This window comes from Alcaligenes sp. (genome assembly GCF_050255915.1).
GTDB classification, from domain to species: Bacteria; Pseudomonadota; Gammaproteobacteria; order Burkholderiales; family Burkholderiaceae_B; genus Alcaligenes; species Alcaligenes aquatilis.
Genome location: NZ_JBFWIQ010000004.1, coordinates 171,655 through 229,325, shown reverse-complemented (window position 1 = coordinate 229,325; position 57,671 = coordinate 171,655). Strand labels below are relative to the sequence as shown.

Here is a 57,671-nt window from a genome sequence, read left to right as displayed (position 1 = left end):
AAGATAGGCAAGGGGCATTTCAGCCCGCTTGCATCCACCTGCAGATCGCTATTGGGCAAAGCGCCGGTCTCGGACATCGTCATTACGCACCTAACTTGCTTTGTACCCAGGCCTGCACCGAGGCATTGGCCTGAGGCAGGACGCTGGCATCGGTACCGCCGCCCATGGCCATATCAGGACGACCACCACCCTTGCCGCCCATTTGCGAGGCCACAAAACCCACCAGATCACCGGCCTTGACCTTGGCGGTCAGGTCAGGTGTCACGCCCGCCACCAGACTGACCTTGCCGTCGGCCACGATGGACAGCAAAATCACGGCAGACTGCAGCTTGTTCTTCAACTGATCGGCCATTTCGCGCAGGGCTTTGGCTTCCACGCCTTGCAGCGTGGCCACCAGCAGACGGCTGCTGTCATTCAAGGGTACGGCTTGGGCCAACAAGTCCTGGCCGGCCGAAGCCGCCAGCTTGGATTGCATTTGTTCGCGCTCGCGCTCCAGATCCTTGATCTGAGCTTGCAAGGCACTGATACGGGCAACCAAACCTTCTGGTTGGGTACGCAGGCTGGCAGAGGCATCGTTCAGCAGACGTTCCTGGGCTTGCACCCAGTGCAGGCTGTTGGTGCCGGTGATGGCCTCAACACGGCGCACACCAGCGGCTACGCCACCTTCCGAGACAATCTTGAACAAGCCGATATCGCCCGTACGCTGAACGTGCGTACCACCGCACAGCTCGCGAGAGAAACCAATATCCAGTACACGCACTTCGTCGCCGTACTTTTCACCAAACAAAGCCATGGCACCGCCGCTGACGGCGTCGTCAAACGACATCAGCTGGGCTTGCACGGCCTGGTTAGCCAGAACCTGATCGTTCACAACGGCTTCAACCTGAGCGATTTGCTCGGCCGTCATGGCGGCATCGTGAGCAAAGTCAAAACGGGTCTTGTCAGCGTCCACCAGGGAGCCACGTTGTTGAACGTGACCGCCCAGCACCTGACGCAAGGCCTTGTGCATCAAGTGCGTGGCCGAGTGGTTACGGATCACACGCTCACGACGCTCGGTATCCACCTGGGCTTGAACAGTCTGGCCCACAGTCAGCGTGCCAGCGTTCAGCACACCCTGGTGTCCGAAAACCTGATTGGAGATCTTTTGTGTATCTTGAACGTCAAAGGACAGCCCTTTGGCGTCGCTCAAGATACCGGCATCCCCTACCTGACCACCGGACTCGGCGTAGAAAGGTGTGGCATCCAGAACCACTACCGCTTGCTGACCTTGGGTCACGGATTGCACAGAGGTGCCATCCACATACAAGGCGGTAACCGTGCCGCTACCTTCCAGAGTGGTGTAACCATCAAAGCGGGTTTGCACACCGGAATAGCTCAGGCCTTCGGCGGTTTTGAACTTGCCCGAAGCGCGTGCCATCTGACGCTGGTTTTCCATGGCGACTTCAAAACCGTCCAGATCGACCTCGATGCCACGCTCGCGGCAGATGTCGGCGGTCAGGTCCACGGGGAAACCGTAGGTGTCGTACAAGGTGAACAGCGTCTGGCCGTCCAGCTTGGCATTCTCTGGCAGGTTGGCCAAAGCGCCTTCCAGAATACGCATGCCGTTTTCCAGCGTCTCGCTGAAACGCTCTTCTTCCTGGCGCAGCACTTGTTCGATACGCTCGCGCTGGCTAATCAGCTCGGGGTAGGCTTCGCCCATGGTCTGGCCCAAGTCCTGCACCAAACGGTAGAAGAACAAGCCCTTCTGACCCAGCTTGTGGCCGTGACGCAGGGCACGGCGAATAATACGGCGCAGCACATAGCCACGGCCTTCATTGCTGGGGATGACCCCATCAATGATCAAGAAGCTACAAGCACGGATGTGGTCCGCAATTACCTTGAGCGAGTTATTGCTCAGGTCACTGGTCTTGGTTTCACGCGCGGCGGCTTGAATCAAGGATTGGAACAGATCAATTTCGTAGTTGGAGTGCACGTGCTGCAGCACAGCCGAAATACGCTCCAGACCCATCCCTGTATCCACACAAGGCTTGGGCAGCGGTGTCATGGTGCCGTCGGCAGATCGCTCGAACTGCATGAACACCAGATTCCATACTTCAATGTAACGATCGCCGTCCTCTTCAGGCGATCCGGGAGGACCACCCCAGACGTCGGCGCCGTGGTCGTAGAAAATTTCCGAACAAGGTCCACAGGGGCCGGTATCGGCCATCTGCCAGAAGTTGTCCGAGTTGTAACGCACGCCGCCCTTGTCGCCGATGCGGATGATGCGCTCTTTGGGCACACCAATTTCCGAGGCCCAGATATCGTAGGCCTCATCGTCTTCCTGGTAGACGGTGACCCAGAGTTTTTCTGCAGGCAGTTGGTAAACCGTCGTCAGCAGTTCCCAGGCATAGCGAATAGCGTCTTGCTTGAAGTAATCGCCAAAGCTGAAGTTGCCCAGCATTTCAAAAAAGGTGTGGTGGCGGGCGGTGTAGCCCACGTTTTCCAGATCATTGTGTTTACCACCGGCACGAACACAGCGCTGAGAACTGGTCGCACGCTTGTAGGGGCGGGTCTCTTTACCCGTGAACACGTCTTTGAACTGCACCATCCCTGCGTTCGTGAACAGCAAGGTAGGGTCATTCCCTGGAACCAAGGAAGCCGAGGAAACGATGTGGTGTCCCTTGGATTCAAAAAAAGAAAGAAACTTCTGACGAATTTCTGAGGTTTTCATTACATGCAACGCGATGGAAAATTTAACTGCCTATTATAAGACGATCAGCCTTGCAGCCCATGCGCGCGCTGCGCTGGCACAACACCTGCCGCCCCGGCATAGCAGTGAGAAGCCCGGACGCCACACTCCCTTTACGAGCGGCTGCGTAAGCGTCAGATAGTACTGTTTTCAGCGGGCAGAAACAACAATTCCGACCCTGGCGAGTCGGAATGTGAATGCACCCTGCTCAGATTCAGGATGTTGTCTTGATGGACCAGGAGGCATGAACCCTGGCCCTGCCCCGATCAGGCCTTGGGCTGATAGGGATGATGCTCGGCCCAGTGGCGAGCAATATCCACACGACGGCACACCCAGACACGCTCATGCGATTGCACGTAATCCAGGAAACGCTGCAAGGCGCGGAAACGGCCAGGACGGCCGATCAGACGGCAATGCAAACCGATGGACAGCATCTTGGGAGCCTCTTCGCCTTCCTCGTAAAGCACATCAAACGCGTCTTTCAGGTAGGAGAAGAAATGATCGCCGGTGTTGAAACCCTGAGGAGCCGCAAAGCGCATATCATTGCTGTCCAGGGTGTAAGGCACGATCAACTGAGGCTTGACAGTATTGTCGCTGAGCTGAACCTCGGTCCAGAAAGGCAAATCGTCACCGTAGTAGTCGGAGCTATACAGGAACTGGCCCTCTTCAGCCACCAGACGCAAGGTATTTGGGCTATCGCGGCCGGTGTACCAGCCTTCGGGATGGTGGCCCAGCAAGTCCGTCAGCACGTTCACGCACTGGCGCATATGCTCGCGCTCGACTTCTTCGGACACGTTCTGGTAGTGAATCCAGCGGTAGCCATGGCAAGCGATCTCATGACCCAGGCGCACGAATTCCTGAGCCAGCTCGGGATGACGCTCCAGCGCCATGCCCACCCCAAACACGGTCATGGGCAGGCCACGCTTTTCAAACTCGTTCAGAATCCGCCAGACACCAGCACGCGAGCCGTATTCGTAAATGGACTCCATGGATAAGTGACGGTCCGGGTAAGCGGCTGCACCAATAATTTCAGACAAAAACTGCTCAGAGCCCGGGTCACCGTGCAGGACGCAATTCTCGCCGCCTTCTTCATAGTTCAAGACAAACTGCACCGCAATGCGCGCCCGATCAGGCCATTGTGCATGGGGCACGTTTTTACCGTAACCGACCAGGTCACGAGGGTACTTGCTCAAGGACATACCGTCTCCGTTTAGCGTTTTACGCTGAGGGCCAGCCAAGGATCGGCAGCATTGCCATCACCCGCTTCGCTCATGCGATGTTCACAATCACTTAAGTGATGATGCATAGCCAGATGCGCGCCTTCGGCATCGCCCTGACTAAGCTTGTCCAAAATCTCTTTGTGCTCGTAAAACGAACACGCCTGTTCGCCCGGTGTATCGTGATACGCAATGATGAGCGTGGTGCGGGCGCACAAGGTGTGCATCAACTCGGTCAGTTCATCATTGCCAGCGCAGCGCGCCAGCATCACATGAAACGCATTGGACAGGCGCAACCAGCTGATGCGGTCGCCATTTTCAAAAGCGTGCTGTTCACGTTCCACCATTTCATACAGGCCAGCCAAACGCTCCGGCAGATCCGGGTAGCTGATCAGTTTTTGCAGAATCAAGGCTTCCAGATCACGCCGCAGTTCAAACACGTCCCGTGTTTGCTTGGCCGTCGGCTTCCAGACAAAAGCACCCCGATTGGGTTCAATGACCACAATCTTGTCGTGTTCGAGGGCTGCCAGCGCCGCACGAACGGTCGCCCGCGAGCACTCGAAAATCGTGCATAGCGTGGCTTCCGTCAGTTTGGTTCCAGGCAAAAGACGGCGGTCAACGACCGCATCAAAGATCTGACTATAAACACGCCCGACCTCCGTATCTGCCATGCCTCCCTCTAACAGCGAGGAGGCGCTGGGCGCTTGGGATTCACTGGTCATCCCCTCTTGCCGCCGTATCTGAAGCATAGAATTTCTCGTTATTGACTATTGACAATTATTCGGTACCCCGACAAAATCGTCAACATAAATTGTCGACAATCTGACTCCTCAAACAGAGCGACAGTTTCGGGGCCTCAACCCAGCGCACTGATCCTTGCACCGTTGGCCCCCGGCCGGTTCTCAAAACTGGGCTCGCTGGACCTTTTTTGATCACCATAAACCGGAGACATTTATGGGAAAGCTATCAACCCATGTCCTTGACACGACTCAAGGACGCCCAGCCAGCGGCGTGCGCGTCGATCTTTATTCCATCGAAAACAATCAACGTACTCTGATCAAAACCACTCACACCAATAGCGACGGTCGCTGTGATGAGCCCCTGCTGCAAGGCGAGGCCATGCACACGGGCGTTTTTGAACTGGTGTTTCATGCAGGTGACTACTTTGCCGCCAGCGGTGTGACTCTGCCCGAGCCACGCTTTGTTGATCAGGTCGGCATTCGCTTTGGTATCGCTGATGCCAATGCCAATTACCACGTCCCCCTGGTTGTCACCCCCTGGTCCTGGTCTACCTATCGCGGCAGTTGATCGCGTATTCAAGTCGACTTTTCGCTTCTATACGAAACCACTCTGATACGAGATCTTTATGTACGCTTACCTACTTGAGTACGGCAACCTGCTGCTGCGCTGGTTGCACGTAATTGCGGCCGTCGCCTGGATCGGCGAGTCCATCTACTTTGTGATGCTGGACAACGGCCTGAAACCGCCTAAAGGCGAAGAAAGCAAGAAACGCGGCGTGTTTGGCGAGATGTGGGCTGTCCACGGCGGCGGCTTCTATCACAACCAGAAATACCTGACCAACCCGGCTGAGCTGCCCGATGACCTGCACTGGTCTTTCTGGAAGTCCTACACCACCTGGTTGTCCGGTTTCTTCCTGTTCGCCCTGCTCTACCTGACCAAGCCCGAGTTCTATCTGGTCAACCCCAACAGTCCCTGGGAGTGGGCGGCTCAAATGACCGGCACGCAAGCCAACGTCATGGCTATTGCCTTCCTGGTACTGGGCTGGGTGGTCTATAACGGCCTGTGCCGCTTGATCAGCCCCAACATGAACCGCGACGGCCTGCTGAGCGTGGCGGTGGCCATCATGATGGTGGTCGTGGCTTACCTGAGCGCGCACATCTTCTCGGGTCGTGCTGCTTTCTTGCTGACTGGCGCTGTCATGGCCACCAGCATGTCGGCCAACGTGTTCTTCTGGATCATTCCCGGCCAACGCCGCATGGTCAAGGCACTGAAAGCCGGTGAAGCCCCCAACCCTCTGGATGGCAAGCGCGGCAAACAGCGTTCGGTACACAATACCTACTTCACGCTGCCCGTTCTGCTGCTGATGCTGAGCAACCACTACTCGTTCACGTATAACAACCCTAATGCGTGGATCATCATGGTGCTGTTCATCTTTGCCGGCGCCCTGATCCGTCAATACTTCGTGCTGATGCACGCTGGCATCAAAAAGCCTGCCTACCCGGCTGCCGGTGTTGTGCTGCTGCTGATCGTTGGCTACCTGGCTGCACCTGCCAGCCTGAAAGGTGACGTTGCCAGTGCTCCCGCAGCCGCTAACGGCGCAGAAACCGTCAACGTTGCACGCATCCAGGAAATCATGGATGCCCGATGTGTTCAGTGCCACGCGGCCAAACCCAATGCCGACTTCGGCTTTACGGCTGCCCCTGCCGGCATGTTGCTCGATACCATCGACAACACGGTGCTGCACGCCGAACAGGTGAAAACCGTGGTGCACTCCAAGTACATGCCCCTGGGCAACATGACGCAAATGACCGACGAAGAGCGTGCTGCCATTGCCGCTTGGAGCGGTACCCGCGACTAAAGCAGAACAAGGCTCAAGCCTGACCGAGCGACAAGCTCCGTGGTCACTTTCAACCCCGATCTGATGAAAATCACGTCGGGGTTTTTTCTTTCTCAAGGACTGTGGGGAGACGCGCCAGATTTGCGACTTGACGGGCTCCTGGCCTTGGGGAGTCAATGACATACAGGCTCAAGGATATACGGGCTGGAAAACTGAATCATGGTGACTTTGAAAGCTCGAGTTTGGCTAGACGCATCCCCCCGGCCTCAGGAAGGCAAACAGAGTTTTATGGATTGAACTTCCGGCTGCGACTGCTGAGCCTGATCCGAGGCGGTTGACATATTCAAAACCTGAGCCTGTCCCCGACTGTGGCTTTGGCTTTGGCTTTGGCTTTGGCTTTGGCTTTGGCTTTGGCTTTGGCTTTGGCTTTGGCTTTGGCTTTGGCTTTGGCTTTGGCTTTGGCTTTGGCTTTGGCTTTGGCTTTGGCTTTGGCTTTCAGCATGTTCCCGGGGCAGCCCTATTTCAAGCTCAATACAGCGACTATCTAAAGACAAGAGGCGCATTTGCCTATCTCGCTCGCGCCCTATCGGCCATAACTGTCCTTGCTGAAACAGGAGCAGGCGCTGCCCATGCTGCACCTCAGCCAGCAAGCGCGTATCCCGCCCATAGACAGCTTTCAGTTTCAATCCAGGAATAGCTTTGCTCGATCTGCTCTTGTCCACGTCCGGTTGAGCCAAACCCGCCCCCTCCTGCCCCTCTAATGGCCTGGAGCATGAGGCCATGTTCTGTCGCGCCTGCTCGGCCTCCAGCAGCAACATATCGCGCACGACTGAAACCATGGCTTCAGTTGCTTGAGCTGGCAAGCTAAGTATCAGCGCTCCGCCAAACAGAATGCTCAAATACCTGCGCGCGTTCCTCCTTGCCCGAACCTGCCCACTCATCAACATAGCCTTCCAGCTCCACGATAAAAACGCTGCCCAGCAGCGAGGGATAAGACTGCGGACTCACTGACAAGCTCAACCTGTCCCACTGCAACTGAGGCAAGTGTGCGGCGAGCAGGTAGGCTGAACGCAAAGGAGACTGACTGCTCCAAGTACGACGCCAGGCATCTGGTTCTGATTGATCTCTGGTGCGCCGAGACTCCTTGGCTTGGATCAGAGCCTGTGTCTGCTCCCCAGCCTTTGCTTGCAGCTGTGTGTCCGCCTGATTCCCGGTTTGAACTTGCCCTGAATACTGAGATTGGTGGTGCGCCTGTGCCCGGGCAAGCGAAAAACGCATAAATGCGGGCTGCAAAGCCTTCAATTCGGCAATCAGGTTGGCTGATGACTCAACAGGCAGCGTTCCCTGACCTTGTGGCGATGGGCGCTGTTGCTCCTTAGGCCGATAAGTGCGTTGCACATACAATTCAGCCTGCCCTGCCCCTGTCAGCGCCAGCATGTTCGGAGCGCGAGTTTGACGCTGCATGGCCAAACTAAAGCTTTGTACATCTTCAAACCCATAGCGTGCATGACAGTCCCAAGAAGCCACGCGACGACGGCAGTCCACCTCCTGCAAGCGCCAGCCCACTCCTTGTGCCGGCAGCTCCTCAATCAGATCCAGAACAGTCTGCGCGCTAGATAGCGGCAATGTATTACCCTGCTCAAGAACCCCTTTGCCAGCAGGCTGTCGTTCAGCCCCCACCCCACGAGAGTCGGCAGACAAAACGCCTGCCAGAGCCAGCACCATCAGCAACGGCGCAACAAGCAAGCGAAGAGGGACCTTACTGGGACGCCAAAGCTCTCTGCCGCCTTGACGCTGCATACAAGCCTGCGCTCGTCTACCCTGCTCCAGGCACACCCATACATCATCGGGTTGCCGCAGTTCACGTATGGCGGGATAGCGTTCCTGCATTGCCTGTCGCAAGGCCTGCACCTGCCCGACCTGTGTCAGCACACAATCACTGCCTTCCACAACCAAACCCTGCTCCAATGCCAGGAACCACAGCAGGCCGGGAGCCACGGCCCATAAAAGAAAAACCGCTTCATCAGGGTGATGCACAGCCAGACACGCAGCCGCCGAATAAGCCCGCATATGCCTGCGTTTTACCCGTGTTGGCCCCTCTTGAACCAATCGCAATATCGAGTGTGTCCGTTTGGAATAGAGCCACCGGTTTTGTACCCAGCCTATTGCTTGTCCTGCTGCCTGCCCTTCCAAGAAACAAGCCCAATGCGATTGTGTCGAATTCCGAGTGTGAGTCCAGCGCGTGTCCTGTCCGTGACGTGCCCATTGCAAACCAAACCAATACTCACGCTTGGCTGTGGAAGCATTCATTTCTCTCTCCCGCCGCTACCCACAGAGCGGCTAGCTCGCGCACTATCGAAGTACCACAATTCAGGCTGGTGCTTCAACGCTGAACCCAATGCCTCCAAGCGTTCCGGTGTATCAGTCACCAACAAAGCATGGGGCGGCACCCCAAGCACCTGGACCCTTCCAGCGCGAGATAGAAAAGCTTGTGCCGTGTCTTGCAGATAAACATGGGCGGCGTTTTCCAGACTTGGCGTTTCAGTCTGCACAGACGTCACAGCGGACTCGAAGGCATTAGCTGCAGGTTTATCCAAATAAGCAGCATTCACGGCTTTGATCGGCGGTAAAGCAAAGTGACGCGTTTCCGTGCGATATAACTCGATACGTCCTGCCCGATAGCGCCACCGAATGCTGTATACCGCGCTGACTTGATTGAGCAACTCCGGCAAGCGTAATTGCTCAAAAACCAGGCTGCCATATTGGGGCGGCACGTCCAACTGATCCCCCACACTGAGTCGCGGCAAGAAAAGCGCCAAAGGCAGTCGCGCCTCCGGGCTGATGGATACCGTCAGATCCGACAAAAAAGACAGGCGGCGCGCCAGTTCATCCAGACCGGGTAAAGGCGTTTCCAAGGAAAAGCTGAATGTCTGTCTGGAACTCATCAGGTCTGGTGAGTCAGCGGCTTGCTGGATGGGCACAGCAGCGCCCAACAGCCAAGGTCTATCAACAGACTGGGCCGGTGCATCTGTAGGCAGGTCTAACGTGCCTAAAAAAACAGCATCGTCCAGCCACGGCGGGTCAAGGTGATGCCCCGCTGTTTGCAAAGCACAGCCCGACAACAAAACCAAAAGCAGCAAAAAGAGGTGATTCATGACCGCTCCTGCTGCTGCACACTCGGGTCGCAGGGTTGCGGACTGGCCAGAACACGCAGCACCTGATTGGAATAAAAACAGGCCTGCAAAGAATGGGCGTTCAGTTGTGCCGCCGTCAGCAATTGGACCACCGCAGACTCAAAGTTCCCCTTAAAGCTGGCGGCAGCCTTGACAGGAAAATCCACCTCCAAAGTCCAATGTTCCGGCGCAAAAACCCATTTCGCTTGTTTGGCCCAACGCATTAGCGCCTGCCTTAGCGTCCGATCTTTCAAACGCAGTTCAAAAACAGTGGAGTCAGGGTTCGGGAGATTGACCGCCCACATATCCGAGCTGGCTTGAAAGGCAACCCGTTGCACCAACTGTGCGGGCGCGGGCTCTGGTTCCAGCTCCAGCACTTGTACCGCCCCCACAGAGCTCGGTTTCAAGGGATCTCCTACAAGCAAAGGCTGGGCTAAAACATCCGATTCCTCTGCCCCTGACAAGGCAGAGCCTTCACTCTGGCTACTCTTGCGCCGCAGACTGGCCTGTGCCTGCGCCCTGCCTGCACGAAACACCAGCTCCGCCCACAAGCCATCGACTAACTGAAACTGCCCCGAAGGTCGTAGCGACAGCAGCACTTCCTGTCCGTCCCTGCGGCCAAACACCGCTGGCAAAATCTGATCTGGTGCAAAATGCAGCCAAATGCGCGTCCCGTTATCAAAGACCTGCATAGGCCCCACTTTGGGGTCGCCGGATAAGCGCCAATCAAAATTGAAGACGCGCGCACCCGGATCGGCCAACAGACCATCCGGCCCCTGACTGGACTGACAGGCAGACAGCCCAAGCGCACAGATCAGCACGATGCAGAAACGGACAAGAAAACGCATTACAAACACCCAAAGAAAAAACCCCATGTCCCGTCAAGGGCATGGGGTCTATCTTCAAGGATGCTTGCTCAAGCCGCTAGATCGGCTTGTACGCACAGATAAATCAGCGTCCTCTCTGTGCCACCAAACGATTAGCTTGCGTGGCGGCAGTACGCAATGCCGTCATGGCAGGTTGCTGCCCATCCAGCGCACTTTCCAGGCTCTGATTGAACACGGCACGAATCTGACGGTAGTTACGGAAATTGCCCTTGGCTGTGCCCGACGTACCGCTGCTGTAGGCTCCCACCAGGTGCATCCAGTCGCCCTTGTCCTTGTAGTAGTCGTTGCCTGTGGCATTAAAGGCTTCGCGGCTCACCGGTAAAAAACCTGTCTTCTGGTACCAACGTGCGGCGTTCTCAGGCTGAGCCAACCAACTGATGAAACGGGCCGAAGCCTGATTCTGTTCGGCATTATGGCCTTTTACCGCCCACAGCGCCGATCCGGTCACAAACGGTTTACCAGGAGTTTGGGTCACTTCAGGATAGTAAGGCAGACCAGTCACTGCGTACTTCAAGCCACGCGTGTCGCTGTATTCACCAATATGGCCGGAGTTCGAGAACATGACGGCACATTCGCCCTTGGCAAAGCGCTGGGGCGATTCTGGCAATGTGCCGGGCTTGACCATCAGCTCGGATTTCACCCAACTGATCATCATGGACAGGTGACGGATGTACATCACATCAAAGTCAAAGCCCACTTTGCCTTTCACCTTGGGACCCGGTGCCAGACCGTAAATCTGGTTATTCACCGCTGCCAGGTTCTCCAGGTTGATGGAGACAGACTGATCCGAAGTCAAGGGACAACGGCGCGAGCCTTTATTGGCCAGATCGACGAGCTGGGCCTGCAAATCCAGCCAGACACGGCTGGGCACCGCAGGCTCGATCTTGGCTTTATCAAACGCGTCCAGGTTGTAGTACATGACCGGAATTTCGGCCATATAAGGGAAGCCTTGCAATTGACCGCGGCCATTGCGCACAAAGGAGTTCGAGGCCAGGAACCAGGACACATTATCCATTTTTTCCCGAGCCAGCAAGGTGTGCATAGGCATGATGTAGGGGCGATCAGCGACCTCGTCCAGACCGGACATCTCGCCTAATTGCACCAGATTGGGCAAATCCTTGCCCGCTTGCAAAACCTGTTCTAAAGAAGCTTCCGTATCATGAGCCTTGACCGACACCTTGACATCGCTCTGGCTACGATTGAAATCCCGAACCAAGCGTTCAAACTCGTCCTGATTGTGCGAGTTCAAAGCGGTCCAGACCTGAATATCAACGGCTGCCAGGGCAGTCGACCCGAACAGCAAAGCGGCTGAGCCACCCGCTGCCATCGCCAAAGCCATAACACCCCGTTTCAACAGTAATCCGCGTAGATTTTTCATACATCCTTCATGATAAAAAAGGAAATTCAGGTTCGGGTTTGTGTCCCATGAGCAGGTCTGCCAGGGCTCGGCCAGAGCCTACACCCATCGTCCACCCCAGGGTGCCATGCCCTGTATTCAGGTACAGGTTAGGTATGGAAGAGCGGCCTATCAGTGGGATATTTGATGCTGTGGCAGGACGCAGTCCTGACCAGAAATGAACATTATCAAAATCCAATGCGCTTGGGAACAGATCCGCTACATGCGTTAACAAAGCCTGACAGCGGGCGGGGTTCAAATTGCGCGAATAGCCCGACAATTCTGCAGTTCCAGCGACCCGCAGGCTATCGCCTAAGCGGGAAAAAACAAGTTTGTGATCTTTATCGGTCAGGCTGACCGTGGGCGCCCCCTCGGGAACCAGTACCGGAAAAGTAGCCGAATAGCCTTTAGCCGGGTAAACGGGGCAGGAAATCCCCAGCGGCTGTAAGACGGTGGGACTGAAGCTACCCATGGCCACCACAAAGGCGTCTGCCTGTATGGACTCGTACGTACCGTCCGGGCCAATGACCTCAACACCTACCACACGCCCCTTGGCCGTCAGCAAACGGGTGATTTGTGTAGAAAAGCGAAACTCCACCCCGGCTCGCTTGGCCATGGCCGCCAAACCGCAGGTAAATTGGTTGGCATCACCGGATTCATCATCCTTGGTATAGTCGCCACCCACAATCTGGCCACGGGCCGACGCCAGAGCAGGCTCTAACTGCACCAGCTCGTCCACGCTCATGATGCGGCGATCCACCCCCATATCGCGCATGATATCGGCCATCTGCTGAGAATCATCCAGGCTTTGAGCATCACGGTAAAAAGTGATGATGCCTTTTTCCTGATGGCGATAATCAAAATCCAGGCTAGGACGCAATTGCTTGAGTGTGCTGCGGCTGTATTCCGCCATGGCCACCAGGGCGCGCACATTGGGCGTAACCCGTCCAGGCAGGCATTCACGCAAGAACGACAGGCACCAACGCCACTGGCGCAGATCCAGACGCGGACGGAATAACAAGGGAGCATCGTCCTGCAACAACCACTTCAGCAGTTTGAACGGCATTTTCGGGTTGGCCCAGGGCTCGGCATACGACACCGAAATCTGGCCGCCATTGGCACGCGAGGTTTCCTGCGCAGGGCCGGTTCCCCGCTCCACGACCACCACCTCACAACCTTGCTGGCTAAGCCACCAGGCAGTTGATACCCCAATAATGCCGCTGCCCAGAACTGCTACTTTCATGTGTACTGTCCGCTTGTTGAGCTATTGACCAAGACGCTTACTTTACATCTGCCAGGGACGTAAAGGCATCTGCAAAATAATTGTCCGGATTCAGTTGGGCTTGCTCCACAAAATCCTTGCGCGCCGCTTCAACCATGCCCGGCGCGCCACAGGCGTATACCTGCCAGGCTGACAGGTCCGGCAAATCAGCCAGCACAGCTTGATGTACAAAACCGGTGCGGCCTGTCCAGCCATCTTCAGGCTGAGCGTCGGAGACCACCGGAATGAAACGCAAATTAGGCAATTCGCTGGCCCATTTCTCGGCCAGTTCGCGCTGGTACAAATCCTTGGGTCGACGCCCGCCCCAGTACAGCGCCACTTCGCGCTGGCTGCCGGTTTGAATCAGGCGTTCGATCAAGGCCTTGATCGGAGCAAAGCCCGTACCGCTGGCCAGGAACACCATAGGAGCCGCGCTGTCTTCACGCAGGAAGAAAGAACCCAAAGGCGCTTCCACACGCAGAATTTCGCGCTCTTTCATGGCGGTGGCACCGGCACCGAACACGTGATCGGTAAATACGCCGCCGGGCATGTGACGAATATGCAATTCCACCTGATTGTCTTCCCGTGGCGGTGTGGCCATGGAGTAGCTGCGACGGCTGCCGTCCTTCAGGATGAACTCCAGATACTGACCCGGGTAGTAACGAAATGGCTCGGACGACGGCATTTGCAGACGCACCACCATCACATCATCACGTACTTTTTCCAGGCCCACCACGCGCGAGGGCATTTTGCGAATCTGGATATCGGTCGCCATACGAATTTCGTGGGACTCGATCAACATGTCGCTGCTGGGCTTGGCCTGACAAAACAGGGTGTAGCCTGCAGCGCGATCCTCTTCGCTCAACAATTGCTCGGGCGCACGGCCTGCCTCGTACTCACCTTCAATGACCTTGCCACGGCAAGACGAACAGGTGCCGTTGCGGCAGCTATAGGGCAAGACGATACCGGCATTCAGTGCGCCATCCAGCACAGACTGTCCGGGCTGAACGTCAAAACTGTGCCCGCTGGGCTGAACCGTGACTTTGAAACTCATATCCAACACTCAAAAAAGAAATCTATCAGGCGGAGGGCCAGCCTCCGGCGGCTATACAAATTCAGGCCTGTTCAGGTCGATGCAACACAGGGTCGTTCAACTTGAGCGACAGGGTCTTGCCCTTGCCTGCGCGCTTGCCCAGATAATTGGCCAGCATATCCAGATCCATCACGATGGTAGACGGACGTTTGCGATTCACCCCGCTAACGGCCAGCCCCGCCTCCCCAAAGGCCACCCATTGACTGAGCGTATCGCCATCGTTCAGCTTGATCAGCACCGTGCCACGGCCGCCTTTGGACAGCACCTTCAGTTCCTTGATATCCACCACCAGGAAACGCCCCTGTTCGCTGAGCAGGCCTACGTACTGGTCATCCGGACGCAAGGCCAAAGGTTTGAGCAGCTTTTTGCCGTCCTCAATAGTGACAAACTGCTTGCCCGCTTTCTGGCGTGTATTCATATCGCCTTGAGAGGCCACAAAACCGTAGCCGTCGCAGGCCGCCAGCAAATAGTTCTGATCCAAAGGAGCGCCCAGGATGTGCTCGATAGGCGCACTGGGGCTGACTTCAATCATGGAGGTAATGGGCTGACCGTCTCCACGCGCCGAAGGCAAGCTGGAGACCGGAACAGTATAGACCCGGCCATCGGTGCCGATGGCGACCAGGTCTGTGGTACTACGGCACTCCAGCGCATCGCGCAAGCCATCGCCGGTCTTGAAACTGAACTGTGAAGCGTCATGACCGTGGCCCTGGCGCGAACGCAGCCAGCCTTTGCGCGACACAATCACGGTGACCGGCTCATCCACCACCTTGGTTTCCAGCACAGCACGCTCGGCCGCTTCAATCAAGGTGCGACGCTCATCGCCATAGGTTTTAACGTCTGCTTCGATTTCTCGAATCATCAAGCGTTTCAAGGATTTGGGATCGTCCAACAGCTTTTGCAAAGACTCCTGTTCCTCCAGGCGCTCTTTCAGCTCTTTCTCGATCTTGAAACCTTCCAGACGGGCCAACTGACGCAAGCGCATTTCCAGAATATCGTCAGCCTGGCGCTCGCTTAAATCAAAGCGCTCCATCAAGGCAGCACGCGGCTCGTCGGACTCACGAATGGTTTGAATGACCTCGTCCACATTCAGGTACACCACCATGCGCCCTTGCAGCACATGAATACGATCGGTGACCTTGTCCAGACGGTAACGAGTACGACGCTCCATCGTGTGACGACGAAATTCCAGCCAGCTCAGCAAGACCTGACGCAGGGAGCGCTGGCCAGGACGACCGTCCGTATCGATACATACCAGGTTGATGGAGACGTTGCGCTCCAGGCTGGTCTGTGCCAGCAAGGTGGTCACGAACTCGTCCCGATCAATGGCGCGGGATTTGGGTTCAAACACCAATCGCACCGCAGCCTGCTTGCCGGACTCATCGCGCACGGCGTCGAGCATGTTCAGCATCAAGGCTTTGGTTTGCTGTTGCTCGGTGCTCAGGGATTTCTTGCCCGCCTTGACCTTGGGATTGGTGCGTTCTTCAATCTCTTCCAGAATCTGCTGAGAGGAGCTGCCGGGCGGCAATTCAGTGACCACCAATTGCCATTGACCACGTGCCATTTCCTCAAATACCCAACGGGCACGTGCCTTGATGGAGCCCCGGCCCTGAGCGTACACCGCCGCAATATCATCGGCAGCGGAAATGATCTGGCCACCCCCTGCAAAATCCGGGCCAGGAATGATCTCGTGGATGTCCTGGTCGCTTAAATTCGGGTTGCGCAGCAGGCTGACACAGGCTTGGGCTACCTCACGCAGGTTGTGCGACGGAATCTCGGTGGCCATCCCGACAGCAATCCCCGATGCGCCGTTAAGCAACATGATGGGCAAGCGGGCTGGCAAGGTCACCGGCTCTTTCTGGCTGCCATCGTAGTTGGGGATAAAGTCCACCGTGCCTTCGTCCAGCTCGTCCAGCAGCAACCGCGAGAACGGAGTCAGGCGCGCTTCCGTATAACGCATAGCGGCGGCATTGTCGCCGTCGCGCGAGCCAAAATTGCCCTGCCCGTCCACCAGCGGATAGCGCAGCACAAAATCCTGCGCCATACGCACCATGGCGTCATAGGCGGCCTGGTCACTGTGGGGGTGATATTTACCCAGCACATCCCCCACCACGCGCGCCGATTTCACAGGCTTGGCCGTTGGGCCCAGGCCCATGGCATCCATCGCATACAGAATGCGGCGCTGTACCGGCTTCTGACCATCGGTCAGGTCGGGCAAAGCCCGTCCGCGTACGACCGAGACGGCGTAATCCAGATAAGCCTGTTCCGCGTAAGTCCCCAGCGTGATGCTATCGTCCGATCCCGCCGGCTCAAAATCCAATTGATTGCTGTCCATAAATAACTCTTAAATCGGGCTTAGACGTCCAGATCGGCCAAATTGCCTTTTTCTTCCAACCAGGCACGGCGGGCAGAGGCCTCGCCCTTGCCCATCAGCATGGTGAACATGGCCTGCGTGCCGCTTAAGCCATCTTCGCCCCAATGCACCGGCAATAAACGACGGGTATCCGGATTCATGGTGGTATCCCACAACTGCTCCGCACTCATTTCACCCAAACCTTTAAAACGGCTGATGCTCCAGGACTCGTTGCGTATGCCTTCATTGCGCAACTTCTCCAAAGTGGCATCCAGCTCGCCCTGATCCAGACAATAGATCTTGCGAGCCGGGCGTTTGCCAGCGGCAGGCACATCGACGCGGAACAAGGGTGGGCGCGCCACATACACGTGCCCGGCTTCGATCAGCTTGGGGAAATGGCGGAAAAACAAAGTCAGCAAGAGCACCTGAATGTGCGAGCCGTCCACGTCCGCATCGGACAGGATACAAATGCGGCCATAGCGCAAACCGGACAAATCCGGCTCGGACTGGGCATCATGCGGGTCCACGCCAATGGCTACGGAAATATCATGAATTTCCTGGTTGGCGAACAGGCGATCCCGGTCCACTTCCCAGGCGTTCAGCACCTTGCCGCGCAGGGGCAAGATGGCCTGAAATTCCTTGTCGCGGCCCATTTTTGCAGAGCCACCGGCCGAGTCGCCCTCGACCAGAAACAGTTCGGAGCTCTCCAGATCGTGCGATTCGCAGTCCGTGAGCTTGCCGGGCAACACGGCTACCCCCGAGCTTTTACGTTTTTCCACTTTCTGGGCCGAACGGGTACGGGCCTGAGCCTGACGCACCGCCACTTCAGCCAATTTTCGACCCTGATCCACATTCGCATGCAGATGCAGTTCCAGTGCGTTGCGTACATAGCCACTGACCAGACGCACGGCATCGCGGCTATTGAGTTTTTCCTTGATTTGCCCCTGGAATTGCGGATCCAGCACTTTGGCCGACAGCACAAAACTGGCACGGGCAAAGACGTCCTCAGCCTGCAGCTTGACGCCCTTGGGAATCAAACTGTGCAGCTCGGCAAAGCTGCGCACGGCCTGATACAGACCATCACGCAAGCCCGATTCGTGCGTCCCCCCGGCACTGGTCGGAATCAGATTGACATAAGACTCGCGCACAATCTGAGAGTCCAGGGTCCAGGCCACGACCCAATGAGCCCCTTCACCAGGGGAGAAATTATCGTCATCTTTCGGGGCGTACTGGCGGCCCTCGAATAGAGGCACCAACAACTCCACGCCGTCCATCTCTTCTTGCAAATAACCGCGCAAACCGTCCTCATAGCACCATTGCTGGCGCTGGCCGGTTTTCTGCTGCACCAGCTCCACGGTCACCCCTTCCAGCAAGACCGCTTTGCTATGCAGGATGTGCGTCAGTTGAGCCAGGGGAATCTGGGCGGAGTCAAAGTATTTGGGGTCAGGCCAGACCCGCACACGGGTCCCGGTCTTGCGCTTGCCCACGGTGCCCGTCTGGGTCAGGGGCTGCTCCAGCTCGCCGTCGGCAAACACAATTTCATTGGCTTGCCCGTCGCGCCAGACCAGCACTTCCAGGCGACGCGACAAGGCGTTGGTCACCGACACACCCACCCCATGCAAACCGCCGGAAAAGGCATAGGCTCCGCCATTGAGCTTGTCGAACTTGCCCCCGGCATGCAGTCGAGTGAACACCAGCTCAACCACGGGCGCATTCTCTTCAGGATGCAAGCCAACGGGAATACCCCGCCCGTCGTCTTCGACCTGGATACCGCCGTCCTCCAGCAAGGTAACGGTCAGGGTGCGGGCAAAACCAGCCAGGGCTTCGTCGGCGGCGTTATCGATGACCTCCTGCACAATATGCAGGGGATTATCCGTGCGGGTATACATGGCCGGGCGCTGCCGGACCGGTTCCAGCCCTTTAAGCACTCGTATAGAAGATTCGTCGTAACGTGTAGTAGACAACTTGATTCCCGGTAGATCGTACAGAAAAACGCTATTTTACGAGTGGTTAGGCGCCAGTGGGGAAACGCTTTATTGGCGCGCGTTGCGCAGTGAATGCACATTATCAACCAGACGCAATGGTATCCTGTCAAAAATTGGCAACAAGACCGTCGCAATTGGCCGTAGAATACATTGTGCTCAGGTCACGCCACACGTATAGTTTTTCGTTATCTTTTATTTTTTTGCATTTTGCCATGAGCGACTCCATCATTCACGTTACAGACGCCTCCTTCGAGAGCGACGTCCTCAAAGCCGACCTTCCTGTTTTGGTCGATTATTGGGCTGCCTGGTGCGGCCCCTGTAAAATGATTGCACCTTTACTTGATGAGGCGGCCGAACTGTATCAAGGTCGTGTTATCATCGCTAAGCTCAATGTCGATGAAAATCCCGACACTCCTGCTCAATTCGGTGTTCGCGGTATTCCAACGCTCATGCTGTTTAAAGACGGTAAAGTCGCCCAGACTAAAGTCGGTGCACTTTCCAAGTCTCAACTTAGCGCGTTTCTCGACAGCTCCCTGTAATCTCTGATTAACCGCACGCAGGCCCATCGCTGGCCTGCGGTCTGCTGCTGAAAGCCCTTCCCCACACTCATGCACCTGAACGAATTAAAAGCTCTGCACGTCTCGCAGCTGCTAGAAATGGCTGCCACTTTGGAAATCGACAACGCGAACCGCTTGCGCAAGCAAGAGCTGATGTTCGCGATCATGAAAAAGCACGCCAAAAAAGGCGAGCAGATTTTCGGTGACGGGGTGCTTGAAGTCCTGCCGGATGGTTTTGGCTTCCTGCGTTCGCCAGAAACCTCCTACCTGGCCAGCACAGACGATATTTATATCTCTCCCTCGCAGATACGCCGTTTCAATCTGCACACAGGCGACTCCATTGAAGGCGAAGTGCGCACCCCTAAAGACGGTGAACGCTACTTTGCCCTGGTCAAGGTCGACAAGGTCAACGGCATGCAGCCCGAGGCCATCAAACATCGCATCATGTTTGAGAACTTGACCCCGCTGCATCCTGATCAGCCCATGCGCCTGGAGCGTGACATCAAAAGCGAAGAGAACATCACAGGCCGTATCCTGGATATCTTCTCGCCTATCGGCAAGGGCCAGCGCGCCCTGATCGTAGCCAGCCCCAAATCCGGTAAAACCGTGATGATGCAGCACATGGCTCACGCCATCACGACCAATTACCCCGAGGCCGTCATGATCGTCCTGCTAGTGGACGAACGCCCCGAGGAAGTGACCGAAATGCAGCGTACCGTACGCGGCGAAGTGGTGGCCTCCACCTTTGATGAACCCGCAACGCGTCACGTACAAGTGGCCGAAATGGTGATCGAAAAGGCCAAACGCCTGGTTGAATTGAAAAAAGACGTGGTGATCCTGCTGGACTCCATTACCCGTCTGGCTCGCGCCTACAACACCGTGGTCCCTGCTTCGGGCAAGGTATTGACCGGTGGTGTAGACGCCAACGCCCTGCAGCGCCCCAAACGCTTTTTTGGTGCTGCCCGTAATCTGGAAGAAGGTGGCTCCTTGACCATCATCGGTACTGCCCTGATCGAGACCGGCAGCCGCATGGACGAAGTCATCTATGAAGAATTTAAAGGTACCGGCAACTGCGAGATCCATCTGGAGCGCCGCCTGGCCGAAAAACGCATTTACCCTGCCATCAACCTGAACAAGTCAGGTACACGTCGCGAAGAATTACTGATCAAACCCGACCTTCTACAAAAGGTCTGGGTTTTGCGCAAATTCATCCACGGAATGGATGAAATTGAAGCCATGGAGTTTATCCTGGACAAAATCCGGGCAACAAAGACCAACTCCGAATTCTTCGACATGATGAAGAAGTAAATCGAACATCCTGCGCAAGCCTCTCTATACGAGAGGCTTGCTTGCGATGGGCGTATTGATCGGGTGCAATCCCATGCATCCATTCTTTCAATCTGCTGAGTTCTACTCGAAATCTCAGTATTGCAAACAGAGTTCGCTTGCAATGAAATCTATCTCTCTAGAACAGTTCCTAGCCAGAGTGCAGTCCCGCGACCCAAGTCAGCCTGAATTTATGCAGGCCGTACGGGAAGTGATGACCAGCTTGTGGCCCTTCATCGAGAAAAACCCCCAGTACGCCGACCACGGTCTGCTCGAGCGTCTGGTTGAACCCGAACGTGTTATCCAGTTTCGTATTTCCTGGGTAGATGATCGTGGTCAGGTTCAGGTCAATCGCGGTTTCCGTATTCAGCACAATAATGCCATTGGTCCTTTCAAGGGCGGCATGCGCTTTCACCCCTCGGTCAATCTGTCTATCCTGAAGTTCCTGGCTTTTGAGCAGACCTTCAAAAATGCCTTGACCACCCTGCCCATGGGCGGCGGCAAAGGCGGCGCGGATTTTGATCCCAAAGGCAAATCAGATGGCGAAGTCATGCGCTTTTGCCAGGCCCTGATTGTTGAGCTTTACCGCCATCTGGGTCCAGACACCGACGTTCCTGCAGGTGATATCGGCGTAGGCGCGCGTGAAGTGGGCTTTATGGCCGGCATGATGAAAAAACTCTCCAACAGCGCGGCCAGTGTCTTTACCGGCAAGGATTTGTGCTTTGGCGGCAGTTTGATTCGTCCTGAGGCCACGGGTTATGGCACCGTATATTTCGTACAGGAAATGTTGGCACGTAAAGGGCTGTCTTTAGACGGCATGACAGTGTCCGTTTCTGGCTCGGGCAATGTCGCTCAGTACGCCATTGAAAAATGCCTGGACCTGGGTGCCAAAGTGGTGACCGTTTCCGACTCGCAAGGTTGCGTGGTGGATATGGATGGCTTTACGCGTGAAAAACTGGCGGCTCTGATGCACATTAAAAATGTACAGCGCGGCAGCTTGGTCGATTATGCCCAACAACACCGCCTGCTGTACGAGCACGGAAAACGTCCTTGGCACATCCCCGTTGATGTCGCCCTGCCTTGCGCAACCCAGAACGAGCTCGATGGCAAAGACGCCGAAATTCTGATCAAGAATGGTGTGCGTTGCGTCGCCGAAGGTGCCAATATGCCCAGCACGCTGGACGCAGTCGATGCCTTTATCCACGCCAAGATTCTGTATGCCCCAGGTAAAGCCAGCAATGCTGGTGGTGTCGCCGTCTCTGGTCTGGAAATGAGCCAAAACGCCCAGCGTTTGAACTGGACACGTGAACAAGTTGACGCAAAGCTGCACTCCATCATGCGTGACATCCACGAAAATTGTGTGAACTATGGTCAAGAAAGCGACTTCATCCACTACGTTAACGGCGCCAATATTGCCGGCTTTGTCAAAGTCGCCAATGCCATGCGTCATCAAGGTGTTTATTAAGTTTTGCGCCTTGCTCAGTAGTCAAAAAACCGCCCACAAGGCGGTTTTTTTTTGTCCACAGAATCCGACATTCATATAACGGCAGCCAGATAAGCTCCCTGAAAAAAGCTCGTCAGCGCTCCACAAAAAATCAAAACCGAGCTTTTTGATCCACCGCCGCTGCCATGGCCTTGCCAATCGTGGCTATGGCCGCATTGCGCGCTTCCATCGAGGCCTTGGTTTCCGTGATGTAGACAGCCGCCACCAGCGGCCCACGCGCAGGGGGCCACATCACCGCCACGACACCGCGTGTGCCGTAAGCGGCTGCCCCGGTTCGGTCTGCTACGGTCCAGCTTTCAGGAACGCCAGCTCGCAACAAGGGCCCGCCCACTTCGTTATGGCGCAACCAGTCAATCAGCCGATCACGGTCTGAGGCTTTAAGCGCGTCGCCCAAAACCAGATTCCGCAAAGTTTGTACCATGGCTTGCGGGGTCGTTGTGTCGCGCAGGTCGCCGGGCGTGGCTTCATTCAAGCTGGGCTCGTTGCGATCCAGGCGCGTCACCGTGTCGCCCACGCCACGAAGAAAGGACGTGATAGCCTCAGGCCCGCCCAGAACCTCCAAGACCCCATTAGCGGCACTATTGTCGCTGTTGCGCATCGTGATCGCACACAATTGAGCTGCTGATACCTGCTGGCCGATCAGCTCCTTTGTGGTGGGTGCGTAAGACTGAATGGCCTCCTCCTTGATCAGCCAGGCAGTTTTCATCGCACCTGGCCCTCGGGCCAACAAAGCCGCACAAATCAAGGCCTTGCTGGTACTGGCCATAGGAAAGCGCTCATCGGCACGGTATTGCCACCACTGCCCGTCTGCCGTGTCCAGTACGGCCAGACCAACACGGGCCTGCAAGGACTGTTCGACCTCTTGTACGGCCCGAACCACCGGATGGGTTTGCGCCCCAACAGCATGGAAAGACAGGCCCGCCACAACCAATATCGCTGCCAGTCGTTTCAGTCTATGTGCGCTCATCGGCCCATCCTTGGCATAAGGGTTAAATCACGAAAAAACCTTGCTGCTACCCTGACGAAGACCTACGCAAAAGCGTTTTGGGTAAAGCGCCTGGTCTCAAGGCTCAATCCGCGGCTGCTTCTCTTTTTTCGCAGTGCTGGCCGCCGGCACCTCCAGCTCTTTGAGCTGTGGATCATCAATCTTGCCTGTCACTGCATAAGAGACAGACAGGTGACTGCTCATTGGGATCTGCATCAACCACTGCGTCAACAAAGCCCCTACCCCTACCATCGGGTTAACCGTGAAATAGGCCGCAATCGCCGCGCCGCTCATATCCAGATTCGGATTGACCACCGCAATCAAATCCAACGTCTCATCCTTGATATCAATCCAGCCTTCCAGGTTGACCGCTCCCGCCGGGCCCTTGATCTGATAATTATCCAGCTCCAGCTTGCCCTGCGACAGGTTCATGCGCCCGGTCAGGCTATCGAATGCAAAGCCTTGCTTCACGGCGCCGAACAAGTCCATATCCAGTCTGCTCAAGCGTGAAATGGACTGCAGGCTGAGCAACTCCAGCAATTTGGCCGAGCGTGATTTCAGGCTGATAAAGCGTCCTTTACGTAGATCCACATTGAACTGGCCACGAATGTTGCGCTTATCAAAAGACCAGGGGAAATTACTCCAGAACAAGGCGGCCTGAACCGTTCCCTCGCCATCTTTAATGGACTCTGTCAACAAGCCGCTGACATCCACAAACTGCCCCAAATTGCTTACCTGGCTATTGGCGAGCAATTCCAGCCCTCGCTGTGGCCCACTCAATGCCAAAGAACCGTAACCGTGCAGTTGCATGCCCTGTGCGTTCAAGGAAACGTTTTCAAGGGTCCATTTGTGGCCCTTTCCTGCGGGCTTGCCTTTGGCTTCCAAAGCACCAAAGCGCACGCCCTGTATCTGCAAATCATCCACCTTGAACGAGATCGCAGGCAAAACCAGATCATCGCTCATGGGCAGGTCGGCGTCGGGCCAAGCCCAATCCGGCCTGCCACCATTCAGGTACAAATGGGAAAAATTGGCGTTGAACATGCCGGTATAGCGGCCACCTTGATGCTGCGCCTGCAAACGCCCTTCAGCTTGCTTGGCCTTCAGGCTCAGAAACAAGCTGCCAGCGGCATCTTCCGTGCTTTCCATCTCCAACTGATCCAGCACTTGCCCTCTAAAAAATGCCTGATCCGCTTTCAGGCGCACCCGCTCCAGCAAAGGCAACAGGGGACGGCCCGACGGAATCAAAGGACTGCCGTCCAGATTCTGACCGAACTCCTCGACAACTCTCTCCCAGGCATCCAGATCCATACGGTCATAGCGGCTATGCAATTCCAGGCCACGTTTGGGCCAACTCACCAGCCCCGGCGTTCCCATGCTGCCACTTTGAAAATAGCTGCCTTGACGGGAACCTTGAGCATGCAACAGGTTCAACAAAAAGGTCTGTCTGTCTTGCAGGCTGATCTGCAAGCGGTCTATCTTGGCGGCAGAGTCGCTGCTCCAATCTGCCTTCAATTTGGCTGCACGCTCAGCAGGTTTGTAGAAAGGCTCGGGCAAGTTCAGCGCCAGCCCCGTCAGATCGGACTCCGCGCCAAAGGAAAAAGAACCCTTGGCATCGAGCTTCATTAATACCTGATAGAGAGTCTGCCCTTGCAGACGCTGCACGCCCTTCAATTCCAGGTATTGCTCCAGACCTTGCGCAGTGATCACACCATTTATGCGCAAACCGGGCTTGCCGGGCTCGAGCACACCACTGATTTGGGTGTCGCCCCCCAGCACCTTGCCCGTCAAGGTTTGGGCACTGACGCCCTTTTCACTGAAGGCGAGCTCGCCCTTTAACGCCGTCAATGACGGAGCTTCAGGCATGTACTGAAACTCGCTATTGTTCATCTGGATTTGCCCCTGTACCTGGGTGTCATCCGCATTATCCAAAGGAACCTGCAATTTGATGGGTACAGTCCAATCCCCTTTAACGCGACTGTCGGTCAGCAAGCCATCCAGCAAGGCGTTCAGGGGGGACTGGTGCACCAGGGCCAGATAGCTGGTCGCTGGAGCCTGAGACACGCCCTCCAGCTTCAGAAAGCTGTTTTGCTCCAAGGACGTGATGTGGGTCTGAATATCGCGCAGCACAATATCCGGCTGCTTGGCGATAGGCATGCGCGCCTGCTGAGCCACAATATCCAGATTATCGTTATGCATGCGTATGCTGCCTTGTATGCCTTCCAGACGTGGCCAGGCCAAACGTTGGGGCTGGGCAGGCTGATAATCCACAATCCCTTCACCCAAAATCCCGACCACTTCAAAGCTGCCATCCGCCGGGCTCAGGCCATACGGGAAGGTGTCCAGGCCACCTTGCAAGCGGATTGTCCCGTCTCGTACCGCCCCCTGTACCAGTCCAGCCTGCATCCATTCACGCGCCAAAGGGTTGACCGTCAAAGGCAGGTAATTCACCAAAGCCGCCAGATTCAGGTGCGTGAATTGCCCCTGCCAGTCAGCCACACCCGCCTCAAACTTGGCATCCTCACGCCAGCCACCTGTTAATTGCGCATCTAAATCAGGATTACGCAGAGCCAGATTCATGTTGCCAAGGCTCAGTCTGGCCTGCTCATCGCGATAAACCATGCCTTGAGCATTGAGCTGATCCAATGCCAAATAGTGGGCAAACAAATCGGGCACACGCAGACCAAAGCCATTCATCGACAACGTCCACTGCACGTCGCCACTTTGCTTGCCTTGGGCCAATGCCTGCACATCACGTAAACTGCCATTGAGCTCCAGATGGGCTTGCTCCAACTGCAGGCGATCTTCGCTATCCGTCAGCACGGCCACATCCTGCAATTGGGCTGCCAGTTGCATCTGTACGGCCTGGGCGGCTTGAGGCTGGCGGGCCTGGGCACGCACATCGATCCAGCCTCTATCCAGAATCACAGGTACGTCCAGCCAAGGGCGCAGCGCGGGAGTATCGACCCCATTGGCCTGCACCGTCATCTCCCAGGGCAAGTCCATCACATCCACGTTTTCGGGCAGACGACGCTTGCCCTGCACGCGCAAGGCCAAAGCCAGGGATTCGCCCAGATCGGCGGGCAAGGCCGTAGCCAGATTGACCTCGTGCCAACCCTGCCTGTAGCCAATCTGCAATTCAATCGATGGCAGAGTCAAGGCAGGCGCGCCACGCAGATCATCCTGCCATTGCAAGGACGTACCCTGAATATGAATGCCACGCTGCTCCAGCAACCAACGAACCGGCCCTTGCCAGACTTCGGGTTCTGCTGGGGCACGGTCATTGTTGAGATCCAGTACCTGGCCCATCACCAGAATCTGGCCCTCAGGATCGCGCCGCACCGGGATCGTCAAACCTTGTACATCCAGCTGGCGCAATTGCAGCGAACCGCTGAACAAGGACTTCCAGCTGATATCGGCTTGCAGCTTGGGCAACTGCAACATGGGCTCTTGCCCTGGCTCTGACAGCGACAGGTTCGTCACAGAAAGATGGGGATTCCAGCCCTGCCAGTCGCCTTTTAATTCTTGAATCTGAACTTGCAGGCCGGTTTGCTCACTGATTTTCTCCACCAGATAGGGGCGCAGATTATCCAGTTGGGGCACGAGCAGATAACGTAGCCCGACAAGGCTTAGCATCAGCGCAAAATAGAGCACTAGCGCCAGTCGCACAAGTCCTCGAACTACCATGCAATCAATTCCCGAGTATAGTTAGATACGGTCATTTCCGGCCTTGTCAGACAAGTCATCTCACTTGTCGTCCCCCCTTATCCGAAAAGCCTCTTATCGTATGAGCCAGTCCATTATATTGAAGCCCGTGATGCAATGGTCCGGCCCCTTGCGTCGAAAAGTAAACGCTCAGCCACAATTTGGGGCGTGGTTGCAAGAGCAAGCCCAGCACCCTGTCACCGCCACACTGATTACGCAATGGTATAGGACTTTACTGCCCGAACCCGATAATGATCGCTTGGCACAAGTGCGTCAGGCCTTGCGCCAACTGCGTGAACGGGTCTTTCTGATACTGATGATCCGTGATATCAATGGTCTGGCCCCTCTTGAAGAGGTGATGCTGGCCATGAGTAGCCTGGCTGATCTGGCCGTGGCACAAGCGTATGAAACCGTCGCCCGACAACTGGCTGAAGTACACGGTATTCCTAAAAACTCGGAAACTGGCTTACCCCAGGAGATGATTATTTTAGGTATGGGTAAGCTGGGTGGAGGGGAATTAAACGTTTCCTCAGACATTGATCTGATCATGCTCTATGACGAGGACGGTGAGACCGATGGCCGCCGCCCCCTGAGCTATCACGAGTTTTACGGCAAAGTAACCCAGCGCATGATGCCCGTGCTGTCCGATACCGACGCCTTCGGGCAGGTATTTCGCACGGACCTGCGCCTGCGTCCGGACGGGGATTCCGGGCCGCTGGCCTGGAGCATGCAGGCGCTGGAAAACTATCTGGTCAACCAAGGCCGGGAATGGGAACGCTATGCGTGGATCAAGGCCCGCCCTATCAAGGCCCAGGCTTTTGAGGGCAGCCGCAGCGCCGGTGATGTGCATCACTTCGAGGCACTGCGTACCCCTTTTGTGTACCGCAAATATTTTGACTTTGATGCCCTGTCTGCCTTGCGCGGCCTGCGCGAGCGCATTCGCCAGGACTGGACGCGCCGCGCCCTGAACCGCAATGGCGTGGAAACCTGGCACAACATCAAGCTGGGAGACGGTGGGATCCGGGAAATTGAGTTCGTCGTCCAGCTCAATCAGCTGATTCGCGGGGGACGACAGCCTTCCCTGCAAACACCCAGCCTGCACAAAGCACTGCAAGGTCAATGTGCGGCCGGTCTGCTGGACCAGGAGGTCTGCGACAAGCTGCTGGCCGCTTATACCTTCTTGCGACGTGTCGAACACCGCCTGCAGTATCGCGAGGACGAACAAACCCATTTGCTGCCCCAGGACGAGGAGCTACGCACCGAGCTGGCGGCCACCTTGGGCCTGAGCCTGGCTGATTTCGACGAACAGTTAGGCCAGCACAGAAAATTTGTCTCGCACACCTTCCGCAATGCCTTCCGTCTGGCAGGCATGGGCGAAGAAGCCAGTACCGAACCTCCTGCGGCGGCTGCACCCGCCCCCGAAGAAAGCAAGGCAGAGCACGATCAGGCTTTGCAGGAACGCATCGAACAATTGCGTCAGGCTCTGCTAAATAGCCATCGTCTGCGCAGCCTGCCCAATGCCAGCCTGGATCGCGTACAGCGCCTGATCCCCTTGGCCGAGGACTACGCCTGCCGCTCCGAGAACCCGGAAGTCACCGCAACCCGCCTGTTCAACCTGATCGAGCTGATCGCCCAGCGTAGTGCGTATCTGGCTTTGCTGGCCGAGTACCCAGATACGCTGGCCCGCGTTGCCCGAATTGTCTCGGCCAGTCCGTGGGCCGCACAGTATCTGGCTCAATACCCGCTCTTACTGGACAGCCTGATCGAATGGCATTCGCTGATGGAGATTCCGGACTTTGCCGCCCTGTCCGAGCAAATGCGCCGCGATCTTGATGCCTGCCGCTTGCCCGATGGCCAAGCCGATGTCGAACAGCAGATGAACATGATGCGCGACTGGCAGCACCAGATCACGTTCCAATTGCTGGCCCAGGACCTGGAAGGTGTACTGACCGTCGAGGCTCTGGCCGACCAACTCTCGGCTCTGGCCGATATGATGCTGGCCGAGACACTGGAGCGCACCTGGCCTCTGACACGCCCCCGCAGCCTGGGCCCAGAACACGACTCCTCACCGCACTTTGCCGTCATTGCCTACGGCAAACTGGGGGGCAAGGAAATTGGCTATGCGTCCGACCTGGATCTGGTATTTCTGTACGACGATCCCAGCCAAGACAATGTAGAGCGCTACATCAAGCTGGCGCGCCGCATGACCAGTTGGTTGTCGGCCATGACCTCCTCGGGACGTCTCTACGATATTGACCTGCGTTTACGCCCCGATGGCGATGCCGGTTTGCTGGCTGTCAGCGTGGATGCCTTCGAGCAGTATCAGACGCGGAGTGCCTGGTCCTGGGAGCATCAAGCCATTACCCGTGCCCGTTTCGTGACCGGGGATGCCCAGATCAAAAACCGCTTCGATGACATCCGCCGATCCATCTTATTGATGGAACGGGACCAACGCAAATTACGTGCAGATATTCTGGACATGCGTGACAAAATCAGTGCCGGACACCCCAACCGCAGCGAACTTTTTGACTTGAAGCACGACCGGGGCGGCATGGTGGATGTGGAGTTCATCACCCAGTATCTGGTGCTGTGCCATAGCCGCGAGCATCCCAAACTGCTGGAAAACCTGGGCAATATCGCCTTGCTGGGTATTGCCGCGCAGGCGGGCCTGATCGCGGTCGACCATGCTCAGGAAGTGGCCGATGCCTACCGCGCCCTGCGCCGCCGTCAGCACGCTTTGCGTCTGGAAGGAGCAGAAAAAGCCCGTGTGCCGCAATCTGAGCTGACCCAGGAACGGCAGGCCGTGACACGCCTTTGGGACGAGGTCCTGGGGTACTAAGGCAACAGATTGATTTCACTAAACTTTGCCAAGAATCTACAATAGTCGCATTGATTTATTGTGCGACCGACTCGGGACGCCTTTTTACTCGGATTCAGATTCATGTCCACTCAGCTCAATCGTCCAGTTTTAACCATGCCGGAGAAGCGCGAGAAATTGCTGCTGCACTCCTGCTGCGCCCCCTGTTCGGGCGAGGTGATGGAGGCCTTGCACGCCTCGGGGATTGAATACACCGTTTTTTTCTACAACCCCAATATCCATCCTGTACGCGAGTACGAACTGCGCAAGCAGGAAAACATCCGTTTTGCCGAACAGCACGGCATCGAGTTCATTGACGCCGACTACGACGTAGATAACTGGTTTGAACGTGTACGCGGCCTGGAGCACGCTCCCGAGCGTGGCGAGCGCTGCACGGTCTGCTTTGACATGCGCTTTGAGCGCACGGCCCTCTACGCCCATGAAAATGGCTACGACATCATCTCCAGCGTGCTGGGTATCTCGCGCTGGAAAGACATGAACCAGATCAACGACTGCGGCGAACGCGCCGCAGCCCGTTATCCGGAGATGAAGTACTGGACCTACAACTGGCGCAAAGGGGGCGGCTCGCAACGCATGCTGGAAATCAGCAAACGCGAGAACTTCTATCAGCAGGAGTACTGCGGTTGCGTGTACTCGCTGCGGGACACCAACCGCCACCGCCGCTCGCAAGGCCGCCCTCGTGTCGAGATCGGTGTGAAGTTCTACGGCAAGGACGAACTGGACCTGACACCGCCTCCAGCTCCGGTTCAAGAGAACGCTTAAAAATGGGAATAGGCTGGTGGCTGGATTGATCATCTCACTGGGGCCCATTCCTCTTGAGACCCTAGGCAGGAATGATTTAGAGGCCAGCCGATAGGCACTTAGCCGATTAACCTCCGCCTACGACACGGAATATCAGCATTCATCTAGATGCTGACGGCCAAGCGATCAAACCACTTCAATCCAAAACACCATCGCCTAGTCTCAAAGTCACGTATTCCAAATAGCAATGAGCACAAAAAAACCGCCTTGGATTTCCAAGGCGGTTTTTCTTTACAACGTCGATGACGAGGTGCAACACGGCAGCCTACTTTAAAACCTCAACTTGAGTGACGCATTAAGCAATCCGGTAGCACCGTCGCCATCAAAGCCCTGCTGATTACTGGATACTGCGGGTGAACGTAAACTCGCCGTCCTTCCAGTCCACAGGCACCACGTCTTTAGGACCAAAGCGGCCTTCCAGGATCAGGCGTGCCACCGGGTTCTCAATATACTGCTGAATAGCACGTTTCAAAGGACGGGCACCGAACACAGGATCGAACCCGGCCTTGGCCAACTGCGCCAAAGCAGCGTCGCTCACTTCCAGATGCATGTCACGCTGAGCCAGGCGCTGATCCAGACGTTCAAGCTGGATACGAGCAATGGACTCGATGTGTTCTGCTTCCAGACTGTGGAACACCACCACCTCGTCGATACGGTTCAGGAACTCGGGGCGGAAATGCTGTTTCACTTCTTCCCACACCACTTCCTTGATCACATCGTAAGGCTCGCCCGACAAACGCTGGATATGCTGCGAACCCAGGTTGGAAGTCATGATGATCACCGTGTTGCGAAAGTCCACCGTACGGCCCTGGCCATCCGTCAAACGACCATCGTCCAACACCTGCAAGAGCACGTTAAAGACATCCGGGTGAGCTTTCTCCACCTCATCCAGCAGAATCACCGAATACGGTTTGCGACGCACGGCTTCAGTCAGGTAACCGCCCTCTTCGTAGCCCACGTAGCCGGGAGGCGCCCCGATCAAACGAGCCACCGAGTGTTTCTCCATGAATTCGCTCATGTCGATGCGAATCATGTGATCCTCGGAGTCAAAGAGGAAGTTGGCCAATGCTTTGGTCAGCTCGGTCTTACCCACACCGGTTGGCCCCAGGAACAAGAAGGAACCATACGGGCGGGAAGGGTCAGACAGACCCGCACGCGAGCGACGGATAGCATCCGACACCAAACGTACCGCTTCGCCTTGGCCGACCACACGCTTGTGCAGGTAGTCTTCCATTTGCAAGAGCTTTTCACGCTCGCCCTGCATCATCTTGGACACAGGAATACCGGTTGCACGCGAGACCACTTCCGCGATCTCCTCGGCACCGACCTGCGTGCGCAGCAAGCGAGGTTTGTCCTGATCGGCCTTGTCCATATTGGCTTCGGCCGCTTTCAGGCGCTCTTCCAGCTCGGGCAGCTTACCGTACTGCAGCTCAGCCAATTTATCGAACTGGCCCTTGCGTTGCAGCTCAGCCATTTCGGCACGAACTTTCTCGATTTCCTCTTTAACGACTTGCGAGCCCTGAACCGCCGCTTTTTCGGCTTTCCAGATCTCTTCATAGTCGTTGTACTCGCGCTGCAGCTTTTCCATCTCGTCATTGATGGCCTGCAAACGACGCTGAGAGGCTTCATCCGTGTCCTTGATGACGGCTTCACGCTCGATCTTCAACTGAATGATGCGGCGATCCAGCTTATCCATGACCTCGGGCTTGGAGTCAATCTCCATACGGATACGGGCAGCGGCCTCATCGATCAGGTCAATGGCCTTATCGGGCAGGAAGCGGTCCGTAATGTAACGCTGCGACAGCTCGGCCGCAGCCACAATAGCCGGGTCGGTAATCGCCACACCATGATGCAGCTCGTAGCGCTCCTGCAAACCACGCAGGATCGCAATAGTGGACTCCATGTCCGGCTCGTTAACCAGCACCTTCTGGAAACGACGCTCCAAAGCGGCATCCTTCTCGATGTACTGGCGGTACTCGTTCAGCGTGGTGGCACCAATACAATGCAGTTCACCGCGCGACAAGGCCGGTTTGAGCATGTTGCCGGCATCCATTGCACCTTCGGCCTTGCCGGCGCCCACCATGGTATGCAGCTCGTCAATAAAGACAATGGTTTTGCCATCGTCCTTGGACAGCTCTTTCAAGACGGCTTTCAGACGCTCTTCAAATTCGCCACGGTACTTGGCACCGGCCAGCAAAGCAGCCAGGTCCAACACCAGAACGCGCTTGCCCTTCAGGGTTTCAGGCACTTCGTTGTTCACGATACGCTGCGCCAAACCTTCCACGATGGCGGTCTTACCCACCCCAGGCTCACCAATGAGAACAGGGTTGTTCTTGGTACGGCGCTGCAGAATCTGGATCGTGCGGCGAATTTCGTCATCACGGCCAATAACCGGGTCCAACTTGCCCAGACGAGCACGCTCGGTCAAGTCAGTGGTGTATTTGTCCAAGGCCTCACGATTGCTGTCACCTTCAGCGTCACTCACATTGGCACCACCGCGTACGGCTTCAATGGCCGCCTCCAGCGCACGGCGCTGCAAACCCGCATCGCGCAAAGCACGACCGGTTTCGCCTTTATCATCGGCCAGGGCCAGCAAGAACAATTCACTGGCAATATAAGTATCACCGCGTTGAGCGGCTTCCTTGTCGGTTTTAGCCAAAGCGGCTTGCAAGGCCGAACTGAGCTGCTGCTGACCTTCCGCCCCTTGCACCTTGGGCAGATTGGAGATCAGGCGGTTAAGCTCGTTTTCCAGGCGGGGAATGGCAACGCCCGCACGAGCCAGCAAACTGCCTGTGCCTGAATCGGCATCAGCCAGCAAGGCGACCAGTACGTGGGCGGGTTCCAAATAGGGATTGTCTTCGCGAACAGCCAGGCTCTGCGCATCGGCTAGAGCCTGTTGAAACTTCGTTGTCAATTTATCGATTCGCATAGAATTTTCACTTGAGAAAATATGCGAGAAGCTAAAGCAAACAGTTACTAAATACTGCTTGCCCAGATTTCGCAACAAATAACAGGATGAATTGAAGATGAGGACAAAAACCAAGTATTCAAGTGTTTAGATCGCTTTTAAACAACAGCATGCCAAGAGCAGTATTACCGCGCTGTACCCGGCATGGACAGCCGTTTCACGTGTGACAAGAGCCTTAAGAACTAAACATATTAAGGATTAGCGGGAATACCAACCAATAAAAAGCTACAATTACACTTGATTTGACTCAAAGATTTAGCGTTTCGCCATCTGACATTATTCCTTATGCAAAAACGTATCTCGGTTACCGCTGACTCCATACGCTGCTCCAGCTGTATGCTCAATGAGGTGTGTCTACCTCTTGGGATGCCTAAGCACGAAATGGAGCGGTTGGACGAATTAGTCAAGGAGCGCATCCGCATCCCTAAGGGCGGCGTGCTGTTTCGACTGGCCGACTCAGTCGAAGGAATCTATGGTCTGCGCTCTGGTTCGATCAAGATGCAGCTGGAAGATTCCACTGGCCACATTCAGATTACGGGTTTTTTATTACCAGGAGAAATCCTGGGCATGGACAGCCTGGTTGAAAATCGCCATGTTTCCCATGCCATCGCCTTGGAAGACAGCGAAGTCTGTGTGATTCGCCTTGATGATCTGGACCGCCTGTCGGCCCAGTTGCCTATATTGCAACAACAGTTCCGTCGCCTGATGAGCAAGGAAATCAACCGCGCCCATCAGTTGATGATGACCTTGGCTGGACTGCGCTCCGAACAGCGCCTGGCTGCCTTCTTGCTGAACCTGTCCCAGCGTCTATCACTACTGGGCTACTCCCCTTACGAGTTCATTCTGCGTATGAGCCGCGAAGAAATCGGCAACTTCCTGGGCCTGACGCTGGAAACCGTCAGCCGCCTGTTCTCACGCTTTGCACGCGAAGGTCTGCTGAAAATCTCTCAGCGCGAAGTCCACTTGCTGGATCTGGCCGCCCTGCGCTCTCTGGCAGGCACGGAGTGCGATTGAGCCTCATGGCTGCTGCCTAGGCCTCAAACAGGCTGCTGAACGTCTTTACAGCCCACTATACCGCTCCCCAGCACCCAAGCCCACACAAAAAAAGCACATGCAATTTGCATGTGCTTTTTTATCGTTTGGTGCTTGTCCGAATCAGTCCAGACTATCTGCCGGTTCAGCCAATACCGCTGGCGAACCGGCCGACATATACAAGCTAAGCGCGCACGCTACTGCAACGGCCAACCAAAACAGAAAAAACGCCACCGTATAAAAGGTCAGTCGATCTACTTGCATATGTCCAAGCACAACGATGTCCAACGGGTCTACCAAAGCAAACACAATTGCACTGAGCACCCCGGCGACCAGGAATGAAGGCCACAGTATCCACATCAACGATCGGATGGTCATTCGTACCCCCTTCTTGAACGGAAACATACTTCTCTCAACCCTAGCGTAACGGTGAATCGATTACGTTTAGCGCTGCTCAGGGGCAGGCTCTACCTTGCTGACAACCAGACCCTGCTTGACCCCCCCGTCCGTAATCCCTTGATTACTGAAATTCTGAAAGGCCAAGACAATCGTAATGACGCAGCCCACAATAGCCAGAGCTGGCCCTGCCATCAACAACCATGGCCACGGCTCGCGCCACCAGGGTCCACTGTCCTTTGATTCGTCCATGTTTTGCTCTTTATAAAATTACTGAGGAATGTAAAAACTACTGCGTTCGTTCACGTAGGTCTTGCGGCCCCCGTCGTGCTCGCCTACCGCCTGAATAGAAATATCATACAGGCCCGGCTTGGCACTACTAATTGGGACTTGCACCACGACCGGCAACAGTCTATTGCCTGCAGGCGCCACATGAATGTGATCCTGGCCGTTCTCGGTCAAATGAATGCGCGCGCCTTCCAGACCTGTGACGGACAACTGCAGCTCCATAGCCTCTTCCGAGGTATTGATCACTTGTAGACGGAACACGTTTTCAATCATGCCGCCGGGCACTTCGCGCCCCAGCGCGCCACGATCACGAATCACGTCCACGCGCATGGGCGTACGGGTCGCCAAGGTGTAGACGAAAGCACCACAAATGACGGCCAGGATCAGGATGTAAGACAACACGCGCGGTCGCAGCATGCGACGTCGCACCTGAGACTGCGTCATGCGTTCCTTGATGGCACGCTCTGAGGTGTAGCGGATCAGGCCTTTTTCGTAGCCCATCTTATCCATGACCTGGTCACAGACGTCCACACAGGCACCACAGCCGATACACATGTACTGCAAGCCATCACGAATATCGATACCGGTCGGACAGACCTGAACGCAGAGGCTGCAGTCCACACAGTCGCCCATGCCGGCTTCTTTGTGGTCAATCTTGCGAGATCGGCCACCACGGGTTTCACCCCGCACGAAGTCGTAGGTCACCACAAAGGTATCGCTGTCCACCATGGCACTTTGGAAACGTGCGTAGGGGCACATGTACTTACAGACGGCCTCGCGCATGAAACCGGCATTACCCCAGGTGGCAAAGGCGTAGAACAAGAGCCAGAACCACTGCCAAGGGCCCAGGGACAGAGCGATCAGCTCGCCGCCCAGTTCGCGGATAGGAGCGAAGTAGCCAATAAAGGTAAAGCCGGTCCACAAAGCGATCACGACCCACAAAAAGTGCTTGGTGGCTTTGAGACGTAATTTGCGGGCATTCCAGGCCTGCTCATCCAGACGGATACGCGCCAGACGATCCCCTTCCACCTTGCGCTCGACCCACATGAAAATCTCTGTGTAGACCGTCTGCGGACAGGCGTAGCCACAAAACAAGCGGCCCGCCATAGCGGTGAAAAGGAATAAAGAGAAAGCAGATATCAGAAGCAGCACCGTCAGGTAAATAACGTCCTGGGGCCACAGAATCATGCCAAAGATATAGAACTTGCGTTCCAGCAGGTCAAACAGCACGGCCTGACGGCCATGCCATTCCAACCAGGGCAGACCATAGAAAATGATCTGCGTGAAATACACCATCCAGATCCGCCAACGGGCGAACACGCCCTTGACGGATCGTGGATAGATTTTGCTACGAACATCGACCAGCGCCTTCTCGACTTGCGGAGAGGTTCCACCCGCTCCCTTGGTGTTACGTGGAGGTTGCCACTTGGGCACAGTTCCCTGCGCATTATCAGCGCTGGGTTGGGAAGAATCACTACTCATTGCATGTCCTGAAGGCGTCAGATCAATTTAAAAGACATTAGTTAGCCTGAGTCGGCGCGGGATTGGACAAGCCCCAAACCCAGCCCGCCAGCAACCGGATCTGCTCTGGCGTCAATGCTCCTTTTTGTGCCGGCATCTGGTTCGTGCGGCCCTGCAGCACCGTCTGAACAATAGTGGCCTCGGAACTGCCATACAACCAGTAATCGTCCGTCAGGTCAGGCGCTCCCATCAGCGTATTACCTTTGGCATCCGCGCCGTGGCAGGCAAAACATGCGCTGTCGTACACACGTTTGCCCGCAACCAGACGCAAAGGATCTGCCGCCAGACCAGACAAAGAACGCACATACTGAGCGACGTCCGATGCTTCAGCCGGGCTGAACTGGGACTGTGGCGGCATAATGCCGGTACGGCCTTCGGTAATGGTGTACAGAATCGCATCGGGCTCGCCACCCCACAACCAGGCTTTGTTGGCCAGGTTAGGGAAGCTTGGGGAGCCTTGGGCATCCGAACCGTGACACTGGGCGCAATTGTTCAGGAACAAACGCTGGCCAATTTCACGCGCTTGCGGATCATGAGCAATCTCTTCAATGGGCATTTCGCGGTAACGAGCGTACACAGGCTCCAGACGCTCATTAATTTCGGCCTGTTGCTGCTTGACCTGCTGACCAGCGGTAAAGCCCAAAGTCCCCTTGAAGCTACCCAAACCGGGATACAACACCAAATAACCCAATGCAAACACACACAGGCCGATGTACATCACCGTCCACCAGCGAGGCACAGGTGTATTCAGTTCGGTCAGGTCACCGTCCCAGACGTGGCCAGTATCTTCCACGTCCACTGTTTTGCCCAGAAATGCGCGCTGGGTAAAGAGCAGCCACAAACAAAATATGATGCCAAGCAAGGCGATGCCGGAGATCCAAAGGCTCCAGCCATTATTAAAAAAGTCACTCATTCGGAACCCCCAGGGTTTTTATCGTTGCTTCCCTCGTCGGGCAAGGCGAAAGGCAGAAGCGCTGCTTCTTCGTTGGCCTGGCGGCGTCCCCGAGAGAACGCCCACCAGCAAATGCCAAGGAAGGTCGCCATCGCCAAAGCAGTCATAACACCGTTGATGATGGCTACCATTTAGAAGCTCCCCTGCTCCACAGCTTTGGCAGCTGCGTCGCGACTGGCCACACCCAAACCCTGCAGATAAGCGACGACCGCATCTTCCTCGGTCTTGCCTACCAATTGCTCGGGCGCGGCATCAATTTGTTCCTGCGTGTAAGGCACACCCAATGTACGCAGCACATTCATGCGGTCCTGAATGTTTGCACCTTCCACCGAGTTCTTCTGCAGCCATGGATAGGCAGGCATATTGGACTCTTTGACCACATTACGTGGATTGCGCAGGTGGATGCGGTGCCACTCATCGCTGTAACGCTGACCCACACGGGCCAGATCCGGACCGGTACGCTTGGAACCCCACAGGAAGGGGTAGTCGTACACAGACTCACCGGCCAGCGAGTAAGGACCATAGCGTTGCACTTCGGACTGCAACATACGGATCTGCTGGGAGTGACAGCCAACACAACCTTCACGGATGTAGATGTCACGCCCCATCAGACGCAAGGGTTCGTAGGGCTCGACCCCTTCAGTGGGCTGGGTGGTCGAGTGTTGGAAAAACAAAGGAACGATTTGCACCAGGCCCGCGAAGGAAATCACCAAGATACTCAGAATGATCAGCAGCCCGGTATTTCTCTCGATCGTGGCGTGAGAAAAGCGCTTATTAGTGTCATTAGCCATGATTTACTCCTTAGGCCAGCAAGGTGGTTTGGCCCACCAGCGCTGGGTCGCGGGCATCCGGGTTTTTCAGAGGCACAACGGGGTTGATATCTTTTTGACCTGCACGAATGGTCAGGAACACGTTCCAGGACATGAGCAAGATACCGGCCACAAAGAAGGCGCCGCCCAAAGCACGGATTGCGTAGAAGGGGTAAGTAGCCTTCACGACTTCCACAAAGCTGTACGTCAAGGTGCCATCCACACCGGTTGCACGCCACATCAAACCTTGCATGACACCGGCAATCCACATCGCGGCGATATACAGCACGACGCCCAGAGTCGCCAGCCAGAAGTGCAGGTCGATCAGACGAGGACGAGCCATTTCCGTGCGGCCGTACAAACGTGGGATCAGGTAATACAAGGAACCGAAGGTAATCATGGCAACCCAGCCCAGCGCACCAGAGTGTACGTGGCCCACCGTCCAGTCGGTGTAGTGCGACAGCGCGTTGACCGTACGGATAGCCATCATGGAACCTTCAAAGGTGGACATGCCGTAGAAGGACAGGGCCACAACCATGAACTTCAGAATCGCATCAGTACGCAGCTTATGCCAAGCACCCGACAAGGTCATGATGCCGTTGATCATACCGCCCCAAGAAGGAGCCAGCAGAATCAAGGAAAACGCCATGCCCAGCGATTGCGTCCAGTCTGGCAAGGAGGTGTACAGCAGGTGGTGAGGACCGGCCCACATGTATGTAAAGCCCAGGGCCCAGAAGTGGACAATGGACAAGCGGTAGGAATAGATAGGACGGTTGGCCTGTTTGGGGATGAAGTAGTACATCATGCCCAGGAAAGACGTGGTCAGGAAAAAGCCCACGGCGTTATGACCATACCACCACTGAACCATGGCGTCCTGCACACCGGCGTAAGCCGAGTAGGACTTCATGAAGCTGACAGGCAATTCCAGGTTATTGAAAATATGCAGGACAGCGATCGTGACAATGTAAGAGCCAAAAAACCAGTTGGCCACATAAATATGACGCACGCGGCGCTTGACGATCGTGCCAAAGAACACAATAGCGTAGGCCACCCAGACCAGCGTAATCAGGATGTCGATGGGCCATTCCAGTTCAGCATACTCTTTGGAGCTGGTGTAACCCATAGGCAAGGTAATGACCGCTGCCACCAGCACGGCCTGCCAACCCCAAAAGGTAAAGGCAGCCAGCTTATCGCAGAACAAACGGGCCTGACAGGTACGCTGTACCACATAGTAGGAAGTGGCAAACAAGCCAGTTCCACCAAAGGCAAAAATCACAGCGTTCGTATGCAGTGGACGTAAACGTCCAAAACTAAGCCACGGTGTGTCGAAATTGAGTTCTGGCCAAATCAACTGCAAGGCAATAAAAAGGCCTATTGCCATGCCGATGACGCCCCAAAATACGGTCATGATGGTGAACTGCCTCACAATCCCGTAATTGAAGACTTCGGCGTTATTTCCGACTGCATCGGAAGTGCCCATTTGCTTCCCCTAAACAAACATTGTTAATACAAGCGACAACAAGCTACATCATCCCGCAAGTCGATAAACTGCTACTTGATGCTTATCAAAAAACATCGGAAAGCACGCGTTCACGCGTGTTTCCGCCCTGCAGACTGTGTGTCGCCGACCATTTGCAGGGCTAAAAAACAAAACAGTAAGAATCAGGTATCAGGTGGACGCTCTGCGCCCGACAGACCCGCAGTGGAGTCGTCGTCCAGCAAGATGGAATCAGCTGCGTTGCCCGTATCCTCAAACTGGCCGGCAAAAATTGCCCACCAGAAAGACACGCCGATAACAATGACTAGAAAAATGGAGATGGGGATCAGGACCAGCAACGAGCCAAACATCTCAGCCCTGCCTTGCTGCTGGAGCGGTCCACTGGGCCGATACCTCGCGGCTGCGGCTGCGATAGATACGCCAAGAGTTGGCCGCAACAGCCAAAGAGGACACCAGCATAGAGACGGCAGCCAACCAAGGGGCCACAATACCCAAGGCCGCCAGGGGTGTCATCAGCAGATGCCAGACTATAGAACCGTACAGGTTTTGACGGGCGATGCGGCCCGTTTGCTGGGTCAGCTGTACAACTTCAAACTCGCTCTTGGCGGGTCGAGCCAGCAATCCAGCATGCGCCGAGGCAACGGCTGAAGGAACCGACATAGACATAGCACAGGGACAGCTCATGACCAGCATGGCGACCACCACCGGGACGACATGCGAGGGGTCCATCCAGTACCAAACCAAGCCAAAGGCGGCGGCCAACACCAACTGAATACTGACAAACCAGAAAGCCAAGGTATTGGCATGGCCTGTGACGGACTGACGAAAGCGTTCAATCAGGTCATGGGAGGCGGACTGCGTCACCGACTGGCGCGCGCACAGTTCCAGATAACGGGCCGTCAACAAAAAGGCCACGAACATCGTGACCGAGTCGTAATACACCTCGCCCTGCTGCGTCCAGGTGTTATAGACGCTAGGTAGGAAGGCGCCAACAATACCCAAGGCCACGGGCACATCCATGCCTACGCGACCTTCGGACAAGCTTTTGACAGCCCCCTTCAAGATGGGCCAGGCACAGTACAGGACAACGGGCATGGTCAAGCACAGACCGGCCCAGTTCATGAGCACAATGACTTGCGAAAGAGATTCAATATCTTCAGCACGAGTGCTGAAGGAGCGCATATAGCCGGGAAAAGCAAACATCATCACCTGCATGGCGGCCAGCCAAGACAGACCCAAACGGGCTAATGTGTGCCGCCGGCGTGACCGTTGCTCATCAGTGAGAGGCTTTGGGAGGGAAAAAATCGAATATGCGCGCATGAAAGGACTATAAGCCACTGATATTTCTTCATTCTTGATTTAAATCAATACGACTTTGTTTGGATCCTATATCGTTGTCCATATGCATCTTGTTCAGGCCGTTCCCCCCCCAACACGGCGCTAACTGTTCAATGCTTTCAAGGCTGCTTATTAGCAGCCTTTTTTTTATTCCCAAGCGCAAGGTGGAACAACGATTTTGCATTGGCTAATTACGCCTTGCGCGGCCAAAGTCTAGCACGCCTTTTCTCTATGCAAACGGCTTGATTTTCAAGGATTTTTATCACGAAATGATGCTGCAGCGCGAATGCAAATCAATTCATGAAAGCTTGAATCCTGAATTTAACAATACGCAGGCTTAGCCAGCCACATCGCAAGCCTTTTCAGGCCTGTTTTCTGCTTCCTTTTCGATACTTTCAAAGTCTGTTCAAAACCCCTTCCAATAAATATCAAGCCTTCAAATTTGATATTTGAAATATGTAGCTTTTAAGCAAAAAAGTGGCACCCAAACAAAAAGCAGCCCACCGACTGGAGCGTACGGTGGGCTGCCTGCAACCAGAAAAGGGGCTATCTACCCTTCCCTGTCCTGCTTATGCCTCGGAGGGCGCGAACTGCTCGGCTTCTGTGGAGCCGGCCAGCGCGGTCGTCGAGGACTTACCGGCTTCAACTGTCTGAGTGACAGCGTCAAAGTAGCCTGTACCCACTTCGCGCTGGTGTTTCACAGCGGTAAAGCCCAGCGGTGCAGCGGCGAACTCTTTTTCCTGCAATTGAACGAAGGCGCTCATCTGGTTGCGGGCGTAGCCGTGAGCCAGTTCAAACATGCCGTAATTCAGTGCGTGGAAGCCAGCCAGAGTGATGAACTGGAACTTGTAGCCCATGGCACCCAGTTCGCGCTGGAACTTGGCAATGGTGGCGTCATCCAGGTTCTTCTTCCAGTTGAACGATGGCGAGCAGTTGTAGGACAGCAGCTTGCCAGGGAACTGACGGTGAATAGCTTCGGCAAAGCGGCGAGCGTATTCCAGATCCGGCGTGGAGGTTTCGCACCAGACCAGGTCGGCGTAAGGAGCGTAGGCCAGACCACGGGCAATGGCTTGGTCCAGACCTGCACGGGTGCGGTAGAAACCTTCAACCGTACGCTCATCCAGAATGAAGGGGCGATCGTACTCGTCCACATCGCTGGTGATCAGGTCGGCTGCGTCTGCATCGGTACGGGCAACCAGAATCGTGGGAACGTCCAGAACGTCAGCGGCCAGACGAGCAGCCACCAGCTTGGAGATGGCCTCACGAGTTGGCACCAGCACCTTGCCACCCAAGTGACCACACTTCTTGGCCGAAGCCAGCTGGTCCTCGAAGTGAACGCCAGCAGCGCCAGCCACAATCATGGCTTTCATCAGTTCAAATGCGTTCAGCACGCCACCGAAACCGGCTTCCGCATCAGCCACGATAGGAGCAAAGTAATCCACGTAGCCTTCATCGCCTGGGTTCACCCCTTCCATCCACTGGATCTGATCACAGCGGGCCAGCGAGTTGTTGATGCGGCGCACCACGGAGGGCACCGAGTTAACGGGGTACAGCGATTGGTCAGGGTACATTTCGCCGGCACTGTTGGCATCGCCAGCCACTTGCCAGCCCGACAAGTAAATCGCTTTCAAACCGGCCTTGACCTGTTGCATGGCCTGGTTACCCGTCAGGGCGCCCAGCGCATTGACAAAGGGTTCCTGATTGATGGACTGCCACAGACGTTCTGCGCCACGGCGAGCCAGAGTGTGCTCCTCGACCAGAGAACCACGCAAACGAATGACTTCCTCAGCGGTGTAACCACGCTTGATACCTTGCCAGCGTGGATCTTCTGCCCAGCGTTTTTGCAAGTTGCGGATCTCAGTTTCTCGAGCATTCATGATGGACTCCTAAGATGGATTTAACAGTGAACAAGATGACTACAGTCTACCCAAATGCTGCATCGCAACCATGTTTTCTATCTTATATAAGAGTAAATATTTTTTCCTTTTATATCAAATACATAGATAATTTATTTCGAGATATGAAATGACTTATCTGTTTATGAAATGAAAAACGGTGCGGCGCGACAGCCGGTTTTTGCATACTGAGACAAGGATTTCACAATGTGGGATAATCGCCCTTATACCACCCGGCGGGCGCCTGTTCGCTGCACCGGTTTTCTTATCTATTTCTGCAATACCCGCCAATGAGCAACACCTCCCCACTTAAAGACTCGCCTCTTGGACACGATGTGGTTTATCCCACACGGTACGATCCCAGCGTCCTGTTTGGCATTGAGCGCTCCCTGAACCGGCAGACACTTCGCGTTCCGGAACAATGGCATGGTGCCGATATCTGGAATGGTTACGAAATTTCCTGGCTCAACCCAAAAGGCAAGCCCGTCGTCGCTCTGGCGCGGTTTGTCATTCCCTGGAACAGCCCACGCATCATCGAGTCCAAGTCGTTCAAGCTTTACCTGAACTCGTTTAATGATGAGGTTGTGGAAGACATAGCCAGTCTTTTGCAGCGCATGGAGCAAGACTTAAGCACGGTTGCCGGTGCCGCCGTCAACGTGACGCTGATTCCGCTCAGCGCCTTGAATGGTCAGCCTATTGCCCAGTTGGAAGGCCACTGTATTGATGAGCTGGATATCAGTATTCAGGACTACACGCCACAAAGTGGCTTGCTTCAATGCCTACCAGACGCCCCCATCGTGACCGAGTCTCTGGTCTCTGATTTGCTCAAGTCCAATTGCCCTGTCACCGGCCAGCCCGACTGGGGCAGCGTGCAAGTGCGTTACACAGGCCCGCAGATTGATCCTGCTTCCTTATTGCGCTATATCGTTTCGCTGCGCCGTCACACCGAGTTCCATGAACATTGCGTAGAGCGCCTGTATAGCGATATTCAGCAAAGCTGCCAGCCCGAGCGTTTGCTGGTGTATGCGCGTTATACCCGCCGTGGAGGCCTGGATATCAACCCCTGGCGCAGCAGCCATGCGGATAGCGTGCAAGAGCCACGACTGGCGCGCCAGTGATCACTATAACGATGCGCTCAAACCAGAAAGGCCAATGTGCTTTTCTGGTTTCACAGTGCCAAGCTCCACACTAAGACACGACAAGGCCAAGCAAGGCAAGAAAAAGCCCCAAAAACCGATCAAGTTTTTGGGGCTTTCTTTTATGACCGCATCAGACGGTCATCATTGCAAAGTGCATCAGGATTTAGTCGCGCGACTTACTGTCGAGGCCACATACATAGCCAAGCCAGCCGCCGTCCAATACCCGATGGCCGCCCCGTACCAGGGAGCCTGAGTCAAACCCACATCCAAGAGCAAGCCAAATCCCACGGGCGCCAGAGAAGAACCGACGTCCATGCCGGAGTACACCAGGCCATAGACAGCGCCAGTAGAACCTTTGGGGGTGACACGACGTATCAGCATGTCGCGCGATGGTGAAGCGATGCCCGAGCAGAAACCAGCCGCCCCCACCACGAACAATGCCAGGGAAGGCATGATCCAACCTGCGCCCAGCACCAACAGCAAAGCCCCGGATACGCATAGAGACACAAACACAATCACTTCAGAGCGCGGTGTGGTGGAAGCAATGAAGCCACCGACAAACATGCCCGCCGCCGAGGCCAGCATAAAACCGGACAAGGCCGTGCCTGCCACCACCTTATCAATGCCGTACGTGTTATGCAGCATGGGAATAGTGTAGTTTTGCACGACCGCCATCGCCGCTGTGGCAAAGGCAAAGAAAAGGAAGGCGCCCCATAAGGAGGGACGCGACAGCAAGGTAGACAGTGTCGTCCAGACCGATTCCTTGCTTTGTGGACGAGCCGGCGCCGCACCCGAGGCTGTACGCCCCGCCAAGGCATCCCGATTTATCAGTACCAACACCAACACAGCCGCAATCAAGGCCGCCGCCGACAATACGGCAACACGCCAGTTGAAATAAATGGTCAGCGTCGTAATAAAGACAGGCGTCAAAGCCCAGCCCAGATTTCCTGTCAAGCCATGGGCGCTAAACGCGTGCCCCAGACGAGCCGAGCTGACACGATGGTTAAGAATGGAGTAGTCCACGGGATGAAACACCGCATTACCTACCCCACCAATCAATGCAGCCGCCAGCAACATGCCGTAGCCATTGGTCATGCCAATCAGCAAAGCAGCGACTACAAAGCAGGACAAGCCCACTTTCAGAACCGGCAAAGCGCCGATACGATCAACCAGAAAGCCCGAGGATGCCTGCCCAAAGCAGGAGACCAGATAAAAGGTGGTGACCAGCCCACCCAGCTTCAGGAAGTCGTACCCGAACTCCTGCCCCAAAGCGATGTAAAGCGTAGGCAAAATCAGTTGGAAAAAATGCGAACTGGCGTGCGCAATACCGATAACACCGATCACCTGCCAGTCCTGTGAACCGTCAGGCCCCGCCCCGTCCAGCGTTCTTGTTGATGAATTAGCCATTGGTCTTAACGTTGCTTTTTCTTGATCTCCGGCCAGGCCTTCTGCAAGTAATAGCACATGGACCAGACCGTCAGGACCGCAGCAACAATAATCAGGGCTTGCCCAATGATCCGTGTCGGCAAGCCCATGACGGGCGACCAGTACAGCAGACAAGGGATGGCAACCATTTGCGCGGCGGTTTTGAATTTACCCAAGCGATGAACAGCCACACTACCACTGGCGCCAATCTTGGCCATCCATTCCCTCAGTGCCGAAATGGTAATTTCACGCCCAATGATGATCAGGGCGATAAACGCATCCACACGGCCAAGATCGAGCAAAACCAATAACGCGGCGCTGACCATGAGTTTGTCCGCAACCGGATCCAGGAAGGCCCCGAACGAGGAGGTCTGGTTCCAGCGACGAGCCAGCCAACCATCAAACCAATCCGTCGCGGCGGCCACGATAAATACGGAGGCGGCCCACAGATCGCGTGTCTCCATGCTCAGCCAACTGGCTGGCAGATAAAACAAGGCAACGATCAGCGGAATCAGGACGATGCGAAGCCACGTCAGGGCTATGGGCAGATTAAAAGGCATAGCTTGGATACCAACCTAATTTAAAACAAAGGCTCTCGCCTATCGTAAAGCATGATAAATGCGTTCGGCCAGTTCAACGGATATTCCATCAACCGCACTGAGCTCATCAATACTGGCATCGGCAACCCCGCTAAAACCACCAAAGCGGGCTAACAGACGCTGACGCCGTTTGGCGCCAATCCCGTCAATATCTTCCAGGCGTGACACATTACGCGTTTTGGCACGTTGAGCGCGCATGCCCGTAATGGCAAAACGGTGCGCTTCGTCACGTACCTGAGCAACCAGCATCAGTGCCGCAGACTCCACCCCCAAAGCCACAGGCGGGCGATCATCGGCAAATACCAGGGTTTCCAGACCTACTTTACGCTTTTCACCCTTGGCAACACCGACCAGAACATGAATATCCAGGCCCAGTTCCACAAAAACCTGACGGGCGATCTCGATCTGACCCTTGCCTCCATCAATCAAAACAATGTCGGGCAAGGGCGCCAAACCCTCTGCAACCCGCGAGAACCGTCGGTTCAGCACCTGGCGCATGGCCGCGTAATCGTCACCGGACGTGATGCCTGCAATGTTGTAGCGGCGATAAAGCGAATTCTGCATTTCATGGTGTTTATAAACCACACACGAGGCCTGTGTGGCCTCCCCTGCTGTGTGACTGATGTCAAAGCACTCGATGTGCAAGGCATCGAGCTGTGCCTCATCCAGATCCAGTTGCAAGGCTTCGGCCAGTGCCCGGGTGCGATCGGCACGGGCGGTCGATTCACTTAAGACCCGGGCCAATGCCAGGCCAGCGTTCTTGGTAGCCTGCTCCAGCCAGATCTTGCGCACACCTTGGGGGCGCACCACGACACGCGCCTTCACCCCCGTCTGCTCGGCCAGCAAAGGCATCAGGTCTGCATCGGGTAAGGCGTGTGAGCACACCAGAACCGGCGGCATGCGACGCTCCAGATAGTGCTGGGCGATAAATGCCGCCAGCACATCACTGGGAGTGTCATCGTTGATTTGTGTGGGAAAGAAAGCGCGGTCGCCCAGGTGACGGCCACCACGCACCATGGCCAGGTTCACACAGAACTTACCACCGGCGTTCAGCACCACGATAATGTCGACGTCTTCCTTGCCCACCTGCTCCATGCTTTGCTGCTGCAAGACAGCAGACAAGGCTTTCATCTGGTCGCGCAACATCGCTGCCTGTTCGAAATCCAGCGAATCTGAGGCCTGCATCATGCGCTCTTGCAGCTCGCCCAGAATTTCCGCCGTATTACCATCCAGAAAACTGATGGCGCGCTGTACATCAAGCTGATACTGCTCGGGCGAGATCAGGTTGACACAGGGTGCCGAACAGCGCCCGATCTGGTGCAGCAAACAGGGGCGACTACGGTTGGCGTAGACGCTGTCCTCACAGGTACGCAAACGAAATACCCGTTGCAGGATCTGAATGGTTTCACGCACCGCCCAGGAGTTGGGATAAGGGCCGAAGAAATGCCCCTTCCCGCTGGTACTGCCCCGGTAATAAGCAATACGCGGCGCCTGGTGGGCGCTGATCATCAAGTAGGGGTAGGACTTGTCGTCCCGGAAAAGAATGTTGTAGCGCGGCCGCAGACGCTTGATAAGGTTGTTTTCCAGCAGCAAGGCTTCAGCCTCGCTGCGGGTCACGGTGACCTCGATGCGCGCGACGCGCGCCACCATATGGGCAATACGGGGACTGCTCAGCGTTTTCTGGAAGTACGAGCTGACACGGCGCTTGAGATCACGCGCCTTGCCCACATACAGTACCTCGCCCTGTTCGTCGATATGCCGGTACACGCCCGGCAGATTCGGCAAATCAGACAGATAGGATTTTAGATTGAAGTCCGCGGGCATATTGATAGTGTTCATCCGCTTGCAAAGCGTCCCAATCCAAGGCTGGCGTGGTGGGCATCAGACGACGAATGCGGTTTTGCGATTCCTCGGACATCGTGAAGTCCAGGCGCGAGAGCAAGTCGTCGGCCAGATCAGGGCGATTGCATACAAGCACCATGTCGCAACCGGCCCCCAGAGCGGCCTGAGCACGTGCCAGGATATCTCCCACTACGGTGGCGCCTTCCATGGTTAGGTCGTCAGAGAAAATCACACCATCATAAGCAAGGGCTTTGCGCAGCACGCGTTGAATCCAATAGGGTGAAAAACCGGCTGGCAGTGGGTCAACCTTGGAGTAAATCACATGAGCGGGCATCACCGAGGGTAATTGCAAAGTGCCCAGCCAACCGTAAGGGGCCGCATCCTCATCCAGAATTTCTTCCAGGCTACGGTCATCGACGGGGATCTCGTGATGCGAATCCGCCTCTACCCCGCCATGCCCTGGAAAATGTTTGCCACAAGCGGCCATGCCCGCTTTGTTCAGGCCACGAATCAAGCCGGCAGCCAACATGGACACGGCGCGCGGGCTGCGGTGGAAAGAACGGTCACCAATCACTTTGCTAACCCCCCAGTCCAGATCCAGCACGGGTGTAAAGCTCATGTCCACACCGCAGGCGCGCAGCTCGGCAGCCAGCACATAGCCTGTGTCGGCAGCGACGGCAGCCGCCTTGACGGCATCACGCGTCCAGAGTTGCCCAAGCTGGCTCATGGCGGGCAAAGTCGTAAAACCGTCTTCGCGGAAGCGCTGGACGCGGCCACCTTCGTGGTCCACGGCAATCAACAAAGGCTCATTGCGTACTTCGTGAATGGACTGGCACAGAGCGGTCAGTTGGGCACGGCTTTCAAAGTTGCGACTGAACAGGATCACGCCGCCGACCAATGGATGACGCAGGCGCTCGCGCTCCTGATCCGTCAGAACCATGTCTTGTACGTCCACCATGACCGGGCCCGGAGGCAATACTGCTTGCGAGGAAAAACTCATTTAGTGTCAGACTCAGCTAAGGGTAAAGGGGATACTTCCGGCGCTTTGGCTTCCAGCACCACAAAGGCCATGGCCATATCGGATTCATCCGTCAGGGAAATATGGACGGCCCCGAACCGGGCATCAAACCAGCGGCGCAGATCTGCGGACAGGTGCACCGCAGGACGGCCTCCGGGTGCATTCAGGGTTTGCATGCGCGACCAGGCCATCGGCATGCGCATGCCCAGCCCCACCGCTTTGGAAAAGGCTTCCTTGGCCGCGAAACGGGTGGCCAGATAGCGCAGGCCACGCACCGGATCACGTGCCTGACGGCGGGCGTAGACTTCGCGCTCTTGCTCGCCCAGGATGCGCTTTACAAAGCGATCACCATGACGAGCCAAGGCGCGCTCGATCCGGTCAATACGGATCAGGTCGGTGCCGATGCCGGCAATCAAACCGGGCTGTATTGGGGGCATGATGTCATCGGAAAAAAAACGCAAAAACGGCCTGCGCCGCCTACCAGCTTGCAATGATACCGTGAGAGCGCCGAATACAAAAACGGCCCTGCCTGGGCAGAGCCGTTTTTTTACTTCAGGCCAGGCACGTTCAGAACGCGCGCTTGTCGATCACGCGTTTGGCTTTACCGGTTACGGTACGCTCGACCATGCCGGAGGACTGCACCCGGATACGTGCGCTGACACCGATAAAGGTCTTGATAGAGTGAGTCAAACGACGGGCCAGTTGCTCGCGCTGGGCTTCATTCAAATGATTGAACTCGGCACGCACTTCCACCAGAATTTCCAGCTCGTCCATATTGCCATTACGGCTCAGAACCAGTTGATATTGGGCAGCCAGCTCAGGCATTTTCAGAACCAGTTCTTCGACCTGGGTCGGGAACAGGTTCACGCCACGCACAATCAACATATCGTCGCTGCGGCCCGTGATCTTGCCGATGCGGCGCATGCTACGCGAAGTAGGAGGCAACAACTGTGTCAAATCGCGAGTGCGGTAGCGAATGACAGGCATGGCTTCCTTGCTCAAGGAGGTAAAGACCAACTCACCGCTTTCGCCCTCGGCCACCGGTTCGCCGGTTTCAGGGTTGATGATTTCCGGGTAGAAATGGTCTTCCCACACCACTGGGCCGTCCTTGCTTTCCACACACTCCATGGCCACGCCTGGGCCCATCACTTCGGACAGACCGTAGATGTCCACGGCATCAATACCGGCACGCTGCTCAATGTCCAGGCGCATCTGGCCTGTCCAGGGCTCGGCACCAAAAATACCGATACGCAGGGAGGTATCGCGTGGGTCCATACCCTGACGCTCAATCTCTTCGACGATATTGCAGAAGTACGAGGGGGTCACCAGAATCACGTCGGGACGGAAATCCTGAATCAGCTGAACTTGTTTTTCAGTCTGGCCACCGGACATGGGGACCACGGTACACCCCAGACGCTCGGCACCGTAATGCGCACCCAGACCGCCGGTGAACAGGCCGTAGCCGTAAGCCACGTGAGCAATGTCACCGGGACGGGCACCGGCCGCCCACATGGAACGGGCAAACAAGTCTGCCCAGGTGGAAATGTCCTTCGCGGTATAGCCAACCACGGTAGGCTTGCCCGTGGTGCCGCTGGAAGCGTGAACACGTGCTACCTGCTCACGGGGAACCGCAAACATCTTGAAGGGGTAGTTGTCACGCAAGTCTTGCTTGGTCGTGAAGGGGAACTTGGAAATATCCGACAACTGCTTCAAATCGTCGGGGTGTACGCCCGCTTCATCAAATTTCTGCCGGTAATGCGGCACATTGTCGTAAGCATGCTTTAGCGTCCATTTCAGACGTTCCAGTTGCACGTTACGGATTTCGTCAACACTGGCATGCTCGATGGCATCGCGGCCAACCTGTTCTTTAATTGCTGTCATGGTGTACTCCTGCCCTGCCGCTGGTGTGGTACTACCGACCCCCCCGGGGTCCACAGGGTATGTATCGTCAAAAATTATTTTTTTTCAATCCCGCCCAATACCGTGCCATTTAGCCGGTACGAGCGCCCACGGAACAAGGCAATGCGCTTGTCGTTCTGGTTGACCACCTCGATGTCGTAGACACCGGTGCGGCCTGCCAGGGACGCCTCGACAGCGCGAGCCGTCAGGACATCCCCTTCAAAAGCAGGTGCCAAGTAATCGATAGTGCAACCGGACGCAACCGTCGGTGCATTGCGAGAATTGCAGGCAAACGCAAAGGTGCTGTCAGCCAAGGCAAAGATGAAACCACCGTGACAGGTCTTGTGGCCGTTGAGCATGTCGGCGCGCACCGTCATGCTCATATTGGCTGCACCCGGTGCCACGCTGTCCAGGCTCAGGCCCAGGCCCTGAGAGGCCTGGTCATTGCCATACATATGCTCGCTGACCTGTTGGGCCAGCGTTTGTGGGTCTTCAACAGCAAGTGCGTTGCTTTGCATTACTTTCCTTTGAATTGGGGGGCACGTTTGCCCAGGAATGCATTAACACCCTCGCGATAATCCTCGGATGCACCCAGTTCACGCATCAAGTCGCGCTCCAGATCCAGCTGTTGATCAAGCGAATGGGCATCACTGGCATAAATTGCTTTCTTGGCATAGGCCAGACCTTTGGTCGGCGCCTGCGCAAAATGAGCTGCCAGCTCATTCAGGCGAGCCTGAAACGCGTCGTCATCCACACATTCCCAGATCAAGCCCCACTGAGCTGCCTGCTCGGCCGAGAGCTTATCGCCCAGCAAAGACAGACCCATGGCACGCGCTGTACCCACCAGACGCGGCAAGAAGAAGGTACCGCCGGTATCGGGCAAGAGGCCCAGACGGCAGAAAGGCTGGATGAAGCTCGCCGAGCGGGTGGCGATCACGATGTCACCGGCCAAGGCCAGGTTGGCTCCGGCACCGGCTGCCACACCATTGACGCCGACCACCACAGGGGCCGCCAGCGCGCGCAGACGACGCACCAGCGGTGCATAGAATTTTTCAATGGTGGCACCCAAATCCACGGGAGCATCACCGGCGCTCATCTGACGCTCGGACAAATCCTGACCCGCGCAAAAGCCACGGCCATTACCCGTCAGAATCAGTACACGCAAATCGGTGCACTGTTCGACTTTATCCAGGGCCTGAGCCAGCTCACCGTGCATATCGGCCGTAAAGCTGTTGAGCTTGTCGGGACGATTCAAGGTAATGCGTGCTACGCCATTTTCCAGCTTAAATTGAATACTTTGGTCAGTCACCTGGCCACCCTCCTTTAGAAATGCCAGCGAGTCTGAACGACACGGAAACGATTAGCAACATAGGCCGAATCCGACAGGGATGCGTTAGCGGCCGGGTTGGCGCCCGTGCCGTGGAAGTCGCTGTAAGCGGCGGTCTGGTTGATGAACACAGCGCCGGTCAGGTTCAGGGACAGAGACACGCCGGAACGCTCGGCCATGCGCTGGATCTTGGCGGTCACCGCATCATCGGTGCTGTAAGCCGACAAGGTCAGAGCACCGTGCTCAATCACGTTGCGACCGGCCACTTCAATGCTTTGCTCGGTCGAATCGGTTTGCACCACAAACACGATGGGGCCAAACCACTCTTGCTGGATCTCGGGCTGGTCCACACGGGCCTGCAAGACCAGCGGTGTACGTACGCGGGCACCGGGAAATGCGGGGTGTTCCAGCGTCTGGCTGTCAGCCAGGATAGGCATGCCCAGTTGGCGAGCCTGATCAATACGCTGTGCGCAGGCTTCGTTTTGCACGGCGCCGGTAATTTCAACGGCACGGGCCGGATCGGACACCAGCTTTTGCACGGCTTGTGCCAAGCCTTGAGCGACTTCATCAAAGCTCATCACGCCATCGGCAGTACGGATACCGTCGCGAGGCACATAGATGTTTTGAGGAGCGGTACACATCTGGCCGGAATACAGCGCAAAGGAGAAAGCCAGATTGCGGGCAACAGCCTTGAAATCATCAACCGAATCAATAATGACCTGGTTCACACCGGCTTTTTCGGTGTAGACCAAAGCGTGGCGAGCATTTTCTTCCAGCCAGTTACCGTTCTGGCTGCTGCCGGTAAAGTCGATCAGCTTGACGGCCTTGTTCATGGCCAGTTGCTGGGCGGTGTCTTCTTGAGGCTCGTGAGCGGCCAGCAAGACCACATTAGGATTGAAACCGGCTTCGGCCAGCACGTCGCGGGCGACGGCAACGGTAATGGCCAAAGGCAGGATTGCGCCAGGATGCGGCTTCACAATCACGGTGTTGCCGGTAGCCAGGGAAGCAAACAGGCCTGGATAACCGTTCCAGGTCGGGAAGGTGGAGCAACCAATCACCAGACCTACGCCACGGGGCACCACCTTGAACTGCTTCTTCATCTGGATGGGATCGTGCTTGCCCTGGGGCTTGATCCAGTCAACCAGACCAGGGATACGGGACATTTCCTGCCAGGCATAGGCCACAGCTTCCAGCGCACGCTCCTGAGCGTGAGGGCCACCGGCCTGGAAGGCCATCATGAAGCCCTGGCCCGTGGTGTGCTGCACAGCGTGAGCAATCTCGAAGCTGCGCTGGTTCAAGCGATGCAGGATTTCCAGGCAGATACCAACCCAGGCTTGCGGGCCAGCGTCACGCCAGCTGTCCAGCGCCAGTTGCGACTGGGCCAACAATTGATCCACGGGAACTTTGGGGTAACGAATGCCCAGATCAAAACCAAAAGGCGATTGCTCATTGCCCACTTCTCCTTGGGCGCCTTCCAGCGTCAAAGGAAAGGCTTTGCCGCGGTAGGCTTCAAAAGCAGCCTGACCATCCTGAGCCGCAGTTTCGCCGTAGGCGCGCGGGCTGGGATTTTCAGGATAAGCGCTCCAGAAGTTGCGCTCCAGAATGCTGCTCAACGCGTGATCCAGCGTCGCCTGATGCGTTTTGAAAAAATCTGCTGCCATACAATGTGCTCCTGAAACTAGTAGGACGCCAAGCTGGGAAGCTGGCGTCCAAATTCTTGGAAAACCGCTTGTCGCTGCGGTCTTAGGTTTCCTGATCGAAGTCAATGACCACCCGGTCGGTCACCGGAAAGCTTTGACAACTGAGCACGAAACCGCGGGCTACTTCGTAATCTTCCAGTGCAAAGTTGGCGTCCATGTCCACTTCGCCCTCTACCACTTTGCAACGGCAGGTAGAACAAACCCCACCCTTACAGGAATAAGGCAACTCCAGCCCTTGCTCCAGTGCCGCATCCAAAATACTGCTGTTGCTCTTGCTGATGGTCAGGTTGCGAGTAATGCCATCCTGAATCACGGTCAGTTCACACTCTTCCTTGCCCGGAGCCTTGCGCGACTCCTCGCCCGTACGCAAGGCACGCGGGCCTTTAGGGGCACCGAACAGCTCGAACTTGATCTGGGATTTTTCCAGGCCATTTTCCTGCAAGGCGGCAACCACCTGCTCGCTCATGTCCTGGGGACCGCAGACAAAGGCCACATCCACACTGGCGGGATCGAACCATTGCTGCATTAGCTGACGTACTTTTTCGCCGTCCAGACGACCGTTGAACAAGTCAATATCCTGCGTTTCCCGGCTCATGATATACACGATGGAGAAACGTTCCATATAGGTGTTTTTCAGGTCTTCGATCTCTTCGCGGAACATGATGGCCGAGGAAGCGCGGTTACCAAAAAACAGCGTGAAGGTCGATTTTGGCTCGGTATCCAGCGCGGTTTTCACCAGCGACAGAATCGGGGTAATACCACTACCGACCGCAAAGGCGGCGTAACGATGGGCCTGGCTGGGATCAAAGTCCACGGTAAAGTTGCCATCAGGTGGCATGACTTCCAGGGTGGCACCCGCTTGCAGATGGCTGTTGGCCCACGTGGAGAACGCCCCATCATTGACACGCTTGATCGCCACGCGCAGCAAACGGTCGTGCGGTGCCGCACAGATCGAATAGGAGCGGCGCAGTTCCTGGCCGTCCAGATGGGTGCGCAAGGTCAGGTACTGACCGGGGCGGAACTGAAACACATCCTGCAAATCGTCGGGCACGGTAAAAGCCACCACCACGGCATCGCGGGTGCTGCGGGAGACCGAGGCCACAGGAAGGGAATAAAACTGACTCATAGGACTAATGCGCCTTAAAGTAATCGAATGGTTCACCGCAGCTGATGCAGCGATACAGCGCCTTACAGGGTGTAGAGCCAAACTGGCTGATTACCCGTGTATGCGTGGAGCCGCATTGAGGACAGGCCACCACGGGCGCCTCGGGCTGACGCAGCAAACCAGAAATATCAACTGCACTTTGGGCCGGAGGAGCGATACCGTAGTCGCGCAAGGCCACTTTGCCCTGCTCGCTCATCCAATCGGTCGTCCAGGCCGGTGATAACTTCGTCTCTACCCGAACCTGCTCGATACCGGCCTGTTGCAAGGCCTGTTCAATCGAGTGGCTCATCTCGTACATCGCCGGACAACCGGAGTAAGTCGGTGTGATGGTGACCACACACACGCCCTGCTCCCAATTCACGTCACGCACAATGCCCAGGTCCAGCAAGGAGATCACGGGGATCTCCGGATCTGGAACCGTGGCCAATACTTGCATGACCTGCTCGGTGCTCCAGGTCTGTGTCATGACGATCACCAAGTGGCGTCGGGGTACATACGTGGCAGATGCTGCATTTCCGCCAGCAGATACCCTAACGCTTCCGTGTGACGGCCTTGTGGACCACCGCGATAAGCCTTGTGCTGAGCATCCTGCTCGGCCGGGCAACGCAAGGTGGCACGCTCGAGCGCATTTTGGATGTATTCCAGGCAAGGCTGCCACAGACTGGCCATCAAAGGCACGGCTTGGCGCTGAGCCAGTTCCTCGGTGATCTCGTCATCCAGAAACAACTCACCCAGGTAGAACCAGGCATCATCAATGGCTTGCTGCATGCGTTTGTGGCTCTCTGGCGTACCGTCGCCCAGGCGCACAATCAGGTCGGTCGAGCGCCGCAGGTGATACAGCACTTCCTTATGCGCCTTCTGGGCAATTTCACGAATCTGCTCGTCGCTGGATTCGATCAACTGCTCCAGCAGGAAGCAATGCCAGGCATCAAACAGAAACTGACGTGCCAGCGTGTCGCCATAGTGACCATTCTCGCGCTCGACCAGCAGGTAGTTGGTGTACTCGTGAACATCACGGTGATAGGCCAGACGATCTTCGTCACGGCCCTGGCCTTCGGTTTCGCCAGCCAGAGTCAGCCACATGCGAGCCTGACCCAACAGGTCCAGTGCGGTATTGGCACAGGCCAACTCTTCTTCCAGAGCCGGGCCGTGGCCAGTCCACTCACCCAGACGCTGTGCCAGCACCAAGGTGGAATCGCCCATGCGCAGGGCGTAAGAAAACAGGGCTTTGTCCATGCCGGTTCCTACATATTGATGCCGTCAGGCATTGGGAAAAAAGTAGGGTGGCGGTAGACCTTGCTGTTGGAAGGCTCGAACAGCGGGCCTTTGTCGCCAGGGCTGGAGGCCGCGATATCGGCGGCACGCACGACCCAGATGCTCACGCCTTCATTACGGCGGGTGTACACATCGCGGGCATTGTTAATCGCCATTTCGGCGTCCGGAGCGTGCAGGCTGCCCACATGTTTGTGGGCCAGGCCGTGCTGGCTGCGAATGAAAACTTCCCACAGGGGCCAATCGTTCTTGCTCATAACTGAAAATTCCTTGCTGTGCAGCGGTGCTGTCAAAGCGCCTGCTGCGAATCGGATCGAATCAGAAACCGTACCGGCTTCTTAGCCTTGATGATCAGGCTACCTTGCGGACGCCTTCCTGCTTTTGGGCATGGGCATCCAGTGCATCACGGAACCAGGCGCCATTTTCGTGGGCCTGGACTCGGGCTTGGAGTCGCTCACGATTACAGGGACCATTGCCCTTGATCACTGCCCAGAATTCTTCCCAGTCAATCTCGCCAAAGTCGTAGTGACCGCGCTCTTCGTTCCAGCGCAGATCAGGGTCGGGAATGGTCAGGCCCAGGTACTCGGCCTGAGGTACGGTCTGATCCACCATCTTCTGACGAAGTTCGTCGTTGGAGAACAGCTTGATTTTCCACTGCATGGACTGAGCGCTGTTGGTGGAGTCCGCATCGGAAGGACCGAACATCATCAAGGCAGGCCACCACCAGCGGTTGATGGAATCCTGAACCATCGCCTTTTGCTCGGGCGTGCCATGCAAGCACATCTGGAGCAGCAAGTCGTAACCCTGGCGCTGGTGGAAGGATTCTTCCTTGCACACACGTACCATGGCACGGGCGTAAGGACCATAGGAGCAACGGCACAGCGGAATCTGGTTAATGATGGCCGAGCCGTCAACCAGCCAGCCGATCATGCCGATATCGGCCCAGTTCAGTGTGGGGTAATTAAAAATGCTGGAATACTTGGCTTTGCCCGACAGCAAGTCATCGACCAGCTTGTCACGGCCTACGCCCAGTGTTTCGGCAGCGCTGTACAGGTACAGACCGTGACCGGCCTCATCCTGCACCTTGGCCATCAAGATGGCTTTGCGTTTGAGCGAAGGGGCGCGGGTAATCCAGTTGCCTTCAGGCAGCATCCCGACGACCTCGGA

Annotated in this window: 49 protein-coding genes (2 of these 49 only partly in view); 10 read left to right on the top strand and 39 right to left on the bottom strand. The window is 56.0% G+C overall.

Annotated elements, in window-relative coordinates:
• The 4 genes from AB7E06_RS06970 to AB7E06_RS06955 form a co-directional block, all read right to left on the bottom strand.
• On the bottom strand, positions 1 to 83 hold the 5' portion of the coding sequence (locus tag AB7E06_RS06970) for a sulfurtransferase TusA family protein (protein WP_009455909.1). Its footprint begins 172 nt before the window's first position; the window shows 83 of its 255 coding nt (coding positions 1-83); its start codon is at positions 81 to 83; its stop codon lies off the left edge, out of view.
• A complete protein-coding gene (gene alaS / locus AB7E06_RS06965) occupies positions 83 to 2,710 on the bottom strand; it encodes an alanine--tRNA ligase (RefSeq protein ID WP_427955894.1) in 2,628 nt (875 codons plus the stop codon). The genes AB7E06_RS06970 and alaS overlap by 1 nt, the downstream gene beginning before the upstream one ends.
• 284 nt (positions 2,711 to 2,994) lie before the next feature.
• The gene (puuE, locus tag AB7E06_RS06960) at positions 2,995 to 3,927 is read right to left on the bottom strand and encodes an allantoinase PuuE (protein ID WP_406612013.1); all 933 of its coding nucleotides are present in this window, start codon (positions 3,925 to 3,927) and stop codon (positions 2,995 to 2,997) included.
• An 11-nt stretch (positions 3,928 to 3,938) separates the two neighbouring features.
• Positions 3,939 to 4,694 (bottom strand): GntR family transcriptional regulator, encoded by a 756-nt coding sequence (locus tag AB7E06_RS06955; protein WP_427955890.1) that lies wholly within the window; start codon positions 4,692 to 4,694, stop codon positions 3,939 to 3,941.
• 205 nt (positions 4,695 to 4,899) lie between these two features.
• On the opposite strand from AB7E06_RS06955, the gene uraH reads away from it, so the two are divergent.
• The 3 genes from uraH to AB7E06_RS06940 all read left to right on the top strand — a co-directional run bounded on the left by uraH (position 4,900) and on the right by AB7E06_RS06940 (position 7,071).
• Positions 4,900 to 5,253 carry a hydroxyisourate hydrolase gene (uraH, locus tag AB7E06_RS06950; protein ID WP_249459539.1) on the top strand — a complete coding sequence of 118 codons (354 nt, stop codon included), beginning with the start codon at positions 4,900 to 4,902 and terminating at the stop codon, positions 5,251 to 5,253.
• 58 nt (positions 5,254 to 5,311) lie between these two features.
• Positions 5,312 to 6,544 carry a urate hydroxylase PuuD gene (locus tag AB7E06_RS06945; RefSeq protein WP_108727659.1) on the top strand — a complete coding sequence of 411 codons (1,233 nt, stop codon included), beginning with the start codon at positions 5,312 to 5,314 and terminating at the stop codon, positions 6,542 to 6,544.
• Positions 6,545 to 6,903: 359 nt separating this feature from the next.
• Entirely contained in the window at positions 6,904 to 7,071 is a 168-nt protein-coding gene (locus AB7E06_RS06940; protein WP_427955885.1) for a hypothetical protein, read from the top strand.
• 316 nt (positions 7,072 to 7,387) lie between these two features.
• On the opposite strand, the gene AB7E06_RS06935 is transcribed toward AB7E06_RS06940, so the two are convergent.
• The 8 genes from AB7E06_RS06935 to AB7E06_RS06900 form a co-directional block, all read right to left on the bottom strand.
• Complete coding sequence (locus AB7E06_RS06935; protein ID WP_427955882.1) at positions 7,388 to 8,833, bottom strand: hypothetical protein; 1,446 nt, start codon at positions 8,831 to 8,833, stop codon at positions 7,388 to 7,390.
• Entirely contained in the window at positions 8,830 to 9,678 is an 849-nt protein-coding gene (locus AB7E06_RS06930) for a hypothetical protein (RefSeq protein ID WP_427955879.1), read from the bottom strand. The genes AB7E06_RS06935 and AB7E06_RS06930 overlap by 4 nt, the downstream gene beginning before the upstream one ends.
• Positions 9,675 to 10,544: a TcpQ domain-containing protein gene (locus AB7E06_RS06925; RefSeq protein ID WP_395029274.1), complete on the bottom strand. Its 870-nt coding sequence runs from the start codon at positions 10,542 to 10,544 to the stop codon at positions 9,675 to 9,677. The genes AB7E06_RS06930 and AB7E06_RS06925 overlap by 4 nt, the downstream gene beginning before the upstream one ends.
• A 103-nt stretch (positions 10,545 to 10,647) precedes the next feature.
• Complete coding sequence (locus AB7E06_RS06920) at positions 10,648 to 11,961, bottom strand: extracellular solute-binding protein (RefSeq protein WP_094197073.1); 1,314 nt, start codon at positions 11,959 to 11,961, stop codon at positions 10,648 to 10,650.
• 7 nt (positions 11,962 to 11,968) lie between these two features.
• A complete protein-coding gene (locus tag AB7E06_RS06915; RefSeq protein WP_094197074.1) occupies positions 11,969 to 13,222 on the bottom strand; it encodes a D-amino acid dehydrogenase in 1,254 nt (417 codons plus the stop codon).
• A 37-nt stretch (positions 13,223 to 13,259) separates the two neighbouring features.
• Positions 13,260 to 14,294, bottom strand: a complete 1,035-nt coding sequence (locus AB7E06_RS06910) for a CDP-6-deoxy-delta-3,4-glucoseen reductase (protein ID WP_094197075.1) — start codon at positions 14,292 to 14,294, stop codon at positions 13,260 to 13,262.
• Positions 14,295 to 14,355: 61 nt separating this feature from the next.
• The gene (gene parC / locus AB7E06_RS06905; protein WP_094197076.1) at positions 14,356 to 16,665 is read right to left on the bottom strand and encodes a DNA topoisomerase IV subunit A; all 2,310 of its coding nucleotides are present in this window, start codon (positions 16,663 to 16,665) and stop codon (positions 14,356 to 14,358) included.
• A 20-nt stretch (positions 16,666 to 16,685) separates the two neighbouring features.
• Complete coding sequence (locus AB7E06_RS06900) at positions 16,686 to 18,653, bottom strand: DNA topoisomerase IV subunit B (RefSeq protein ID WP_376913651.1); 1,968 nt, start codon at positions 18,651 to 18,653, stop codon at positions 16,686 to 16,688.
• A 227-nt stretch (positions 18,654 to 18,880) separates the two neighbouring features.
• Between AB7E06_RS06900 and trxA the strand changes: the two genes are divergently transcribed.
• The 3 genes from trxA to gdhA all read left to right on the top strand — a co-directional run bounded on the left by trxA (position 18,881) and on the right by gdhA (position 22,016).
• Entirely contained in the window at positions 18,881 to 19,207 is a 327-nt protein-coding gene (trxA, locus tag AB7E06_RS06895; RefSeq protein WP_094197078.1) for a thioredoxin TrxA, read from the top strand.
• A gap of 69 nt (positions 19,208 to 19,276) precedes the next feature.
• Positions 19,277 to 20,533, top strand: a complete 1,257-nt coding sequence (gene rho, locus AB7E06_RS06890) for a transcription termination factor Rho (protein WP_094197079.1) — start codon at positions 19,277 to 19,279, stop codon at positions 20,531 to 20,533.
• 142 nt (positions 20,534 to 20,675) lie between these two features.
• Positions 20,676 to 22,016, top strand: coding sequence for an NADP-specific glutamate dehydrogenase (gene gdhA / locus AB7E06_RS06885; RefSeq protein WP_094197080.1), 1,341 nt, complete (start codon positions 20,676 to 20,678; stop codon positions 22,014 to 22,016).
• Positions 22,017 to 22,146: 130 nt separating this feature from the next.
• Here the strand turns inward: gdhA and bla are convergent, their stop codons facing one another.
• Entirely contained in the window at positions 22,147 to 23,022 is an 876-nt protein-coding gene (bla, locus tag AB7E06_RS06880; RefSeq protein WP_427955870.1) for a class A beta-lactamase, read from the bottom strand.
• Between the two features lie 96 nt (positions 23,023 to 23,118).
• Entirely contained in the window at positions 23,119 to 26,724 is a 3,606-nt protein-coding gene (locus AB7E06_RS06875) for a YhdP family protein (RefSeq protein WP_427955868.1), read from the bottom strand.
• Positions 26,725 to 26,824: 100 nt separating this feature from the next.
• Here AB7E06_RS06875 and glnE point away from each other — a divergent pair, with 100 nt between their 5' ends.
• Positions 26,825 to 29,581 (top strand): bifunctional [glutamate--ammonia ligase]-adenylyl-L-tyrosine phosphorylase/[glutamate--ammonia-ligase] adenylyltransferase, encoded by a 2,757-nt coding sequence (gene glnE / locus AB7E06_RS06870; protein ID WP_427955865.1) that lies wholly within the window; start codon positions 26,825 to 26,827, stop codon positions 29,579 to 29,581.
• A 102-nt stretch (positions 29,582 to 29,683) separates the two neighbouring features.
• Positions 29,684 to 30,382 carry an epoxyqueuosine reductase QueH gene (locus AB7E06_RS06865; protein WP_094197084.1) on the top strand — a complete coding sequence of 233 codons (699 nt, stop codon included), beginning with the start codon at positions 29,684 to 29,686 and terminating at the stop codon, positions 30,380 to 30,382.
• 376 nt (positions 30,383 to 30,758) lie between these two features.
• On the opposite strand, the gene clpB is transcribed toward AB7E06_RS06865, so the two are convergent.
• On the bottom strand, positions 30,759 to 33,350 hold the full coding sequence (gene clpB / locus AB7E06_RS06860; RefSeq protein ID WP_094197085.1) for an ATP-dependent chaperone ClpB: 2,592 nt from the start codon (positions 33,348 to 33,350) through the stop codon (positions 30,759 to 30,761).
• Positions 33,351 to 33,674: 324 nt separating this feature from the next.
• Here clpB and AB7E06_RS06855 point away from each other — a divergent pair, with 324 nt between their 5' ends.
• Positions 33,675 to 34,403 carry a helix-turn-helix domain-containing protein gene (locus AB7E06_RS06855; protein WP_094197086.1) on the top strand — a complete coding sequence of 243 codons (729 nt, stop codon included), beginning with the start codon at positions 33,675 to 33,677 and terminating at the stop codon, positions 34,401 to 34,403.
• A 141-nt stretch (positions 34,404 to 34,544) separates the two neighbouring features.
• Here AB7E06_RS06855 and AB7E06_RS06850 read toward each other — a convergent pair whose 3' ends face one another.
• The 10 genes from AB7E06_RS06850 to aceA form a co-directional block, all read right to left on the bottom strand.
• Positions 34,545 to 34,799 carry a hypothetical protein gene (locus AB7E06_RS06850; RefSeq protein ID WP_094198378.1) on the bottom strand — a complete coding sequence of 85 codons (255 nt, stop codon included), beginning with the start codon at positions 34,797 to 34,799 and terminating at the stop codon, positions 34,545 to 34,547.
• Between the two features lie 66 nt (positions 34,800 to 34,865).
• Complete coding sequence (locus tag AB7E06_RS06845) at positions 34,866 to 35,069, bottom strand: FixH family protein (RefSeq protein WP_094197087.1); 204 nt, start codon at positions 35,067 to 35,069, stop codon at positions 34,866 to 34,868.
• A gap of 18 nt (positions 35,070 to 35,087) precedes the next feature.
• The gene (gene ccoG, locus AB7E06_RS06840) at positions 35,088 to 36,587 is read right to left on the bottom strand and encodes a cytochrome c oxidase accessory protein CcoG (protein ID WP_094197088.1); all 1,500 of its coding nucleotides are present in this window, start codon (positions 36,585 to 36,587) and stop codon (positions 35,088 to 35,090) included.
• Positions 36,588 to 36,624: 37 nt separating this feature from the next.
• A complete protein-coding gene (gene ccoP / locus AB7E06_RS06835; RefSeq protein ID WP_125276683.1) occupies positions 36,625 to 37,539 on the bottom strand; it encodes a cytochrome-c oxidase, cbb3-type subunit III in 915 nt (304 codons plus the stop codon).
• Complete coding sequence (locus tag AB7E06_RS06830) at positions 37,536 to 37,709, bottom strand: cbb3-type cytochrome oxidase subunit 3 (RefSeq protein ID WP_094197090.1); 174 nt, start codon at positions 37,707 to 37,709, stop codon at positions 37,536 to 37,538. Before AB7E06_RS06830 ends, ccoP begins: the two co-directional genes overlap by 4 nt.
• Positions 37,710 to 38,369 (bottom strand): cytochrome-c oxidase, cbb3-type subunit II, encoded by a 660-nt coding sequence (gene ccoO / locus AB7E06_RS06825; protein ID WP_125276682.1) that lies wholly within the window; start codon positions 38,367 to 38,369, stop codon positions 37,710 to 37,712.
• A gap of 10 nt (positions 38,370 to 38,379) precedes the next feature.
• The gene (ccoN, locus tag AB7E06_RS06820) at positions 38,380 to 39,867 is read right to left on the bottom strand and encodes a cytochrome-c oxidase, cbb3-type subunit I (protein WP_125276681.1); all 1,488 of its coding nucleotides are present in this window, start codon (positions 39,865 to 39,867) and stop codon (positions 38,380 to 38,382) included.
• A 182-nt stretch (positions 39,868 to 40,049) separates the two neighbouring features.
• The gene (ccoS, locus tag AB7E06_RS06815) at positions 40,050 to 40,235 is read right to left on the bottom strand and encodes a cbb3-type cytochrome oxidase assembly protein CcoS (RefSeq protein ID WP_094197093.1); all 186 of its coding nucleotides are present in this window, start codon (positions 40,233 to 40,235) and stop codon (positions 40,050 to 40,052) included.
• Position 40,236: 1 nt separating this feature from the next.
• Positions 40,237 to 41,205: a hypothetical protein gene (locus AB7E06_RS06810; RefSeq protein WP_199827926.1), complete on the bottom strand. Its 969-nt coding sequence runs from the start codon at positions 41,203 to 41,205 to the stop codon at positions 40,237 to 40,239.
• 587 nt (positions 41,206 to 41,792) lie between these two features.
• Positions 41,793 to 43,100 carry an isocitrate lyase gene (aceA, locus tag AB7E06_RS06805; protein ID WP_009455950.1) on the bottom strand — a complete coding sequence of 436 codons (1,308 nt, stop codon included), beginning with the start codon at positions 43,098 to 43,100 and terminating at the stop codon, positions 41,793 to 41,795.
• Between the two features lie 308 nt (positions 43,101 to 43,408).
• Between aceA and queF the strand changes: the two genes are divergently transcribed.
• A complete protein-coding gene (gene queF, locus AB7E06_RS06800; protein WP_427955852.1) occupies positions 43,409 to 44,236 on the top strand; it encodes an NADPH-dependent 7-cyano-7-deazaguanine reductase QueF in 828 nt (275 codons plus the stop codon).
• Between the two features lie 177 nt (positions 44,237 to 44,413).
• Here the strand turns inward: queF and AB7E06_RS06795 are convergent, their stop codons facing one another.
• The 14 genes from AB7E06_RS06795 to paaA form a co-directional block, all read right to left on the bottom strand.
• The gene (locus AB7E06_RS06795; RefSeq protein ID WP_427955849.1) at positions 44,414 to 45,664 is read right to left on the bottom strand and encodes an MFS transporter; all 1,251 of its coding nucleotides are present in this window, start codon (positions 45,662 to 45,664) and stop codon (positions 44,414 to 44,416) included.
• A 5-nt stretch (positions 45,665 to 45,669) separates the two neighbouring features.
• Positions 45,670 to 46,242: a CDP-diacylglycerol--glycerol-3-phosphate 3-phosphatidyltransferase gene (pgsA, locus tag AB7E06_RS06790; RefSeq protein ID WP_094197097.1), complete on the bottom strand. Its 573-nt coding sequence runs from the start codon at positions 46,240 to 46,242 to the stop codon at positions 45,670 to 45,672.
• Between the two features lie 39 nt (positions 46,243 to 46,281).
• Positions 46,282 to 48,105, bottom strand: coding sequence for an excinuclease ABC subunit UvrC (gene uvrC, locus AB7E06_RS06785; RefSeq protein ID WP_427956024.1), 1,824 nt, complete (start codon positions 48,103 to 48,105; stop codon positions 46,282 to 46,284).
• A complete protein-coding gene (gene nagZ / locus AB7E06_RS06780; RefSeq protein ID WP_108727668.1) occupies positions 48,068 to 49,123 on the bottom strand; it encodes a beta-N-acetylhexosaminidase in 1,056 nt (351 codons plus the stop codon). Before nagZ ends, uvrC begins: the two co-directional genes overlap by 38 nt.
• On the bottom strand, positions 49,120 to 49,578 hold the full coding sequence (acpS, locus tag AB7E06_RS06775; RefSeq protein ID WP_094198380.1) for a holo-ACP synthase: 459 nt from the start codon (positions 49,576 to 49,578) through the stop codon (positions 49,120 to 49,122). Before acpS ends, nagZ begins: the two co-directional genes overlap by 4 nt.
• A gap of 130 nt (positions 49,579 to 49,708) precedes the next feature.
• Positions 49,709 to 51,022, bottom strand: coding sequence for a phenylacetate--CoA ligase PaaK (gene paaK, locus AB7E06_RS06770; RefSeq protein WP_042481657.1), 1,314 nt, complete (start codon positions 51,020 to 51,022; stop codon positions 49,709 to 49,711).
• Positions 51,023 to 51,096: 74 nt separating this feature from the next.
• Positions 51,097 to 51,558: a hydroxyphenylacetyl-CoA thioesterase PaaI gene (gene paaI, locus AB7E06_RS06765; protein WP_094197100.1), complete on the bottom strand. Its 462-nt coding sequence runs from the start codon at positions 51,556 to 51,558 to the stop codon at positions 51,097 to 51,099.
• The gene (gene paaG / locus AB7E06_RS06760) at positions 51,558 to 52,349 is read right to left on the bottom strand and encodes a 2-(1,2-epoxy-1,2-dihydrophenyl)acetyl-CoA isomerase PaaG (RefSeq protein WP_230017820.1); all 792 of its coding nucleotides are present in this window, start codon (positions 52,347 to 52,349) and stop codon (positions 51,558 to 51,560) included. The genes paaI and paaG overlap by 1 nt, the downstream gene beginning before the upstream one ends.
• A gap of 14 nt (positions 52,350 to 52,363) precedes the next feature.
• A complete protein-coding gene (gene paaN, locus AB7E06_RS06755; protein ID WP_094197102.1) occupies positions 52,364 to 54,028 on the bottom strand; it encodes a phenylacetic acid degradation protein PaaN in 1,665 nt (554 codons plus the stop codon).
• Between the two features lie 82 nt (positions 54,029 to 54,110).
• A complete protein-coding gene (gene paaE, locus AB7E06_RS06750; protein ID WP_230017817.1) occupies positions 54,111 to 55,193 on the bottom strand; it encodes a 1,2-phenylacetyl-CoA epoxidase subunit PaaE in 1,083 nt (360 codons plus the stop codon).
• A gap of 4 nt (positions 55,194 to 55,197) precedes the next feature.
• A complete protein-coding gene (gene paaD / locus AB7E06_RS06745; protein ID WP_094198381.1) occupies positions 55,198 to 55,698 on the bottom strand; it encodes a 1,2-phenylacetyl-CoA epoxidase subunit PaaD in 501 nt (166 codons plus the stop codon).
• A 5-nt stretch (positions 55,699 to 55,703) separates the two neighbouring features.
• On the bottom strand, positions 55,704 to 56,468 hold the full coding sequence (gene paaC, locus AB7E06_RS06740; protein ID WP_125276671.1) for a 1,2-phenylacetyl-CoA epoxidase subunit PaaC: 765 nt from the start codon (positions 56,466 to 56,468) through the stop codon (positions 55,704 to 55,706).
• An 8-nt stretch (positions 56,469 to 56,476) separates the two neighbouring features.
• Positions 56,477 to 56,761, bottom strand: coding sequence for a 1,2-phenylacetyl-CoA epoxidase subunit PaaB (paaB, locus tag AB7E06_RS06735; RefSeq protein ID WP_094197105.1), 285 nt, complete (start codon positions 56,759 to 56,761; stop codon positions 56,477 to 56,479).
• Between the two features lie 94 nt (positions 56,762 to 56,855).
• Positions 56,856 to 57,671 carry the 3' portion of a 1,2-phenylacetyl-CoA epoxidase subunit PaaA gene (gene paaA, locus AB7E06_RS06730; RefSeq protein WP_094197106.1) on the bottom strand. It continues 177 nt past the right edge of the window, so 816 of the gene's 993 nt are visible here — the last part of the coding sequence; the start codon falls outside the window, past its right edge — the gene reads right to left on this strand; it ends in the stop codon at positions 56,856 to 56,858.

What these genes read in the sequence shown, in the direction of transcription:
- nagZ (WP_108727668.1), bottom strand. Translation starts at nt 49,123, where the DNA reads ATGAGTTTTTCCTCGCAAGCAGTATTGCCTCCGGGCCCGGTCATGGTG.
- paaK (WP_042481657.1), bottom strand. Translation starts at nt 51,022, where the DNA reads ATGACAGCAATTAAAGAACAGGTTGGCCGCGATGCCATCGAGCATGCC.
- bla (WP_427955870.1), bottom strand. Translation starts at nt 23,022, where the DNA reads ATGAGCGCACATAGACTGAAACGACTGGCAGCGATATTGGTTGTGGCG.
- AB7E06_RS06875 (WP_427955868.1), bottom strand. Translation starts at nt 26,724, where the DNA reads ATGGTAGTTCGAGGACTTGTGCGACTGGCGCTAGTGCTCTATTTTGCG.
- acpS (WP_094198380.1), bottom strand. Translation starts at nt 49,578, where the DNA reads ATGCCCCCAATACAGCCCGGTTTGATTGCCGGCATCGGCACCGACCTG.
- paaD (WP_094198381.1), bottom strand. Translation starts at nt 55,698, where the DNA reads ATGACACAGACCTGGAGCACCGAGCAGGTCATGCAAGTATTGGCCACG.
- AB7E06_RS06810 (WP_199827926.1), bottom strand. Translation starts at nt 41,205, where the DNA reads ATGCGCGCATATTCGATTTTTTCCCTCCCAAAGCCTCTCACTGATGAG.
- aceA (WP_009455950.1), bottom strand. Translation starts at nt 43,100, where the DNA reads ATGAATGCTCGAGAAACTGAGATCCGCAACTTGCAAAAACGCTGGGCA.
- ccoO (WP_125276682.1), bottom strand. Translation starts at nt 38,369, where the DNA reads ATGGCTAATGACACTAATAAGCGCTTTTCTCACGCCACGATCGAGAGA.
- paaC (WP_125276671.1), bottom strand. Translation starts at nt 56,468, where the DNA reads ATGGACAAAGCCCTGTTTTCTTACGCCCTGCGCATGGGCGATTCCACC.
- AB7E06_RS06910 (WP_094197075.1), bottom strand. Translation starts at nt 14,294, where the DNA reads ATGAGTTTCAAAGTCACGGTTCAGCCCAGCGGGCACAGTTTTGACGTT.
- AB7E06_RS06945 (WP_108727659.1), top strand. Translation starts at nt 5,312, where the DNA reads ATGTACGCTTACCTACTTGAGTACGGCAACCTGCTGCTGCGCTGGTTG.
- AB7E06_RS06845 (WP_094197087.1), bottom strand. Translation starts at nt 35,069, where the DNA reads ATGGACGAATCAAAGGACAGTGGACCCTGGTGGCGCGAGCCGTGGCCA.
- rho (WP_094197079.1), top strand. Translation starts at nt 19,277, where the DNA reads ATGCACCTGAACGAATTAAAAGCTCTGCACGTCTCGCAGCTGCTAGAA.
- AB7E06_RS06915 (WP_094197074.1), bottom strand. Translation starts at nt 13,222, where the DNA reads ATGAAAGTAGCAGTTCTGGGCAGCGGCATTATTGGGGTATCAACTGCC.
- AB7E06_RS06920 (WP_094197073.1), bottom strand. Translation starts at nt 11,961, where the DNA reads ATGAAAAATCTACGCGGATTACTGTTGAAACGGGGTGTTATGGCTTTG.
- paaN (WP_094197102.1), bottom strand. Translation starts at nt 54,028, where the DNA reads ATGGCAGCAGATTTTTTCAAAACGCATCAGGCGACGCTGGATCACGCG.
- pgsA (WP_094197097.1), bottom strand. Translation starts at nt 46,242, where the DNA reads ATGCCTTTTAATCTGCCCATAGCCCTGACGTGGCTTCGCATCGTCCTG.
- glnE (WP_427955865.1), top strand. Translation starts at nt 26,825, where the DNA reads ATGAGCCAGTCCATTATATTGAAGCCCGTGATGCAATGGTCCGGCCCC.
- AB7E06_RS06830 (WP_094197090.1), bottom strand. Translation starts at nt 37,709, where the DNA reads ATGGTAGCCATCATCAACGGTGTTATGACTGCTTTGGCGATGGCGACC.
- trxA (WP_094197078.1), top strand. Translation starts at nt 18,881, where the DNA reads ATGAGCGACTCCATCATTCACGTTACAGACGCCTCCTTCGAGAGCGAC.
- uvrC (WP_427956024.1), bottom strand. Translation starts at nt 48,105, where the DNA reads ATGCCCGCGGACTTCAATCTAAAATCCTATCTGTCTGATTTGCCGAAT.
- AB7E06_RS06930 (WP_427955879.1), bottom strand. Translation starts at nt 9,678, where the DNA reads ATGAATCACCTCTTTTTGCTGCTTTTGGTTTTGTTGTCGGGCTGTGCT.
- AB7E06_RS06935 (WP_427955882.1), bottom strand. Translation starts at nt 8,833, where the DNA reads ATGAATGCTTCCACAGCCAAGCGTGAGTATTGGTTTGGTTTGCAATGG.
- AB7E06_RS06955 (WP_427955890.1), bottom strand. Translation starts at nt 4,694, where the DNA reads ATGCTTCAGATACGGCGGCAAGAGGGGATGACCAGTGAATCCCAAGCG.
- ccoN (WP_125276681.1), bottom strand. Translation starts at nt 39,867, where the DNA reads ATGGGCACTTCCGATGCAGTCGGAAATAACGCCGAAGTCTTCAATTAC.
- AB7E06_RS06795 (WP_427955849.1), bottom strand. Translation starts at nt 45,664, where the DNA reads ATGGCTAATTCATCAACAAGAACGCTGGACGGGGCGGGGCCTGACGGT.
- paaI (WP_094197100.1), bottom strand. Translation starts at nt 51,558, where the DNA reads ATGCAAAGCAACGCACTTGCTGTTGAAGACCCACAAACGCTGGCCCAA.
- gdhA (WP_094197080.1), top strand. Translation starts at nt 20,676, where the DNA reads ATGAAATCTATCTCTCTAGAACAGTTCCTAGCCAGAGTGCAGTCCCGC.
- paaE (WP_230017817.1), bottom strand. Translation starts at nt 55,193, where the DNA reads ATGAGTCAGTTTTATTCCCTTCCTGTGGCCTCGGTCTCCCGCAGCACC.
- parC (WP_094197076.1), bottom strand. Translation starts at nt 16,665, where the DNA reads ATGGACAGCAATCAATTGGATTTTGAGCCGGCGGGATCGGACGATAGC.
- AB7E06_RS06850 (WP_094198378.1), bottom strand. Translation starts at nt 34,799, where the DNA reads ATGACCATCCGATCGTTGATGTGGATACTGTGGCCTTCATTCCTGGTC.
- alaS (WP_427955894.1), bottom strand. Translation starts at nt 2,710, where the DNA reads ATGAAAACCTCAGAAATTCGTCAGAAGTTTCTTTCTTTTTTTGAATCC.
- AB7E06_RS06925 (WP_395029274.1), bottom strand. Translation starts at nt 10,544, where the DNA reads ATGCGTTTTCTTGTCCGTTTCTGCATCGTGCTGATCTGTGCGCTTGGG.
- uraH (WP_249459539.1), top strand. Translation starts at nt 4,900, where the DNA reads ATGGGAAAGCTATCAACCCATGTCCTTGACACGACTCAAGGACGCCCA.
- puuE (WP_406612013.1), bottom strand. Translation starts at nt 3,927, where the DNA reads ATGTCCTTGAGCAAGTACCCTCGTGACCTGGTCGGTTACGGTAAAAAC.
- ccoG (WP_094197088.1), bottom strand. Translation starts at nt 36,587, where the DNA reads ATGAGTAGTGATTCTTCCCAACCCAGCGCTGATAATGCGCAGGGAACT.
- paaB (WP_094197105.1), bottom strand. Translation starts at nt 56,761, where the DNA reads ATGAGCAAGAACGATTGGCCCCTGTGGGAAGTTTTCATTCGCAGCCAG.
- AB7E06_RS06865 (WP_094197084.1), top strand. Translation starts at nt 29,684, where the DNA reads ATGTCCACTCAGCTCAATCGTCCAGTTTTAACCATGCCGGAGAAGCGC.
- ccoS (WP_094197093.1), bottom strand. Translation starts at nt 40,235, where the DNA reads ATGTTTGGCTCGTTGCTGGTCCTGATCCCCATCTCCATTTTTCTAGTC.
- ccoP (WP_125276683.1), bottom strand. Translation starts at nt 37,539, where the DNA reads ATGAGTGACTTTTTTAATAATGGCTGGAGCCTTTGGATCTCCGGCATC.
- queF (WP_427955852.1), top strand. Translation starts at nt 43,409, where the DNA reads ATGAGCAACACCTCCCCACTTAAAGACTCGCCTCTTGGACACGATGTG.
- clpB (WP_094197085.1), bottom strand. Translation starts at nt 33,350, where the DNA reads ATGCGAATCGATAAATTGACAACGAAGTTTCAACAGGCTCTAGCCGAT.
- AB7E06_RS06855 (WP_094197086.1), top strand. Translation starts at nt 33,675, where the DNA reads ATGCAAAAACGTATCTCGGTTACCGCTGACTCCATACGCTGCTCCAGC.